This window comes from Synechococcus sp. CBW1002, assembly GCF_015840915.1.
GTDB lineage: Bacteria > Cyanobacteriota > Cyanobacteriia > PCC-6307 > Cyanobiaceae > CBW1002.
The window spans coordinates 3,360,707-3,416,920 of record NZ_CP060398.1 but is presented as its reverse complement, the minus strand read 5'-3'; the positions used below and the strand labels follow the sequence as shown (position 1 = coordinate 3,416,920).

Below are 56,214 nucleotides of genomic sequence, written 5' to 3'. Positions count from 1 at the left end.
CAGCTGGTAGACGAGCCATGATCAGATCCAGGGAATACTTGCGCTTTCCAGAGCCAAAGACGCCTTCCACTTCATTGCGTCGAGCTTGATCAGATCGGAGCTGGTGCTTGTGTGCAGTGGTGACATCAGGATCCTTGGGCGGGCGACCCAATCGCTTGCCGGAGAGGCGAATACCGTTCCTCGTGCAGAAATGCCTATTCTTGGCCGTGATATAAATCCGGTCGGCGCAGATTCGCTCTGGGTAAGATCCTGTATCCAGCTTGTATTTTTCCGCCTGAGCGATAAGGTCTTCTCCTTCGTTGTAGGGGTTCCAGCTTGTGCGGTGCAAGAACGGAAAGCCGTTTTGAACCGAAACACTGATTTTGGCTCCAAACTCCACCGCAGCACGTGCTTTGCCTCGCACCATTGGGCGGATATGGGTCTGCACAAGATTCACCAGGCGGTCTGGAATGCTGTTGGTCTGAGAGGCGAGCAGAAGGCCCTGTTGCCGCTCCAACTCGCTGCAGGCCAACAACTTCTGCCACCAATGCCTCTTAAGCTCGGAAAGCCTTGCCCCGCAGCCGATCAGAGCATCAATGGCCTTGAGATTCTGCCGCACATAGCCAAGCTGATGTTTAATGGCAGCCTTCACTTTGCGGCGACGTGGTCGTTTTTGCTTCGCCACTCTCAGGAAATGAGCACGAGCAAGGCCACGGTCGTAGCGAGGTCGATGTCTCCTGAATCCCGATGACTGACTGCACAGATCATCAATGACTCGCTCGGTCGTTGTGCGAGCCTCGTTGAGGAGCTTGAGGTCTCTGGGATAGGTGATGTCGGCTGGAGTGCAACTGGCATCAATCGTGAGAGTGCCCCAATTCTTTCCTTCTGGCCAGTCAGCAGGCTTGATCAACGCATCAAGTTCTAGCTGAGCGCCTCCTCCACTGGAATCACGATCATCATGGTCGTCATCGTCTGCTGCCTGAGCAAGTGCTTCCAGAAGGATCTCTTTGCCGCGCTGCACCACCAGCTCGTTGATACGGCGCAGATCCTCGTCAGAAAAACGCTTGCGAAAGTGCACCATCATCGAGGCATCAAACGGTGCCTTAGCTGTGTAGCCCGCAAAGCCGAGAAAGAACTGAATATAGGCGTTCTCTCTGATCTGATGGACTGTCTCTTCGTCGGTGAGCCCTAACTTCTGTTTGATGTAGAGAGCACCAAAGGCCATTCTCACTGATTTGGCTGGAGCGCCAATTGTGGCGCTGAATTGAGGGGCATAGGTTTCTTCCAGCTCATCCCATGGGATCAGCCCCTCCAGTTGAACCCAGCGATTCTCGGGATCAAGTGTGCCGCCAAATGGCAGGTGGAACTCCTTGATTGAGATCTGACCGTTATTGTGCCTCCGGTACATATGGAACGATCAGGAGTAAAGGCAATCACGGATTGCCTGATTCACGGCCACTTTAGCGGTTTCTCATGCTTGAGACCAGCTGCGGCGCAATGGATCTGGATTTTTCAGGAGTCCCTACATGACTGCCAGGCCCCGGAAATCGAGCCCCATGCCCTGGGCCACGGCCACGTCGCCGAACGCCGCCAGTCCCAGGGCCAGCAGCGTTCCGATCGCCTCGCGGCGACTTTCCTTCAGGCCCAGCCAGACCAGCACCCCCTTGGCCAGCACAAAGCGGAGCAGTCGTGCCGCCGCGGTCACGACCAGCAGCAGGCCTCCCACCTGCAGCAACCGGAGTAATGACAGCGATTGCCGCCCCAGCGGAATCAGCGGTGCGCTGAACAAGCGGTGCGCTGAACAGCCGTGGCAGCCAGTTCAGTGGGATCAATCCATCTCGGCTCCATCCTCCCCCCGATCGGCCACGCCGTGCCCCTCCAGTGGTTCGGCGCTGATCCCCTCGATCTCACGCAGATAGCGGGCTAGGCTATCTGCCTTACCATGGGTCACGTACACCTGCCGGGCGCTGGTGTCCTTGACCGTGCGCACCAGGCCGTCCCAGTCGGCATGGTCACTCAGCACGAATCCGCGTTCGAAGCCCCGGCGTCGCCGGGCGCCGCGCACCGCCATCCAGCCGCTCACGAAGGCCGTCTGGGGCCATCGGAAGCGCTTTATCCAGGCTGAACGATGGGCGGCCGGTGGCGCGATCACCAGGCGGCCCGCCAGGGAGTCGCTTCGCGGGATTGCGCTCACTGCCTGGGTGGGCGGCAGTGCTAGGCCCGCCTCGCGGTAGGCCGGCATCAGGGCCTGAACGGCGCCATGGAGCAACACTTCGTCGCTCACGCCGACGGCGTGGAGCTCCGCCAGGATTCGCTGCGCCTTACCGAAGGCATAGGCAAACAGAATCGATGGACGATCCGGTGCCGTCTGCCACCACCGCTGGATCTCAGTGGCCACCTCGGCGCCGGGACGCCAGCGGTAGATCGGCAGGGCGAAGGTGGCTTCTGTGATGAACACATCGGCCTGCACAGGTTGGAACGGCTGGCAGCTGGGATCGGCGCAGCGCTTGTAATCGCCGCTCACCAGCCAGCTTTCGCCGCCGGCCTCCAGCCGCACCTGGGCCGAACCGAGCACATGGCCGGCGGAATGGAATGACACCCGCGCCGCGCCGATTCTGAGCTCCTGGTCGTAGACGACGCGGTTCAGCTCAATGGCGCTGCCGAGCCGTTGCCGCAGGATCGCCTCACTGGCGCCGATCGCCCAGTATTCACCGCAGCCGGGGCGGGCATGGTCGGCATGGGCGTGACTGATCAACGCCCGCGGCACCGGTCGCCAGGGATCAATCCAGGCCTGGGCCGCCGGGCAGTACAGGCCCTCGGGGGTGAGCTGCAGCAGACCATCCGGCGGCAGGGGCATGGCGCGGAACGAACAGGGTGCTGGCGCGATCACCGCATCCTGGCGATGCCGCGCCGTTGACGGCGCGCTGCAGTCCCTCTAGCCATGGACTAACTGATGCAGCAGGCCCATGGCGCTCGACGCCTTTCGCGAAGAGCTGGCGAGCACGGCGGCCGCTCTGGCGGCTCCAGGCACCGGTCTGCTGGCGGCCGATGAATCCACCGGCACGATCGGCAAGCGCTTTGCGGCGATTGGAGTGGAGAACACCGAGGAGCATCGCCGGGCCTATCGCACCCTGCTGGCCACCGCCCCAGGCCTGGGCGACGCGATCAGCGGCGTGATCCTCTACGAGGAAACCCTGTTTCAGGATGCCCCGGACGGTGGCTCGATTCTTGATCTGTTCAAGGCCCAGGGCCTGGTGCCGGGGATCAAGGTCGATCAGGGGGTGGAGCCTCTGGCCGGTGGGCTGTCCGGTGAGAGCTGGTGCACCGGCCTCAAGGGTCTCCAGCAGCGGGCCGCCCGGTACTACGAACGTGGTGCCCGCTTCGCCAAATGGCGCGCGGTGCTGCGCATCACCGCCGATGGCTGCCCGTCGGAGCTCTGCGTGCGTGAGAACGCCTGGGGGCTGGCCCGTTACGCCCGCACCGTGCAGGAGGAAGGACTGGTGCCGATCGTGGAGCCCGAAATCCTGATGGATGGCGACCACGACATCGAGACCACTGCCGCGGTGCAGGAATGGGTGCTGCGCCTTGTCTACGAGGCCCTGGCGATCAACGGAGTGTTCCTCGAGGGCAGCCTGCTGAAGCCGTCGATGACCTTGCCGGGCATGGGTTGCGCCCAGGCTCCAAGCCCCGAGCAGGCCGCCGCTTATACCCTGCGCACCCTCGAGCGGACGGTGCCGGCCAGTGTGCCGGCGATCCTGTTCCTCTCCGGTGGTCTCAGCGAAGAGGAAGCCAGCGTCTATCTCAATGCCATCAATGCCGCCGCCGATGGGGCTCCCTGGCATCTGGGTTTTTCCTATGGCCGGGCCATGCAGCAGTCGTGCCTGAAGCACTGGGCCGGCGTTGACATCGAGGCCGGTCATGGGGCCCTGCTGGCCCGGGCCCGGGCCAATGGGGATGCGGCGCGGGGGATCTACGTGCCTGGCTCCCAGCCCTCCGATGGCAAGTCTCTGTACGTGGCCAACTACAGCTACTGAGCAGCCCAGGCAAGCTCCAGGGAGGCTGCTCAGCGGCTCATCTCCAGCATCCGCTGGATCGGCATCAGGGCTCTCTGGCTGGTGGATTCATCGAGTTCGATCGCCGGGCTGAGATCCCGCAGGCAGCGCCACAGCTTCTCCAGGGTGTTGAGCCGCATGTAGGGGCAGCTGTTGCAGCTGCAGCCATCGGCTCCGGGCACCTCGAAGAACGTCTTGGAGGGCGCCGCCTTGCGCATCTGGTGGAGGATCCCTGGTTCAGTGAGCACGATCAACTCCTGGGCCGGGCTGGCTGCGGCGCGGTGCAGCAGCTTGCTGGTGGAGCCGATGAAGTCCGCCAGGTCCAGCAGATGCTCCTGGCACTCGGGGTGGGCCAGTACCTCGGCGTCCGGGTGCTCCAGTTGAAGCTGCAGCAGCGCCTGCTCACTGAAGGTCTCGTGAACCATGCAGCTGCCGGGCCAGAGGGTGAGCTCCCGGCCGCTCTGGCGCTGCACCCAGCGGCCCAGGTTCTGATCGGGAGCGAACAGGATCGGCTGGTCGGCCGGTAGTTGCTGCACCAGATCCACGGCGTTGCTGCTGGTGCAGATCAGATCGCTCTGGGCCTTCACTGCTGCGGAGCAATTGATGTAGCTCACCACGAAGTGCTCGGGATGCTCGGCTCGAAAGGCGGCGAAACCATCGGCCGGACAGGCATCCGCCAGGGAGCAGCCGGCCTCCAGGTCGGGCAGCAGAACGGTCTTGCCGGGATTGAGGATCTTTGCGGTCTCGGCCATGAAATGGACGCCGCAGAACACGATCACGTCGGCGTCGGTGCTGGCCGCCTTGCGGGAGAGTTCGAGCGAATCACCGATGAAGTCGGCGATGTCCTGAATGGCGTCGTCCTGGTAGTAATGGGCCAGGATCACGGCCCGCCGCTCGCGGCTGAGCTCGCGGATCGCCGCCGCCAGATCCCTGGGCACCTCCAGGGTGTCGGTTGCGTTGGTGAGCTGGGCGGCTGAAACCAACCGGAACCTCGGGGCAGGCAGGATGATCCCAGCCTAGGGATCCGTATTGGCTGAACGATCGGTCTCCGCAGCAGGCCTTTCCCGCTCAGGTGGCTCCCCGTCGGGCGGTCCCTCATCCGGAGCGTCCTGCGGCACGCTGCTGAGGATCGCGATCGCCGGTGATCCCCATGATCAGTGGGACCAGAGCGATCACGCTCTGCTGGAGCTGATCCGGCCCGATGCCCTGCTGCTGGTGGGGGATTTCAGCGACGGCAAGCCCCGCATCCCCTCCCTGCTGCGCCGCCTGGAGCTGCCGCTCGCCTGCATTCTCGGGAACCACGACAGCGGCCACGATTCCAGCGGTCGCACCCTGCAACGCCAGCTGGACCTGCTCGGTGATCTCCACTGCGGCTGGGATCTGCGGCAGCTCTCTCCCCCCGGCCTGGCGGTGGTGGGGGCACGACCCGGCAGTGCCGGCGGCGGTTTTCACCTGTCCCGCGCCGTGCGAGCTGTGTTCGGACCGGTGGAGATGCGGGAATCGGCCCGGCGCATCTGTGAGGCGGCGTTGTCCGCCGATCCCTCCCTGCCGCTGCTGGTGCTCTCCCACTGCGGTCCGAGTGGCCTGGGCAGTGAACCGGGCGATCCCTGTGGCCGCGACTGGAAGGCCTCCGCCGGCGACTGGGGCGATCAGGATCTGGCCCTGGCCCTGGAAGGGATCCGCCGTCAGCGGTCCGTTCCTCTGGTGGTGTTTGGCCACATGCACCATGCCCTCAGGCGTGGACAGGGGGAGCGGCGGAGCTTCTGCCGCGATCGCAGTGGCACCGCCTACCTCAACACCGCCTGTGTGCCCCGCCATGGAGAGGATCAGGCCGGCCGCACCCTGCGCCACTTCAGCTGGGTGGAATTCCGGGGAGTGGAGCTGGCGGCCGTGAGCCACCGCTGGTATGGCCTGGATGGCTCCCTGCATTACGAGCAGAAGCTCTGGCGGTCTGAGCCAGCCCCAGGCCCGGCTCCGCTGGCTCCCCCTGCCGCGGCATGCTCCGCAGCCGTTACCGACAGCACGGCCTGTTCCTCATGTTGATCCTGGCCTGCGTCAGTGCCCACGGTTTCGGGCATGGATCCCGAACGGCCTCCGTGCTGGCCGAACTCGTCAAGCTGCGGCCCGGCTGGCGGCTGGTGCTCAGCACGGCTCTGCCTGCCTCGTTCCTGGAGCTGGCTCTTGGGCCTGTTCCCCATGAGCAGCGGCCTTGCCGCTGGGATGTGGGGGTGATTCAGGCCGATGCCCTTGGCGCCGATCCGGCCGCCACCCTCGAGGCGCTTGAGGAGTTGGAGCGGTCCTTGCCGGATCAGCTGGAGCGGGAGGCGTCCTGGTTGGTGGAGCAGGGGGAGCCTGCCCTGGTGCTGGGCGATGTGCCGCCGGCGGCTGCCCAGTTAGCCGGCCGTACGGGACTGCCCCTGGTCTGGTTGGCCAGCTTTGGGTGGGATGCGATCTACGGGCCGATGGCCGCCGATCCCCAGCTGGAACCGGATCAGGCCAAGCGTTTCGCAGACTGGGCCGAGCACTGCCGCACCCTGTACCGCTGCGGGGATCTGCTGCTGCGCTGTCCGCTGGCCCTGCCGATGCCCTGGGATCTGCCCGAACAGGCGATCGGCCTCACCAGCAGCAGCCCCCGGCTCGATCTGGCTGATCTGGCGCAGCGGCTGCAGCTACCGCCTGATCGGCAGAGCTGTGTGCTGATCAGTTTCGGCGGCATGGGCTTCCCGCTCGATCCGGCCTTGCTGGCGCACTGGCCCGACCATGTGTTCCTTGGGCCCGATCTCGCCATGACGGCCGCACCCAATGGCCGGCTCCTGCCGCCTGGGGTGCGACCCCTCGATGCAATGCCCCTGATCGGTCGGTTGATCACCAAACCGGGGTACAGCAGTTTCTGCGAGGCCCTCAGCCAGGACGTGGGCATCCACCTGGTGCATCGCGAGGGTTTTGCCGAGGCGGCGGTGCTGGAGGCGGATCTGCAGCGGATCGGCTGGCATCGGCTGCTCAGCCAGGAGCAGCTGCGACGCGGCGACTGGCAACTGGATCAGCCCTTGCTGCCCCCAACCGGAACTCCACTCCCGACCCAAGGGGCTGCTGAGGCCGCTGCAGCAATCGTTACCCTTGCTGAGGAAAGATCAGCAGTGCCGATGTATCTGCGGCGCACAATTGGATGATCTGTACCCAAAATCCCTCGAAATCCTGTCGGGACGGTGGTTTGAATGCCGCAGTTCCATTTTTGATGCGAGTGGACACTCGTGCGACCGTCACGGTCAAGATCGCGTCGGGTGCCCTCGTTAGCCAAATTGGCCCCGCATTGAGACTCATGCTTCCAGGTTGATGTCGAAGAATTCCGCCGGCGATGGATCGGTGCTTTCTCTCCGATTCGGTCAATCATCGAGCAAGTAAGGTTCAGTTTTTTACAACTCCTTCTACATTCCTTTTGATTTCCGCGTGATGCGTCATGCGGACTGCGCCATTCCACGGCTAATGGGATTTGTTTCCTAGCCCTGCCTTGACCTGTCCTTCGCTGCATCCGTTTTGCTTCGTCGCTCCTTTTCACTGATTTCGGCCCTCTCATTGCTGGGCTCCGCCAGTGCCTCTGTCCTGGCAGCTCCGGCCGGAGCCGCCGAAGCCACTGATCCCTGGAGTTCCCTGCCGCAGGCTCCGGCCCCCCGAGTTTCCACCCGGATGGTCCAGCCTTCCACGCCACCGCCTGCTCCGGCCACCTTCGCCATCACCCCCGAGCGTCGTGCCCTGCTCAACACGATTCGCTACGCGGAGGGCACCTGGGCCAACGGTGGTGACCTCGGGTACTGGATCATGTTCGGTGGTGGCCTGATGGACAGCCTCGAACGCCACCCCAACCGAGTGGTGCGCTCGGCCCGCTATGCCAGTGCCGCAGCCGGTGCTTACCAGTTCATGCCCTTCACCTGGACGATGGCCAGTCAGGCCCTGGGCCTCGTGGGCTTCAATGCCCACGCTCAGGACCAGGCAGCCATTTTCCTTGTCCAGCGTCGCGGTGCTCTGGCCTTGGCTGATCAAGGGGAACTCACGCCCCAACTCGTGGCAAAGCTCGCTCCGGAATGGGCCTCCTTCCCTACCCTGGCGGGCTCCAGCTTCTATGGCCAACCCGTGAAGCGCTACAACGACCTGAGGCGCTTCTACGAGGAAAATCTGGCCCGGCTCCGTGGCGAGTTGCAGCGTGAATTGCAACTGGCTTCGGTTCCAGCCCGCCCAGCCTGCGATGACGACTCCCTGAAGTGCCGTCTTGAGGCCGTGGGATCGGCGCGTTGAGGTTCAGGCCTCTTCGCCCCAGTGTCGGGCGCTGAATCGACTGGTCTAGTTCCTGTCAGGACCGGCAGCACCAGACCACTGGCGTTTCCGGTCCCTTTCTTGGATCTGAGGCTGAATTCGGGTTCAGGAGTTTGAGCCTGGATCCGACCCTTCCGCTGGCAACTTGTGGCGACCGATCGTGGCGCCTGCAATCTGATAGGCAGCCAGGGCGGCGCCGAGAAAGGCCAGGGAGTTGCGGACCACCGGCAGCAGATCACTGGTACGGGTCACCACCGGTCCCAGCCCCAGGGCGCCGAACAGGATCAGCCACAGAGGGGAGAGCAGCATCACCCAGGCCCACTCCACCCGGCGCCCCTCCTTGCGGGGATAGGCCGCGATCCCCGCGATCACGCCGCCAAGGATGGAGGTGGAGAGGGTGAGCAGCCATTGCTCGCGGGGCAGGCCTGGCACCACCTGACAACCGCCCCGTTCCAGGCAGCCCTCCACTGCGGTGAGTGCAGCCACGATGGCACCGTCTTCGCCATGATCACGCACGTAGTACTGGTTGCCGTAACGCGTCTGCAGCTCCACCCAGAAGGTGCGCGGCATCAGGGCGAACAGGGCTTCTCCCACATTGAAGTTGAGCAGGTTGCCACCGCGGGGATCGGCCACCAGCAGCAGGCTGCGCTCATCCAGATCCCAGAAATCCCGCACCGCCAGCCCCGGGGTGCGTTCGTACTGGGTCAGCACCCGCAGCTTCCAGCCGCTGCTCTGCTCGAAGCCCTCGAGCTGCTGCTCGAGGCTGTTGCGCTGCTGGTCAGTGAGGGCCTTGGCCAGATCGATCACCGGGGTGGGGTGATCCGGCAGTAGCTCCGGGTTGTCGTAGGCAAAGGCCGGCGCTGCGGCCAGGCCGGCGAATCCCAGGCCCCCCAGCAGCAGCATCAGGCCCAGGGCCAACCCCGCCAGCCGCTGCCGAAAGGTTGCACGGTTCTGTTGCAGTCCAGAGCTCCTGTTCGGGCCGAGGCTGTCAGGCCTGATCTGCTTGGCCCCGATCCCCTCAGCCCCGATCGTCTCGATGCTGCCCATGCCGACTGCTTCAGTAGCTCTGCATTCTCTCCGTCCAGGCCGGCTGACGTGACCCGCCCCCCTGCTCCCCGGCCGGCCCCCGCCAGTTTCGCTCCAGAGGCCTCCACGCCGCCGGCCTGGCTGCTGGAGCGGCTGCGCAGCGCCGGTGGTTCGGTGCCCTTCCGAACCTTCATGGCCTGGGCGCTGCACGATCCCGAGCACGGGGCCTATGGCAGCGGCTATCTCCGCATCGGCCCCCGCGGTGATTTCGCCACCGCCCCCTCCCTGGGGGGCGAATTCGCGGCTCTGCTGGCTCCCCAGCTGGCCGCCTGGCTGGAGGAGCTGGCGGCCCAGGGCAGCGGGCCCCTGGCCCTGGTGGAAACGGGCCCCGGCGAAGGTCAGCTGGCCCGCCAGCTGGCCGAAGCCCTGCAGCAGCACTGGCCCCAGCTGGCGGCTCGCACCGAACTGGTGCTGGTGGAGCCCAATGCCGGCATGGCCGAACGCCAGCGGCGCCAGCTCGAGGGCCTCAGCCTGCCGCTGCGCTGGGCCAGCTTCGAGCAGCTGGCGGCGCAGCCGCTGCGGGGGGTGGTGCTGGCCCACGAGGTGCTCGATGCCCTGGCGGTGGAGCGGATCGTCTGGGACGGGGCCCTCTGGCGCCAGCAGGTGGTGGCCCTGCACGAGGGGGGCAGCGCCGGGCTCGCGCTGCGGCTGGAGCCCGGCAAACCCCTGGAACCTGAGGCCCTGGCGCAACTCGCAGCCCTGGGGCTCCCGCCCAGGGCCAGCGAGGCCGCTGCCGGCCCCGCCGTTCCGCCGCTGCCTGCGGGTTGGTGCACGGAGCTGCATCCCGAGCTGGCCCCCTGGCTGCGCAGCTGTGCCGCCGGGCTGAGTCGGGGCCGGCTGCTGGTGATCGATTACGCCCTCGAAGCCCGCCGCTACTACGCCCCCCAGCGCCAGGACGGCACCCTGATGGCCTACCGCGACCAGACGGCCAGCGCCGATCCCCTGCGGGACCCTGGCCACTGGGATCTCACCGCCCACATCTGCCTGGAGAGCCTCGAGGCGGCGGCCCTGGCGGAGGGATGGCAGCCCCTGGGACAGTGCCGCCAGGGTGAGGCGCTGCTGGCTCTGGGGCTGGCCCAACGGCTGCATGGCCTGCAGCAGGGCAGCGGCGCCGATCTGGCCGCCTTACTGGCCCGCCGCGAGGCCTTGCTGCGGCTGGTCGATCCCCATGCCCTCGGCGATTTCCGCTGGTTGGCCTTCAGCAAAGGCGAGCCAGGTTCCTTGTCCACCCCAGCCTTTCTGCGCCAGCCCTGAGCCGAAGCAGCCCTGAGCTGCCCACACCGCCCGCGGGCTGAGCCTGCGGGATCGGTGGTGAGCTCAGGCCCCCAGCCAGGTGCCCAGGCTCTGGGGCGGCAGAGCATCGCTGCTGGTGATCTCCACGATGTGGCCGATGCTGGCCGGGGTCTCGAGGGCCTCCAGGCACACCTGGGCCACCAGCCGCCGGGGAATGCTGTCGCTCTCCTGCTCGTCGGGGCCGCTGAACCGCACACCCTCGCTCTCCAGACCCTCCTCCCGCTCGCTCAGTCCCCCGGGCCGGATCACGGTCCAGTCGAGGCCGCTGCTCTCCAGCCAGGTCTCACCCAGCCGTTTCCACACCAGGATCAGACCGAACAGGTTGAGGGGGTGCAGCCAGCGACCGGCGCAGAGTGAACTCACCAGCACCACCCGTTGCACGCCGGCGTCACGGCAGGCGGCGATCTGGTGCCGGATCGCCAGGGCATCCACCTTCAAGGGGCCGAGCAGATCCACCGAGGGCCGGGCGCCGGTGGCGATCACCAGAGCATCGCAGCCGCTCAGGGCCGCCGCAAGGGCGACCTGATCGTGGAGCTGCAGTCGCACCACCTTCGCTCCCTCAAGACCAGCCGGCAACTGGGACTCGGGGCGCACGATCGCCCGCACCGCCTGGCCGCGCTTCAGGGCCTCCTGCACCACCCGCCAGCCGGTCTTGCCGGAGGCGCCGCTCACCGCCAGAGTCATGGTTCTGATCGTTTTGCCTGACCCTAAAAAGGCCAGCCCATATCCAGCTGCTTCGATCAACCGTACCGATCAGCCGATCCCGATCCAGGGGGCCTGATCAGGCAGCACTGCGCAAGCTGAGTTGATCAAACGGCACTGATCAGCTCCGGGGAATCCACCCGATCCGGCGCTGTGATCCGATCCAGGGCCGCCAGGATCGTGGCGGTGTCCACGTCGTCGCGGATCTCCACCGTGCCGATCGCCGTGGGCAGCACGAAGCGCACCCTGCCCTGCTTCACCTTCTTGTCGCCCTGCAGGCAGGCGAGCACCGCCTGCGGCTCCAGCGGCGGCCAGGCCAGGGGAAGCTGGGCGGCGGCGATCAGGCGGCGCTGCCGCTCCTGGTCGTCTTGGCTCCACAGACCCCGTTCCACGGCAATGGCGCCGGCGGCCAGCATCCCCAGCCCCACCGCCTCGCCGTGCAGGTAGGTGCCGTAGCCGCTGAGGGTCTCCACCACATGGCCGAGGGTGTGGCCGTAGTTGAGGATCGCCCGCAGGCCCCCTTCCCGTTCGTCGGCGGCCACCACGCGCGCTTTGGCGGCGGCGGAGCGCAGCAGCAGCGTGTCGAGCAGGGCCGGACCCACCGCCTCGCGGCTGGCCAGACCGGCGTGTGCAATACCGACTGGGGAGGTGGCGGCGGCTTCCAGGGCCCCGAACAACTCGGGATCGCCGATCACGCCGTACTTGATCACCTCGGCCATGCCCGCCCGGAACTCCCGCTCGGGCAGGGTGGCCAGGGTGAGCGGATCGATCAGCACCAGCTTCGGCTGGTGGAAGGCGCCGATCAGGTTCTTACCGCCGGCGTGGTTCACGCCGGTCTTGCCGCCGATCGCCGCATCCACCATCGCCAGCAGGGTGGTGGGCACCTGCACCACGGCGATGCCCCGCAGCCAGGTGGCGGCGGCGAAGCCGGCCATGTCGCCCACCACGCCGCCACCGAGGGCCACGATCAGCGAGCCGCGCTCCAGCTTGCGGGCGAAGGCGGCGTCGTGGATCAGGGCCACGGTGGCTGGAGTCTTCTGGTCTTCGCCGGCTTCGATCACCAGGGTGCTGGCCTCGAAGCCGGCGGCCGACAGGCTCGCCAGGGTGGTGGCGCCGTAGTGCTCCTGCACCACCGGATTGGTCACCACCAGCACCTTGGTGCCGGCCCTGACCCCACGGTCACGGATCTGCTCCCCCAGACGCTCCAGGGCGCCTGCGCCGATCACCACCGGATAGCCGTTCTGCTCCAGGGCCACCTCGATCGTGCGCAGGGGCTGGAGGGCGGTGCTCATCGCTGTGGCGCGGCTGATAGGCCCTGAGGCTACGGCGACGGACTGGCGCTGGAGGCGAGCAGCTCCAGCAGGTCGGTGCCGTAACGCTCCAGCTTGGCGGCGCCGATGCCGCCGACGCTGCCCAGTTCCGCCAGGGTGCTGGGCCGGCGGGCGGCGAGCTCCAGCAGGGTGCGGTCGTGGAACACCACGTAGGGGGGCACTCCCTGCTGGCGGGCCTGGTCGGTGCGCCAGCTCTTCAGGGCCGCCGTCAGTTGCGGATCGGCCTCGCCCCAGTCCGTGGAAGCGGCCGCCGCCGCCGAGCTGCTGCGACCGCTGCTGCGCCGCCGCTCCCTGCGCGGCGGCGGCAGGGGCAACTCCAGCGGCGTCTCACCGCGCAGGACCGGCCGCACGGCGGCCTCGGCTCCCCAGCGCAGGCCGCCATGGCCCTCCGGCACCGGCTCCAGCAGGCCCAGGGCGCAGAGCTGGCGGATGAGGGCCCGCCACTGCTCCTTGTCGAGCTCCGTGCCGATGCCGTACACGCTCAGGGCGTCGTGGCCGAGGCTGCGGATCCGTTCGGTGCTGGCTCCAAGCAGCACATCGACCAGATGGGCAGCGCCGAAACGGTGGCCGGTGCGGTGCACCGCCGAGAGCAGTTTCTGGGCCGCCACCGTCACGTCATGGCGGCTCTGGGGTTCGAGGCAGGCGTCGCAATTGCCGCAGGGCTGATCCAGCGCTTCGCCGAAGTGGCGCAGCAGCACCTGGCGGCGGCAGCTGGCGGCCTCGGTGAAGCCGATCAGGGCGTCGAGCTTGCCGTGCTCGATCCGCTTCTGGGCCAAGGGGGCCTCGGAGTCGTCGATGAAGCGGCGCAGCTGGGGTACATCGCCCGGGCCGTGGATCATCCAGGCCACCGCCGGCAGGCCGTCGCGGCCGGCCCGGCCCGTCTCCTGGTAGTACGCCTCCAGGCTCTTGGGCAGGTCCACGTGGGCCACGAAGCGCACATCCGGTTTGTCGATGCCCATGCCGAAGGCAATCGTGGCCACCACCACCACACCGCTGCCGCGGCGGAAACGATCCAGGGCCCTGCTGCGCTCTGCGGCCTCCATGCCGGCGTGATAGCCCACGGCGTTGTAGCCGGCCCCCTGCAGCGCCGCCGCCAGCTGGTCCACCCGGCTGCGCGAGCGGGCGTAGACGATGCCGGAATCGCCGCGGTGCTCCTCCAGAAACCGCAGCAGCTGGGCCTTCGGCTCCTCCTTGCCCCGCAGCAGATAGCGGATGTTGGGCCGGTCGAAGCTGGCCAGGAACACCCGACCCTGCTGCAGGCCCAGCCGGTCGACGATCTCGTCACGGGTGCGGGGATCGGCTGTGGCTGTGAGGGCCAGCCTGGGCACCTGCGGGAAGCGGTCCGCCAGGATTCCCAGCTGGATGTACTCGGGCCGGAAGTCGTGTCCCCACTGGGAGACGCAGTGGGCTTCATCGATGGCGAACAGGGCCAGTTGCCGTTCCGCCAGCCGCTCCAGCAGGTCGCCGGCCAGCAGTCGCTCCGGCGAGACGTACAGCAGATCCAACGCCCCCTCGTTCAGCTGGCGCCAGAGGGAGGCACTCTCCTGCGGATCGAGGGCGGAGTGGAGCGCCGCCGCCGCCACACCGGCCTGACGCAGCGCCTCCACCTGGTCCTGCATCAGGGCGATCAGGGGTGAGACCACCACCGCCAGCCCGGGCCGGCACAGGGCCGGAATCTGGAAGCAGAGCGACTTGCCACCGCCGGTCGGCATCAGCACCAGGGCCGAGCCGCCGTCGATCACGTGGCGCACGATCGACTCCTGGGGCCCGCGGAAGCTGGCATAGCCGAACACCTGCCGCAGCACCTGCAGCGGATCGTTGATAGCACCCTCCACCCTGTCGTTGCCCTGCGACACGCTTGTGGTCAGTCCGTTGCTCTCTTCCACAATGGCGCCATGACACGGTCTTCCTCCCAGGATTCCCCAAGGCCGCCGGCCGCCGCCGCTCCGGGGACCGGTGCCCGCAGCGCCTGGACCTTCCTGGCGCCGGCGCTGCTGCTGCTGGCGTTGTCGGTGCTGATCCCAGCGGCGATGGCACTGCTGATGAGCTTCACCCAGTCGGGGCTGGACGTGAACGAGCCGCTGCGGTTCATCGGCCTGGCCAACCTGCGCCGCCTGCTCGCCGATCCGATGTTCTTCCGGGTGAGCGGCACCACCTTCCTCTATCTGGTGGGGGTAGTGCCTCCGATCGTGCTCGGTGCCCTCGCCCTGGCCGTGCTGGTCAACCAGTCCTTGCCCGGCATCCACTGGTTTCGCGCCGCCTTCTACACACCGGTGCTGGTGTCGATCGTGGTGGCGGCGATCGCCTTCCGCTGGCTCTATGCCGAGAACGGCCTGATCAATGGCTGGCTGGTGGCCCTGCTGGGGGAGCGCTTCTCGCCGATCGCCTTTCTGTCGTCGCCCGCGCTGGCCCTGCCCTCGGTGATGCTCGTGACCCTCTGGAAGGGCCTCGGTTACTACATGGTGATCTTTCTGGCCGGTCTGCAGGGCATCCCCACCGACCTCTACGAGGCCGCCGAACTCGATGGCAGCAGCGGCTGGCGCAAGCATCTCGACATCACCCTGCCGCTGCTGCGCCCCTACCTCACCCTCGTGGCGGTGATTTCGGCGATCGCCGCCACCAAGGTGTTCGAGGAGGTGTATCTGATGACCCAGGGAGGTCCGGCCGATTCCACCCGAACCCTGGTGTATTACGTCTACGACCAGGCCTTCGCCGAGCTGGAGATCAGCTACGCCTGCACGGTGGGTCTGGCCCTCTTCCTGGCGGTGCTGCTGCTCAGCCTGCTGCGCTACCTGTTCGCCGGCGATCGGGGGTTCACCTGAGCGGAGTGGCAGGATCGTCGATTGGCCCGATCCCGCCGCCCTGATCCGGCAGCCCCGATCCCACCGAGGTGCGATGACCCCACTGGACGACTCCAAAGCTGCCGCGATCGGCGTGGTGGGCGGTGGCCAGTTGGCCCGGATGCTGGCCCAGGCTGCGGCGGAGCTGGGGGTGCCCCTGCATGTGCAGACCCCCTCGGCCAGCGATCCGGCTGCACCCCTGGCCGCAGAACTGGTGCTGGCCGATCTCAGCGATGCGGCCGCCACCCGGCGCCTGGCAGAGGATTGCGCCGCGATCAGCTTTGAGAACGAGTGGCTCGACCTCGAGGCCCTCGCACCCCTGGCGGCCGAAGGAATCCGCTTCATTCCCAGCCTGGAGGCCCTGCAGCCCCTGATCAGCAAGCGCAGCCAGCGGGAGCTTCAGCAGCGGCTTCAGTTGCCGTCCCCCCGCTGGTTTTCGATGGATCTGGCCTTGCCGCCGCTCTTGCCAGTGCCGGCTGCCGCGGTTGCAGGCCCCGCCGGCGTGCCGGCCGGCTCTGCTGATGCCGCTCTGCCCTCAGCCGACACCGATGGCATCGGGTCCGCGACGAGCGATCGCCGTGCTCCCAGGCTGCCGCAGGGGTTCAGCTACCCCCTGATGGCCAAGGCGGCTCGCGGCGGCTACGACGGCAAGGGCACCGCCCTGCTCCAGGGTCCTGAAGATCTTGAGGAGCTGCTGGAGCGTGTCGATCCGGCCACCTGGATCGTGGAGGAGTTCGTCGCCTTTGAACAGGAGCTCTCGGTGGTGGCCTGCCGCGACCGGCATGGCCGGGTGCTTTGCTACCCGGTGGTGCAGACCCACCAGCATCAGCAGGTGTGCGACTGGGTGCTCGCCCCAGCGGCCGTACCCCATGCGGTGCAGGCCTACGCCCGCAATGTGGCCTCCTCCCTGCTCACGGCCCTGGACTACGTGGGGGTGCTCTCGATCGAGTTCTTCTACGGACCCGCCGGGTTGTTGATCAATGAGATCGCGCCCCGGACCCACAATTCCGGCCACTACACGATCGAGGCGGCACGCACCAGCCAGTTCGCCCAGCAGGTGCGCATCGTGGCCGACCTGCCGATCGCCTCCCCCGACCTGACGGTGCCCGGTGCCCTGATGGTGAACCTGCTCGGATTCGAGCAGGGCAACGCCGACTACGGTCCCCAGCGCGCTGCCCTGGCCCAGCTGCCTGCAGCCCATGTGCATTGGTATGACAAGACCGGCAGCAGCCTGGGGCGCAAGCTGGGTCACGTCACCCTGTTGCTGAAGGGAGCCAGCCATGAGGCCCGGGCCACCGAGGCCGAGCGGCGCCTGGCCGAGGTGCGCACGATCTGGCCCCTGCCTGCGGCGCAGCCGGATGGGCTGGAGGACGCTCGAAGGGCACCGATTTCCGCTTAAGGTGGGTTTGGGCTGCTGTGTTGGTGACTGCCTTTCACAGTTTTCTGATCTGACTCCCTTTCGATATGGGGGGTCTGCAGCGACGGCAACGTAAACCGGTCTCGAGCCGGAAACGAAGCCCCGCCTTTGACCCCCCTCCTGGTTCTTCCAGGTCGAACACTGGGGCAAGACGGCATGGCGGTCCACCCCTTTCTACGACATGAGTCTCGGGCTGTCAGACCTGAGATGTCAGAACCACTTGTCAGAGCCAAGAGGGCGTGTGATTGCGCCTCCGGTTGAGTTGCGGACTTGCTGGCCTGAAGGGCTCAGTTCATAGGCTGCGGTCCTGGCATGGGAGTTCCCCACGTGTTTGCGGATGGTGCAGCGGCACATCCAGGTAGGGCATGGGGGGGGGCTTGGGCCACTTGATGCATCGCTAAAGCCGCCAGAAAAATCTGCGACGAAATGTAAAGCCAGTTGTGACGGTTATTGAACTGTCTGAAGCTCCACGCCAGTCTGAGTTCCGAAAGATTGAGCCTCAGGCGGTGAGGGGGAAGCTCTTACAGAGTCGCTTCGAAAATGCCCATCACTGTTCAAGGGAGGAGCCTCTGGCGAAGCAGGAGAACTTTCATCAAGACCTTTCGGCGTCAAACGTTCTTCTGGCAAGTACGAAGTCATTAAGGGCACCTCGAAAAATCCCAATTCCTCGTGGATGAGCCGAGTGAGACTCATTCCCCAGCCTGAGTCATCCCGGCCTGGAAGTCCCGGAAAGGACGACTTTTCGAGGTGCCCTTATGTTGATCGCTAAGCGATCAAGGGAAGCACAGCGACCCTCCTGTTGAGGTGGGTGCCTTTTATTGGACAGTTCCGGCCCCTGACATCGTTAACCCAGGACGGGTGGAACATGGTTCGGCCTCAGTGTAGACCGCGTGGGGAGTTTTGCCTCCAAGGGAACTGTGAGGTCTTACATGGCAATACCGCCACAGGAAGCGGGCCAGGCTGATTTCAGCGTCCCAGCCATCGCTGTATGCCCGTAGGTAGACCTCCTCGTACTTGACAGTCCTCCACAGCCGTTCAACAAGGATGTTGTCGTAGCACCGCTTTCTGCCGGACCAGCTGATCTGGATCCGCTCCCCTTTGAGTCTGGCCACAAAGTCAGCGGACGTGAACTGACAGCCTTGATCGGAGTGGAAGATCTCTGGCCTACGGCCGCCTCCCAAGGCCATCTCCAGGGCCTCCAGACAGAACTTCGTGTCAAGGCTGTTGGAGAGCCTCCAGCTGAGCACATGCCTGGAATGGAGATCCATGATCGCCACCAGATAGAGGAACCCTTTCTGCAGAGGGATGTAGGTGATGTCGGTCGCCCAGACCTGATCCACCGACGTGACCTGCGTGAGGTCCACCAGGCAGGGGAACCGCACGGACGGATCACCTGGAACCGTCGTCCGGGGCTTCTGGTAGATCGCCCGTAATCCCATGCGCCGCATGAGGTTTCGCACTCGATCTCGGCTGATCGGGATACCATCTTGGGCCAGATAGTCCACCATCCGGCGGCTGCCGCTGCAGGGATCCTCCAGGTAGAGAGCATCGATCCTGGCCATGATCCGCAGCGTCGATACACGGACCGGTGTCGGCCGGTAGTACAGCGTGGATCGAGGCAGCCCCAGCAGCGCACACTGCCTGCTGATGCTGAGCTCGGGGTGGTCGTGATCGACCAGCTTGCGCAGTTCACGGGCATCAGAGCAGTTGAGACTTTTTTTTGAGCCACTCCAGCTCCATCTGCAGCCGTCCGATCTGCTGGAACAGCTCCGCCTCCTTGGCCTGCCCCTCCTCCTTGTCCTTGGTCTTCTTGCCTCGGGTGAAGAGCTCGCTGGCACCGTCCAGGAGCTGCCGCTTCCACTGGCTCACCTGGATCGGGTGGATGGCGTGGTCGGCGGCGATCTCCTGGATCGTCTTGCGGCCACTGATCGCCTCCATGGCGACCCTGGCCTTGAACTCGGGGCTGTGGGTGCGGCGCTTGCTCATCGGTGGGAGCCCCTTTCAGGGGCGGTACCCCGCCTCAGAGGTTAACGATGGGGCCTGTCCAGAAAAGCCAGACCACCTCAATCACCCGCTTGGTGGGGGCTGTGCTGCTGGAGCAGGACGAGCACTGGCAGCTGGAGGGCCGGCGCATGTTCTCCGCCGAGAGCATGGCCGCCATCCCCTCACTGGCGGAGCTGCCCACGCAGCCTTCCTTGCAAGAAGCAGCGGCCTGAGCCTCAGGCCCCAGGAGATCGCGCCGTAGCGCCCCCACAGGGCGCAGCGGCGGCGATCACCGCCCGGGGGCCGGCACCGCAGACGTCACGACCAAGATTGCAGGTGTAGCCCACAACCGATCGGCAATCCAGACGAAAGACTTGACAAGTCAATCGTCTGGATTCATCGTGAAATAACGAGGTGCACATGCGCCTCGAGAATGACAGCCCGTCATTCACCCCTGTTCTCCCTCAGTCCAGGGCAATCGGGCCTCGGGATTTACACCACACCACGCCAAGGGACGCGGCCCGCCAGGCTGTTGCCCCCGCCGAATCAGAAGGGCCGCTCGATCAGGCGGCCCTCAAGCCCCATCCACGGCGCCGCTATGGCCCCGAGGCGGCAGCGGCGCTCGTGCCGTTGTGGGAGGCCAGTGATCGGTTGTGCGGTAAGCGCCTGGCGGCCCTGCTACCGCTGCTGGTGGAGTCGCTGGAGCAACACGGCCACCTGAACCTGGAGCCTGCGGTGCGTGAGCAGGTGCTGGCGATGAGTAGCGCCACGATCGATCGGCTACTGGCACCGATCCGCAAGACCAGCGCTGCCAACAACTGGCGGCGGCCGCCGCGGGCCTACAGCGCCGTGCGGCGGCGGGTGCCGGTGCGCACGTTCAAGGGCTGGAGCAATCACAGGGAGCCTGGCTGGCTGGAAATCGATCTGGTGGCCCATTGCGGCGGCCGCATGCAGGGCCCCTTTCTTTGGACTCTGATGGCCACGGATATCGCCACGGGCTGGAGCGAAAGCCTGCCGATCCTGGTGCGCGATGGCGCGGTGGTGCTCACGGCCCTGCAGCTGATCCGCCGGCAACTGCCGTTTCCACTACGTGGGATCGATGCCGACAACGACCCGGTGTTCATGAACAGCCTGATGGAGGCCTGGTGTGACCGGCCGGGCCACCAGATCGTGCTCACCCGATCGCGGGCGTACCAGAGCAATGACCAGGCCTGGGTGGAGCAGAAGAACGGGATGCTGGTGCGCCGGGTGGTGGGCTACCAGCGGCTGGAGGGTTTGGAGGCGGCCCAGGTGCTGGGCGAGCTGTACGGCGCGCTGCGGCTGTTCACCAACCTGTTCCAGCCATCGTTCAAGCTCAAAAGCAGTGAGCGCGACGGCGGCCGGATCAAGCGGCAGCACCACCCACCGCGAACGCCCCTGCAGCGGTTGCTGGCCAGTGGCGTGCTGAGCGAGGAGACGGCCGAACCCTGGCGGGAGCTACGGCGCCGCAGTGACCCGGTGGCCTTGCTCGCCACGATTCGCCGCTGCCAGGGCCAGTTGGCGGTGCTGGGCAGCGCTGAGGAGGGCTCTGCCTTGCAAGCCAGCCGAACGGAGAGGGATCTGGCTGCGGAGAACCGATCGCTGGAGGTGTTCCTGGGCGGCCTGCAGGACCTCTGGCAGAACAACCAGCCGGGACCTATCAGGGAAGTTGTCCGCTCGGGGTGCTGAGCTGAGCACCGAACTTGAGTGTACTGCGGGTTGAGGTTCAGGGTCGCCGTGGCCGGGGTGTCGTTGTCATCGATGGCTGTCTTTGGTCGGGGTTGGGGCGTCCGGCCCCTGTTCGCGGCTGTGTCCGATGGCGCCCACCGAGGGGCGCCATCGGACAGCCACGGGGGCCTGGATTGTTGAGGGTCAAGTAGCGATAGGTTGCTGCGGACGGGGATGGTTGATGCTCACAACCTGTGGCTGGCTCCAGTCACGGATGTGACGACTCCAGCGCTGCGGATTCTTCTGCCGAGCTTCTTCGTAGGTCTTCTGCCGGATGGCACAGATCCCATCGGCCTGGCCGTAGTGCCGCTGATTGGGCGTCACGTACTTGATGCCGCTGTGCCGGTGCTCAGCGTTGTACCACTCGACAAAGCCATCCACCCAGGCTTTTACCGAGAGCAGTTCCCGGAAGCGCCGTAGCGGATAACTCTGGTGGTACTTCATGGTACGGAACCATGATTCAGCGTAGGCGTTGTCGTTGCTGACGCGCGGCCTGGAGAACGAGAGCGAAACACCCAGCTCCGCCATCTTGGCCGCCAAGGCGAATGAGCGCATGGGGGCGCCATTGTCCGAGTGCAGGACCGCAGCAGTCTCCTTGTTGATTCCTTCATCGCGGCAGACGCGATCAAAGAATGCGCTGGCGAGCACGCTGCATTCGCGCTCATGCACTTCCACTCCAAGGATGCGGCGGCTCCACACATCCATCACCATGTAGAGGTAGTAGAATTGACCCTTGACATGGCCGGGCAACAGGGTGATATCCCAGGCCAGCACTTGGTAAACTCCTGTTGCCTCCAGCACCGGGACTGGTCTTGGCTCGCGGGGAGAGCGGGCCCTGCCACGATGATTCAGCAGGCCTTCCTGCCGCATGATGCGATAGATCGTCGACTCTGAACCCACATACATTCTCTCCTCAGCAAGAATGGCCACGATCTGAGCAGGCGCAAGATCGGCAAAGCGCGGATCATTGACGGAGTCAATCACCCGCTGCCGCCCTTTTGCCGTGAATCTGTGAGCCACTTCACGTGGGGCACCCTTGCGGCGGTCCACACTGAATCCCTGGCCGCTGATATCAAGCCCCCAGCGCCGCAGAGTGCGTGAACAGATGCCGATCAGATCAGCAACAGCCTTGATGGAAGCTCCTGCATTGAGGCCTTCATGGAGAAAGTCCATGGCTTTATTTCTCTGCTCTGACGGAATCAGGACTCCTCTTCTTGCAGCCAAAGCTGATCGAGCTTTTTTGACAGCATCAGCAATGTTGCCGCCTCCGAAAGAGCTTTTTCCTTCTTCTGCAACTCACGTTCAAGGCGCCGGATCTGGCGTGCCTGCTCCTGGTTTTTGCGCTGTAGATCCCTGTGGTCGGTCATGGTCGGCGCGCTGGGGCCATTGGCATCCTCAGCGGCCTGGCGCCAGCGGGCAAGCTGTTTGGGGTAGAGGCCCCGCTCACGGCAGTAAGCGCCGAGATCGGGGCCGCTGAGGCCTGCGGCCTGGATCACGGCGGCCAGTTTGTCGGATGCGCCCCACTGCTCCGGCGGCTTGCTGGTGGCCGGCACCAGCTGGCCCTCTTTCTGCCACTGACTGCGCCAGTTGTAGAGGGTCTGGGTAGTGATGCCGGTGGAGCGAGCGATCTCGGCCACGCTCTCTCGGTTGGGCGGGCTCATGCGATTGCGGATCTCAGCCCGCACGGCCTGGTCATAAATCGGTTTCATGGTCCTCGGTTTGGCCCCCTAGTGGATGGGTCAGACCGAGCGGACTTCTTTCCTGACGCAGGGGGAGCCCAGGCGTCGCAAACCCAAGCCACGCATCGGCAAACGCAGCAGGCCCGATCCGTTTGAACCGGATGTGGAGCGGATCGAGCTATGGCTGCAGGCCGAGCCCCAGCTCAGGGCCAAGACGCTGCTGGAGCGGCTGATCGATCACAACCCGGAGCGCTACAGCCCACGCCACCTGCGCACCCTGCAGCGGCGCCTGCGCGGTTACCGGCTGCAATGGATCGAGAACGAGATGGCCGCTCTGGCGGTGGCCGGGCCTCCAAGCCTGCAGGAAGGTGAAAGCGTGCAGAAGCCAGTGTTACCAGGCGTCAATTGAAATGGGTAACAAGTTGTTGATGCAAAGCGCCGGCCAACTTCATTGTCGGCGGACAGGTGGGAGCCCCGATCAGGGGCAGTGCCCCGCCCAGAGGTTAACGATGGGGGCTGTCCAGAAACGCCAGACCACCTCAATATGGAGAAAAAGCGCAAAAGGTTGCCGAACCTCGATTTTTCCATTATAGTTTAAATGATATTATGGACAAAGTGAATGCACAAAAAAGTGCTTGTGCTCATTGAAGAGCACTACGACGAAACCGAATACAACGTCTTCAACGAGTTCTTCCCTCGCGTTGACATTGAGGTTGAGTATGCTTCCTACCTTTGGGGTAATGATACGCTGAACTTTGAGGGCAACGATAAAACCAGCAACGTAGAGGTGAGTCTTTGTGTCAGCAAGATTGATCTGGCCGATTACCAGGGACTGATTCTGATAGGTGGCTATGCGATGGATAGGCTGCGTTACGAGGAAACACTCGGTGCGACCAATCAAGCTCCTGCCGTCCAGCTTCTCCGCAAAGCTGTAGCCTTAATGGATCAAGGCACTTTGGCTGTCGGTACAATCTGCCATTCGCTTTGGCTCTTCTGCGCAGATCCAAGTTTGATCAAGGGCCGAGAAGTCACCTGCGCCCATAATATTGTCTGTGATGTGGCCAATGCAGGCGGAAACATCATGGTCAATGCAGGTAGCACCGTCGAACTGCATCAGCAAGGTCTCCTGATCACAGGTAAGCATCCAGGCTGCGTTGATATTTTTGTAGAGCGATTCAAAACGGCGGTGCAAAGCCTCTAATCAGGGGCATTTACTACACACTATTAGACACGTATCACAGTCATCATGAATGATCTCACCTTCACATTCTCGGATCTGATCTCAGGCTATGTCACCAGCTACGACGAAGGCAATAAGCTAATTGGCATCAAAACTTCTGATGACAGAAACTATGAAGCAAAGCTAACCGGCAACACCTATGCCAAGCAGACCCAGAATCTGGGCGAGGGATGGCCAGACCGGTCCGGTGATCTCCAAAAGCTGCTGGTGCCTGGTCAGATGGTCTTTGTCTATGGCACCTTCTTCCCAGAAGACAGAGTTAAGTTTGAAGCGAACTACATCATCTTCGCTGGTGACGCGAAGGATGAGTATCGCTATGCAGATGAAAAAGGCTGGTGGGTCAAGCAAATTGATCAGATTGCAGCCTCGTACTGCAAATGGCAGTTCAATGCACCGGAATCAGCCATTGATTACCATCACTACCGGACACTGATCAGCCTTACGGGCGGGAAAAAGCAAGAGGATTACCTGCAAGAGACGGATACCATCTCCAGAATGGTATACGGCATGGCCTGCGCCTACATGCTTACGGGCAAAGAAATGTACCTTGATGCAGCTGAAAAGGGTACCGAGTATTTGCGCGATAAGATGAGATTTACGGATACAGATACCGGTCTCATCTACTGGTATCACGGCCAAAAAGTCGGCAGTGGTGGGGAAGAACAAAAACTGTTGGTGTCGGAGTTCGGAGATGACTACGATTGCATCCCCGCCTACGAGCAGATCTATGCACTCGCAGGGCCCGTACAAACCTACAGACTCACGGGTGATCCCCGCATCCTCGATGATGCGGAAAAGACTGTCGATCTATTTGACGAGTGCTTTAAAGACCATGAAAAAGGCGGCTATTATTCACACATCCATGCTGTAACCCTGAGTGCCCATGAGGAAAGCCTGGGCCGCAACAAAGCCAAGAAGAATTGGAACTCGGTGGGCGATCACGCTCCCGCGTATCTAATCAATCTCTGGCTTGCAACGGGCGAAGAGCGTTATAAGAAGATGCTTGAGGATACTTTCGATACAATTAGCAAACATTTCCCTGACTACGACAACAGCCCTTTCGTGCAAGAGAAGTTCTTTGACAATTGGAGCAAGGACCAATCATGGGGATGGCAGCAAAACCGCGCGGTCGTTGGCCATAATCTCAAAATCGCGTGGAATCTCATGAGATTCTATGCAGAGATGGGTAAAGATAAATACCTCGATATTGCCAAGAAGATTGCTTTCTTAATGCCCAAGGTGGGTTATGATAATCAGCGCTTCGGCTGGTATGACGTTGTCGAGCGTGTCCTCGATCCCAATGAGAAGTTCCACCGCTATGCATGGCATGACCGCAAAGCTTGGTGGCAACAAGAACAGGGAATTCTAGCCTATCTAATTCTACAAGGGCACATGCCTGACAGCACTGAATACAAGAAGTATGCCGAAGAATCGGCGGCTTTCTACAATGCTTTCTTCCTAGACAACAATGACGGGGGTGTCTACTTCAATGTCCTAGCGAACGGCATTCCTTACTTGGTAGGCACAGAACGATTCAAGGGCAGCCACTCCATGAGTGCGTATCATTCCACCGAGCTTTGCTTCTTGTCTACTGTTTATATCGATCTGTTGATCAAGAAGCGGCCTTTGGATTTGTTCTTCAAGCCCATACCTGGCGGCTTCAAGGATGGAATTCTCAGGGTAGAGCCAGACATCCTCCCCAAGGGATCTGTCTATATCAGTAGCTGTGAAATTGATGGTCAGGCCTATACGGATTTTGATGCAAATGCACTGACAGTTAAGCTGCCAGAATCGGAGCATCGGCTCCAGGTCAAAGTAACCGTTTCACCGAAGTGAAGGAGAGCTGAATCATGCAAGTACAACTTGAAGCTTACGGCCACTGGCAGGTGATCCGAGTCAGTGGTCAGATCGATTCAAAGACTGTCGGTGAACTGCGTGACTTCATCGACACCGAACTCAAGCCATCTCAGCCTGTCGCCCTTGAGTTAACAGACGTGCCATTCATGTCGAGTGCTGGCTTAAGAACGTTGCTGACCCTACAACGGAAAACTCAAGATATGGGTGTCGATCTTGTCCTTATTGGCGTCGCAGATGACATTGCTGACACGATGAAAGTCACTGGCTTCTATCAATTCTTTACGGTCTATGATTCACTGCAAGCCATTCCAGGAGCATGACTGTGATGGACCTTGAAAGAATTGACAATCTACCCACGGATACGCTTGCAGGTTATCGCATACGAACTGGAAAACCTTTGCCATTCGGTGTGTCCTCAGTGCCGGGCGGACTTAATTTTTCTGTCTATACATCGGCGGGAACATCCTGCGCGCTTGTATTATTCAGCCGATCAGAAGGGTCCTTATTAGCCGAAATCAAGATTCCGGATCACTACCGTATTGGTGACGTCTACTCCATCGTAGTATACGACCTCGACTATGAAGATGTTGAGTACGGCTTTAAGATAGACGGCCCCTACTTGCCTGAAGAAGGGCATCGCTTCAATCCAGATAACATTCTCATGGATCCCTATGCCCGGGTTATTTCGGGACGAGATGAATGGGGAGTTGAGCCCGATTGGAACAAACAGTACCAGTATCGATCCCGAGTGGCGTTCGATGACTTTGACTGGGAAGGAGACTCTCCCCTCGAGATCAATGACGCCGATCTTATAATATATGAATTACATGTGCGCTCTTTCACCAAGAGCGAGTCTTCGGGCGTCAAGTTTAAGGGAACGTACGCAGGCATTGCCGAAAAAATCCCATACTTGCAATCGCTTGGCGTCAATGCTGTAGAGTTAATGCCAGTTTTCGAATTCGATGAATTCGAAAACTCAAAAACACATCCGGATACCAGCGAAAAGCTGTATAACTATTGGGGCTATAGCACTGTAGCCTTTTTCGCACCCAAGGCTGGTTTTGCGGCATCCGGTCGGTTTGGGATGCAGGTTGACGAGTTCAAGCAACTTGTCAAGCAGCTCCACAAGGCCGGTATAGAGGTCATCCTTGATGTCGTATTCAACCACACGGCTGAAGGCAATGAGCGCGGCCCCTCGATCTCGTTTAAGGGACTGGACAACAAGATTTACTATATGCTGACGCCTGAAGGATACTATTTTAACTTCAGCGGGACAGGCAATACTCTTAACTGCAACAATCCGGTTGTCAGGAACCTTGTTCTAGACTGCTTGCGATATTGGGCATCTGAATACCACATTGATGGCTTCAGATTTGACTTGGCCAGCATCCTAGGACGTGATCCCTGGGGAGCACCACTCAACAATCCTCCCTTGCTGGAATCGCTTGCTTTTGATCCCATCCTCTCATCATGCAAGCTAATCGCCGAAGCGTGGGATGCCGGAGGTCTCTACCAAGTAGGTACATTTCCTGCCTTTGGTCGATGGTCTGAGTGGAATGGTAAATATAGAGACACTGCCAGGCGTTATCTGAAAGGGGATCAAGGGCAAGTCGGCGAAATGGCACAAAGGGTTCAGGGTTCACCCGACCTCTATCAATGGAATGGTCGCTCACCAGCGACATCCATCAACTTCATCACCTGCCATGACGGCTTCACATTGGCGGATCTTGTCTCCTTTAATGAGAAGCACAATGAAGCAAATGGCGAAAACAACCGTGATGGCGGTGATGACAATTACAGCTGGAACTGTGGCGCCGAAGGCTGGACTGATAACAGCAACATTCTGGCCTTGCGAATAAGGCAATGCATGAATGCATTGAGCATGCTGATGACAAGCCGAGGTACACCCATGCTGCTGATGGGTGATGAGTTTGGACGCTCACAGCATGGCAATAACAATGCTTATTGCATTGACTCACCTGTGTCATGGGTCGATTGGGCTCTGCTTGAAAGCAACCGTGCACTGTTTGAGTATACGCAAGCACTGATTCATTTCAGGCAACAGCATCCCTGCTTGCGTATTAACAGCTTTACGCATGGCGGCAGCAGGCATCTGCCTAGCTGCAGCTTTCATGGCACAACCCCATGGCAAGTGAACTGGTCAGATGAATCCAGGCAACTCGCATGGCTGATGAGCTGTGATCAGGCTGATTCAGACGTCATGGATGCGGTTTATGTCGCCACTAACACGGCTCACTATGCCAGCTGGTTCGATTTACCTCCACTGCCTTCGGGCTATGGTTGGCAATTGCATTTCAACACTGGTGACACGCAATCACCCAATCTGACTCAAGCCATTGCTTATGCTAATCATGGCATTTTGGTAGGAGAAAGATCTGTCGTCATCTTTTCCGCGTCTCCGCTTGAGACGTAGTCTCCAACAATTGCTCACTTTCACCACTTCACTCCACAACTATGTCTCTGACAATTGACATCGTCCAAGGCGACATCCATGCAACCCTGGTGCTCTCAGGAGATATCGACACAAAAACAGCCCCAGACCTACTCAGCCAGCTGACTTCACTGGAACTTCATGCGTTAGAGCAGCTTCGCCTGAATCTTCTGGATGTTGGTTTTGTCAGCAGTGCCGGACTCAGAGCTATTGTTTTTGCCAAGCAGAAAATGCCCCATACATCCCGCCTTTACCTGGTGGGTGCATCCGAGCAGATTATCGACACAGTCACGAAGACAGGCCTGGCTCAGGCTGTCGTGATTGTCGACAGTGAGGAGGAGATTTAGAATGTAATGAGAGATTCTATCGGCGGTAAAGAACTTGGCAGTATTGAGGCTCCTGCATCAATGGATCAATGGGATCATTTCATTGATTTTGCTACCGAGCATATCCACCGTGTCATCGCAGATGAGTCACGCGCTTACAAGCTCAAGCTCGCCTACGAAGAGCTCATCTCAAACATCATTCGAGCTGCTAACGCCAACAAATCTGTCGCAGATAAGGACGCCAAGCTGGCAGTTTCTCTGATGCTACGAAATGAGGATGGAGAACCCTGGCTTGTGCTTCGCACGAGCGATACGGGAATTCAGTTTAATCCTAATTTCAATCAAGGGCCTCCATTCGATACGAATCAACCCGTCCATGAGAGGAAGATCGGTGGGCTAGGCATCTTTCTCATTGAACAGTCCGTCGACAAGGTCTCATACGACTGGATTAATGGGAATAATGTGTATGAGCTCTGTATGGCCTGCAACCCCGAGGTAGTTAAGCAACCGTGAGACCCTCGCGTCCCTCCTGCAAAATCCACTCCATGAAGCCATGACCGCAGACACCAACCCCACCATGAATAATGCTGTCACCGATGACCATGACCTTCAGCAAGCCCTTCTCGGAATCAATCCGGATTTTGGTGAGCTCTGCATCAGGGTCTGTGGAGAAGTCTGGGGGAAGCCAATTATCTCTCAAAAGATAAAGTGCTTGATTACAATTGCTTTGGATGTGGCCAACCAGTCTCTGGATGGGCCAGGAACTCCGTTCGAAGCACATGTGAACATGGCCCTAAAGCAAGGTGCAACCATTGAAGAGATTGAAGAGCTCCTCCTGTTCACATGTGCCTACTGTGGCTTCAATAAAGCGGCCGGTGCCTTTGGAAAACTAAAAGAGATCAGATCCCGGACTTAAGAGGTGATCTGACAAACGCCCCCCATCCTCCCACCAATACTGATCAGCAATGGCACGCAAGTACTACGAACATCTTTCGGCCGACTTTTCCAGGCCAGGTCTTGTTTCTACACAATTAGGCGATCAGCTTATTGAGCAGGCTGAAGCCATTCTCGCTAAAAGAGAACAGGAACTTCCCGCCATCAGCACGGAGTATGACGCGGATCAGATTGAGGCTGAGAATAAGGAATGGTGGCCGACTCACTGTGAGGCGCTGCGGCGTGCACGCGGCGATCTGCTCCGTGGTGAGTACCGTGAAGATTTGGTTTACTTTTGCCAGGATGGTCCTTTTTATGGTCTGACTGAACAAACCGAACGTGAACGCCATTGGTGGGCCTTGATCGCACAGCCAAACGTCACCATGTGCTGGCCCATCGTCATGTTTTGGGGTGAGTTCGTACATTTTGAATGGCACTGTCTTGACGATGAGAGCGGTGAAACTCTTGCCAAGGGAACCGTCTGTTGGGTCCGTCGCGGTCATCGGGGAGGCTGCTACTTCAAGAGTGAACAGCTGACTTTCTACCGTGATGTCTTTGCCTCTCAAAACCTACTGTCTCTCCTGAAGACCGACTGAACTATGAATGAGTAATGCCCTTTTGCATCTGCACAATTGCCTGTAATGCCTGCTGCATTGCAGGCTGCTCTTTGGCTCTACCACATCAACATTTCTTGCCTATGCCATTACCGCTGAGGCTCTGAGCCCCCCCCCCCCCCGCATGGGTGGGGGCATGAGCCCTGATGTCTTGGCGGCACTCCCTCTGCCGCTCAGGGCACTGGGCGTTGAGATCGAGTCAGATGCCTGCACTTAGGGTCTCCTGAAAAATCCAGATCCATTGCGCCGCAGCTGGTCTCAAGCATGAGAAACCGCTAAAGTAGCCGTGAATCAGGCAATCCGTGATTGCCTTTACTCCTGATCGCTCAATATGTACCGGAGGCACAATAACGGTCAGATCTCAATCAAGGAGTTCCACCTGCCATTTGGCGGCACACTTGATCCCGAGAATCGCTGGGTTCAACTGGAGGGGCTGATCCCATGGGATGAGCTGGAAGAAACCTATGCCCCTCAATTCAGCGCCACAATTGGCGCTCCAGCCAAATCAGTGAGAATGGCCTTTGGTGCTCTCTACATCAAACAGAAGTTAGGGCTTACCGACGAAGAGACAGTCCATGAGATCAGAGAGAACGCCTATATTCAGTTCTTTCTCGGCTTTGCGGGCTACACAGCTAAGGCACCGTTTGATGCCTCGATGATGGTGCACTTTCGCAAGCGTTTTTCTGACGAGGATCTGCGCCGTATCAACGAGCTGGTGGTGCAGCGCGGCAAAGAGATCCTTCTGGAAGCACTTGCTCAGGCAGCAGACGATGACGACCATGATGATCGTGATTCCAGTGGAGGAGGCGCTCAGCTAGAACTTGATGCGTTGATCAAGCCTGCTGACTGGCCAGAAGGAAAGAATTGGGGCACTCTCACGATTGATGCCAGTTGCACTCCAGCCGACATCACCTATCCCAGAGACCTCAAGCTCCTCAACGAGGCTCGCACAACGACCGAGCGAGTCATTGATGATCTGTGCAGTCAGTCATCGGGATTCAGGAGACATCGACCTCGCTACGACCGTGGCCTTGCTCGTGCTCATTTCCTGAGAGTGGCGAAGCAAAAACGACCACGTCGCCGCAAAGTGAAGGCTGCCATTAAACATCAGCTTGGCTATGTGCGGCAGAATCTCAAGGCCATTGATGCTCTGATCGGCTGCGGGGCAAGGCTTTCCGAGCTTAAGAGGCATTGGTGGCAGAAGTTGTTGGCCTGCAGCGAGTTGGAGCGGCAACAGGGCCTTCTGCTCGCCTCTCAGACCAACAGCATTCCAGACCGCCTGGTGAATCTTGTGCAGACCCATATCCGCCCAATGGTGCGAGGCAAAGCACGTGCTGCGGTGGAGTTTGGAGCCAAAATCAGTGTTTCGGTTCAAAACGGCTTTCCGTTCTTGCACCGCATAAGCTGGAACCCCTACAACGAAGGAGAAGACCTTATCGCTCAGGCGGAAAAATACAAGCTGGATACAGGATCTTACCCAGAGCGAATCTGCGCCGACCGGATTTATATCACGGCCAAGAATAGGCATTTCTGCACGAGGAACGGTATTCGCCTCTCCGGCAAGCGATTGGGTCGCCCGCCCAAGGATCCTGATGTCACCACTGCACACAAGCACCAGCTCCGATCTGATCAAGCTCGACGCAATGAAGTGGAAGGCGTCTTTGGCTCTGGAAAGCGCAAGTATTCCCTGGATCTGATCATGGCTCGTCTACCAGCTGGTGCCGAATCCTCCATCTCGATGGCCTTTGTCGTGATGTGCGCGGAAAAGGTCTTGAGGCTGCTGCGCCTCTTTTTTGTCCTTCTTTTTGGGTGGATCTACAGCTTTTTTATGGCCTGGTCAGCGATCAGAGCGCCTGAGGGCATCTGCAAGCCATGCTTTTGAGATCTGGCCGACTTGATGTCACCGCGCTTGCCAGCCTGATTAACGCGAAGCAAACGGACGAATCCGGCGCCGATGGGCCGAGAATCTTTTTCAGGAGTCCCTACGTTGGCGGGTTGCTGGAATCCTTGGAAACCCTTGCGGCAGCTGCCTTCTGCCGGTAGCTCTCGCCCTTGATCCCGATGATGTGGCAGTGGTGCACCAACCGGTCCACCGCGGCCACGGTCATCGATCCGCTCGGGAAGATGTCGTCCCACTCCCGGAACGGCTGGTTGCTGGTCACCAGCAGGGATTTCCGCTCGTAGCGGTGGCAGATCAGCTCAAACAGCACCGAGGTCTCCAGTTCGCTGCGGCGCACGTAGGGACTCCTGAAAAATCCAGATCCATTGCGCCGCAGCTGGTCTCAAGCATGAGAAACCGCTAAAGTGGCCGTGAATCAGGCAATCCGTGATTGCCTTTACTCCTGATCGTTCCATATGTACCGGAGGCACAATAACGGTCAGATCTCAATCAAGGAGTTCCACCTGCCATTTGGCGGCACACTTGATCCCGAGAATCGCTGGGTTCAACTGGAGGGGCTGATCCCATGGGATGAGCTGGAAGAAACCTATGCCCCTCAATTCAGCGCCACAATTGGCGCTCCAGCCAAATCAGTGAGAATGGCCTTTGGTGCTCTCTACATCAAACAGAAGTTAGGGCTCACCGACGAAGAGACAGTCCATCAGATCAGAGAGAACGCCTATATTCAGTTCTTTCTCGGCTTTGCGGGCTACACAGCTAAGGCACCGTTTGATGCCTCGATGATGGTGCACTTTCGCAAGCGTTTTTCTGACGAGGATCTGCGCCGTATCAACGAGCTGGTGGTGCAGCGCGGCAAAGAGATCCTTCTGGAAGCACTTGCTCAGGCAGCAGACGATGACGACCATGATGATCGTGATTCCAGTGGAGGAGGCGCTCAGCTAGAACTTGATGCGTTGATCAAGCCTGCTGACTGGCCAGAAGGAAAGAATTGGGGCACTCTCACGATTGATGCCAGTTGCACTCCAGCCGACATCACCTATCCCAGAGACCTCAAGCTCCTCAACGAGGCTCGCACAACGACCGAGCGAGTCATTGATGATCTGTGCAGTCAGTCATCGGGATTCAGGAGACATCGACCTCGCTACGACCGTGGCCTTGCTCGTGCTCATTTCCTGAGAGTGGCGAAGCAAAAACGACCACGTCGCCGCAAAGTGAAGGCTGCCATTAAACATCAGCTTGGCTATGTGCGGCAGAATCTCAAGGCCATTGATGCTCTGATCGGCTGCGGGGCAAGGCTTTCCGAGCTTAAGAGGCATTGGTGGCAGAAGTTGTTGGCCTGCAGCGAGTTGGAGCGGCAACAGGGCCTTCTGCTCGCCTCTCAGACCAACAGCATTCCAGACCGCCTGGTGAATCTTGTGCAGACCCATATCCGCCCAATGGTGCGAGGCAAAGCACGTGCTGCGGTGGAGTTTGGAGCCAAAATCAGTGTTTCGGTTCAAAACGGCTTTCCGTTCTTGCACCGCATAAGCTGGAACCCCTACAACGAAGGAGAAGACCTTATCGCTCAGGCGGAAAAATACAAGCTGGATACAGGATCTTACCCAGAGCGAATCTGCGCCGACCGGATTTATATCACGGCCAAGAATAGGCATTTCTGCACGAGGAACGGTATTCGCCTCTCCGGCAAGCGATTGGGTCGCCCGCCCAAGGATCCTGATGTCACCACTGCACACAAGCACCAGCTCCGATCTGATCAAGCTCGACGCAATGAAGTGGAAGGCGTCTTTGGCTCTGGAAAGCGCAAGTATTCCCTGGATCTGATCATGGCTCGTCTACCAGCTGGTGCCGAATCCTCCATCTCGATGGCCTTTGTCGTGATGTGCGCGGAAAAGGTCTTGAGGCTGCTGCGCCTCTTTTTTGTCCTTCTTTTTGGGTGGATCTACAGCTTTTTTATGGCCTGGTCAGCGATCAGAGCGCCTGAGGGCATCTGCAAGCCATGCTTTTGAGATCTGGCCGACTTGATGTCACCGCGCTTGCCAGCCTGATTAACGCGAAGCAAACGGACGAATCCGGCGCCGATGGGCCGAGAATCTTTTTCAGGAGTCCCCACGTAGGAGATGTCGTCGATCACCAGCAGGGCATAGCGATCGAGCTTCTGGAGCATCGCCGGCAGGTCGTAGGCCGCCTTGGCCTTCTGCAGCAGCTGCACCAGCGTGGTGGCCGGGAAGAAGCGGCAGGCCTGGTCCTGCGCCGCCATCGCCATCGTGATGGCAATGGCCAGGTGGGTCTTGCCCACACCGCTGGGACCAAACAGCAGCAGGTTCTCCGCCTGCAGGAGCCAGGTGGTCTGCCGCGTCAGGCCTTGGAGCTCCTGCCAGTGGTGGGGCTCGAGGTGCTGGTGGTCAAAGCCATCGAGACCTTTCTGCCACGGGAGATGGGCACCGCGCAGCAGGCGTTGCTGGCGGGCAATCTGCCGTTGTTCCAGTTCCTGCTCACAGAGGGCGTAGAGGAACTGGCCCGGGCTCCAGCCCTGGGCATCAGCCTGATCGGCCAGCGGCTGCCAGTGACTGCGGAAGCGCGCCAGTTTCAGCTGTTTGAGCAGGAGCGGCAGCGCCGCTTCCACCGCCGCAGAGCGCGGGCATGGGGACGAGGTGGTCATAGGTAGCCAGCAGGTGTTGGGGGATGGCGGGATCGGGGAGGCTCTGGCAACGGGGAGGAACGCGGAATCGCTGCTGCAGAGCCGACAGCGAAAGGGTCTGGCGGCGTTGGGCCTGCTCCAGGAAGGCGAGCACCAGCGCATAGGAGGCCACCCGCACCGCCACATACAGGGCCTCGACCATCAGCCGGGCAGCGGCGTCACGGTCACCGCCGACCAGGAGTTGCTGCCAGAAGTCCCACCAGCGGGAATCAGGGAAGAGGTAGCGCTGGTAGCGGCAATGGAGCAGGGCCCGGGGCTTGGCCCGCAGGGCATCGATCAGGTGCTCCAGATCGATGCACCAGGCCCGCTTGCCACCAGAGGCGCCATAGAGGCGGGGGAGCTGGCAGACCCAGTCGCTGCCCAGGAACACCACCAGCCGGTCGTGGTGCAGCCGCACCATGACCTGGCGGCCGATCAGGGTGGGCGGCACTGAGTAGATCACCTGCCGCACCTCGATCGTGCTGGTGCTGCGCACCCGCACTGTGAGCAGCTCGTAGTCGGCAAAGCGGAAGGCCGGCAGGGGCCCCAGGTGCTCCAGCTCCTGCTCGTAACGCTGCTGCCGGGGGGCGTTGAGGGCACAGAACACCTCAGCGAGCAGCTGGGCGTATTCGGCGGGCTCCTCGAAATCGCAGCTGCCCCGCAGGATCAGCTTCTGCTCCAGCCGACGTTTCACATGGCCATGGGGAGCCTCGATGATGCCGTTCTCGTGAGCCACGCCGCGGTTATTGCGGCTGGCACTGAGGCCGTAGTGGGCGCAGAGCGCCTGGTGGCGGGGGGTGATGTCGAGGGCGTAGCTGCCATCCCGATTGCGGCTGGCGGCCGACAGTCGATCGGTGCGCAGCTCCTTGGGCACCCCACCGCAGGCGGCCAGGGCGTTCTGCAGCCCTTCTGAAAGGGCGACAAAGCTCTCGCCACCATGGATGAGTTGCCCATAAGCCCAGCCGCTCCAGGCCAGGCGGTAGTGGAACAGCAGGTGGGGAAATGGTTCGCCGCGCAGGGTGATCGCCACCCGTTTCAGCCGGGTGAAATCGCAGAAGCCGATCTCTCCAGGCTGGTAGGCCAGCGGGAACATCACCTCCGGCGCTGGACCGTGCAAGGCCTTCCACTGCTGCACCCGCCGCTGCAGGGTGCGTTTGAGCGAACTCCAGTCTTGATCTGGCTTCTGCTCCTGCAGGTGCTCCAGCAGGGTGGTGGGCGTCAGGGCTGGATGGCGCTCCAGAAGCGGCAGCAACAGGGGCTCCCAGACCTCAGCCAATGGATCGGGCCGCCGCCGGCCACGGGGCTTGGCGGCTTTGGGTTGGAGGCGGCCAGCATCAATGCGGTGGGCACTGCTCACCGAAATGCCCGCCGCTGCGGCAGCCACCTCCTGGCGGCTGCCGGCTCGTCGTTTGGACATGTACAGCGCAATCTGTTGAGCGGTGAGGGGAGCAGGCATGAGCCGGTGCCCTGCGCATGGCAACCGGATTCAGCAGAGCCCCTCAGGAGCGGTCAACCTGTTTGGCGCGCCCCTCAACCAGATTGTCGCCGGATACGGGTGGAACATGGTTCGGCCTCAGTGTAGACCGCGTGGGGAGTTTTGCCTCCAAGGGAACTGTGAGGTCTTACATGGCAATACCGCCACAGGAAGCGGGCCAGGCTGATTTCAGCGTCCCAGCCATCGCTGTATGCCCGTAGGTAGACCTCCTCGTACTTGACAGTCCTCCACAGCCGTTCAACAAGGATGTTGTCGTAGCACCGCTTTCTGCCGGACCAGCTGATCTGGATCCGCTCCCCTTTGAGTCTGGCCACAAAGTCAGCGGACGTGAACTGACAGCCTTGATCGGAGTGGAAGATCTCTGGCCTACGGCCGCCTCCCAAGGCCATCTCCAGGGCCTCCAGACAGAACTTCGTGTCAAGGCTGTTGGAGAGCCTCCAGCTGAGCACATGCCTGGAATGGAGATCCATGATCGCCACCAGATAGAGGAACCCTTTCTGCAGAGGGATGTAGGTGATGTCGGTCGCCCAGACCTGATCCACCGACGTGACCTGCGTGAGGTCCACCAGGCAGGGGAACCGCACGGACGGATCACCTGGAACCGTCGTCCGGGGCTTCTGGTAGATCGCCCGTAATCCCATGCGCCGCATGAGGTTTCGCACTCGATCTCGGCTGATCGGGATACCATCTTGGGCCAGATAGTCCACCATCCGGCGGCTGCCGCTGCAGGGATCCTCCAGGTAGAGAGCATCGATCCTGGCCATGATCCGCAGCGTCGATACACGGACCGGTGTCGGCCGGTAGTACAGCGTGGATCGAGGCAGCCCCAGCAGCGCACACTGCCTGCTGATGCTGAGCTCGGGGTGGTCGTGATCGACCAGCTTGCGCAGTTCACGGGCATCAGAGCAGTTGAGACTTTTTTTTGAGCCACTCCAGCTCCATCTGCAGCCGTCCGATCTGCTGGAACAGCTCCGCCTCCTTGGCCTGCCCCTCCTCCTTGTCCTTGGTCTTCTTGCCTCGGGTGAAGAGCTCGCTGGCACCGTCCAGGAGCTGCCGCTTCCACTGGCTCACCTGGATCGGGTGGATGGCGTGGTCGGCGGCGATCTCCTGGATCGTCTTGCGGCCACTGATCGCCTCCATGGCGACCCTGGCCTTGAACTCGGGGCTGTGGGTGCGGCGCTTGCTCATCGGTGGGAGCCCCTTGGGGCCTGTCCAGAAAAGCCAGACCACCTCACACATCAGGCCCATAGTTCGTGGCAAAGCCAGATGTAATGTCGAATTCGGAGCCAAGATCTCAATTTCAGTTACGGGTGATGGATTCACCTACCTAGATCGCCTGAGCTACGATCCCTACAATGAAGGAGAAGATCTAAAGGCTCAAGCAAGAGCCTATCGCCGTCGTCATGGTCATTATCCAGAAGTGATCTGTGCCGATCAGATCTATCGGACTCGAGCGAACCGCGCTTTCTGTCAGCGTCATGGGATTCGCCTGAGTGGACCTCGCCTTGGTCGGCCCAAGAGCGATCCTAAGCTTGTGGCAGAAGAGAAGAGACAGTGTCTTGATGATCAACGGCAACGTAACGCGGTAGAAGGCAAAATCGGACAGGGGAAGCGGCGATTTGGATTGGGTTTGATTCGTGAGAAGCTCGCTGCCACCCAAGGATCAGCCATTGCATTTGAGGTGGGTGCCTTTTATGAGTTTGCTGAAAAACCCGGCCATCTCTGCGAGAATGGGCCAGCTGTCCAGCCCAGATGCGAGGTCAACGGGAGCGCAGCGGCTCCCTGTTCTCCTACGTGTCGATTGAGGATCGGATCCCGGCCGGCCATCCGCTGCGGCGGATCCGCAAGCTGGCCGATCAGGCCCTCGATCGCCTCAATCCCACCTTCTGTGATCTGTACGCCGCAGAAGGCCGGCCATCAGTGCCGCCGGAGCAACTGCTGCTGGCCTCGTTGCTGCAGGCGTTCTACGGCATCCGCTCGGAGCGGTTGCTGCTCGAGCAGCTCCACTACAACCTGCTGTTCCGCTGGTTTGTGGGGCTGAGCCCAGATGATCCGATCTGGCATCCCACCACATTCACAAAAAACCGGGAGCGGCTGCTGAACGAGCAGGTGATGGGGAAGTTCCTGGAGAAGCTGATGGGTGCTCCGGAGGTCAAGCCGCTGCTCAGTGACGAGCACTTCTCCGTCGATGGCACCTTGCTGCAGGCCTGGGCCTCCCATGCCTCACTGGAGCGGATCGATGGGCAGGACGATCCGCCGCCACCGCCGTCAGGCCCTGGCGAGGGTTTTGGCGCTCCAAAGCCCGGCAAGAAGCGAGCGAAAGGGGATTTCCGAGGCATCAAGCTCAGCAACAAGACCCACCGCTCCGGCAGTGATCCCGACGCCTTGCTGGCCCGGAAATCCAACGCCCACCCGGCTCAACCGAGCTACCGGGGTCATGTGCTCATGGACAACCGCCATGCCCTGATCGTCGATTGCAAGGTCACGCAAGCCACGGGCACCGGGGAGCGGGATGCCGCCAAAGCCATGGCCGCGGATCGTCCCGGTGCCCACCAGAAAACCATCGGTGCCGACAAGCACTACGACACCAGGGGCTTTGTCGCCGAGATGCGCCGCATCGGCGTGACGCCGCACGTGGTGCAGAACACCGCCCGATCTGGTGGTTCCGCCATCGATGGCCGCACCACCCGCCACGTGGGCTACGCCAAGTCGATCCATGCCCGCCGCGGCATCGAGAAGGTGTTTGGCTGGATCAAACAGTGGGGAGGTCTGCGCCAGTTCAAGCTGCGCGGCACCGAGAAGGTGAGTGCGGTGTTCGGCCTGAATGTGATCGCCTACAACCTGATCCGCCTGGGCAACCTGCTCAAACCGGCGATGGCGGCGGCGTGAACAGGTGGTTGCCCAGAAGTGTGCCCAGACGGCAGTGATCAGGGAGCCCCAAAGGGGCAAAACACACCAAAAGGGGAGCTCTGAGCCGCTGAAACTCTGAAAACCAGACCGAAATGAGCTGCACCAGCTCTCAGGAGGGAAAAACGCTGCTTCTCAGGCGGTTTTTCCGCAAACTCCTAGAGGCCACTGATCGCCTCCATGGCGACCCTGGCCTTGAACTCGGGGCTGTGGGTACGGCGCTTGCTCATCGGTGGGAGCCCCTTTCAGGGGCGGTGCCCCGCCTCAGAGGTTAACGATGGGACCTGTCCAGAAAAGCCAGACCACCTCAGTGACCGTGAGCAACCTGCTGCGGCAGATTGCACCCTGGCGGGATTGGACGCCATGGCTGATCTTGCGCTGAATCACCGAATGGCGCAGGGCACGCTCGGCTGCGTTGTTGGTGGGCTCGATCCCTTCAATCTCCAGGAAGGTCCAGAGGCCATCGCTCACTTGCAGCAACTGATGGCAGGTACGCACCGTCTTGGCCCACGGCGTTCGCTCGCCGCGCTGGCAGCCCAGCTCCACAACCCGCTGCAGCGTGCCCACAAACGCCTGGCGGATCGGCCGACAGCCCTGCTGCAACGTGGACCAGTCGATCGTTCCGTCTTTGTAGCGGTGCCACTGGGCAAACAGCTGCTGCTGCAGGCCCAGCAGCTCCGCTCCAATCTCACCGCTGGCGCCCTGACGGTCAGCGATGGCAGTGAGATCGCGGATCACGTGCGCCCAGCACAGCTGGCGCTGCTCCAGCGGGAGATGGTTGTAGGCGGAGAAGCGATCGCTCACCACAATTCCGCCAAAGGCATTCCCGAGCAGGTCGATCGCGGCGGCAGCCGAGCGGCTCAGGCTCTGCAAGAACACTGTCACCCCCATGGCGGTCACCATGACCCACTCCCAGCCGCGCCGGCCATCGGGGTTGCCCCCATCGGCATTACCGGTGGGGGCACCGGTTTCATCGACATAGACCACCGACTGCTGACGGGCAAACGCAAGGGCCTCCTGCATGGGCTGCTCCAGTGCTGCACTCAAGCGCTGGCGGATAGTGGCCATCGCTCCCCGGCTGATCTGTACCCCCAGCAGCTGATCCAGCAGCGCCTGGGTCTTGCTGAAACTCAACGGGAAGGCACTACCCAGCAGACCCACCAGAGCACTGAGCCGGGGACCGTAATGGCTTACTTCCACCTCCGCCGGTAACGAGGCACAGGTGCTGGTGGAACAGCAGGGGCAGACCAGGCGGTGCAGCCGGTGCTCGATCACCAGAGGCGTGATCGGTGGAATCTCGATCACCTGGTGCCTCAAGGGCTCGGGATCCTGACCCTGTAGCAACGTGCCGCAGCGGCGGCAGGCCTGGGGGTGGTGCTCGACCACCTCATCCACCCGCTCGATCGGCAGCAGCTCCGGCCCAGATCCGGGATGGCCCGGCTGGCCGCCGCGCTTGCGGCCACTGCCCTTGCGTCGTTCGGGCGGCTTAAACCCCTGGCCATCACTGGAGGGAGGCTTGGAAGAATTTCGGGAGCTGCGGCCGATCCGCTCGCGCAGATGGGCCAGTTCGGTCGCCAGGGCGGTGAGCTGGATGCGGAGCTGCTCGATCTCCTGTTGCTGCCTCTGGCACTGACTGACCAGCTCAAGAAATCCAGCCTTCACTCCCACCGGGGTGGCGGCCCAATCGGCTTCTGAAATCCCGGCCGGTGGGGTGGTCATCGCAAGGAGTCTCTTACTGAGATGCAACCAGGAATCAAGCCACCGTCAAGGGTTCAGCAAGCCCGATGTTCGTTGCGAGCTGTCCCGACTCCTGAACGGGTACAATCTTTTTCAGGAGTCCCCACTTAGGGACTCCTGAAAAAGGCAAATCAACTGCGCCGCAGCTGGTCTCAGCGGTTGGAAGCCGATAAACTGGCAGGGAAAGCGGCAATCGCGGATTGTCGCCACTGACGATGGCCGCACATGTACCGGAAGCACCATAACGGTCAGCTTTCAATCAAGGAATTTCACGTGCCTTTTTGCGGCACACTTGATCCTGACAACCGCTGGGTGCTGCTTGCAGAGCTTATCCCCTGGCAAGAGCTTGAGGAGGCTTATGCCCCTCAGTTCAGTGCAACTGTGGGTGCTCCTGCCAAGCCCGTGCGTCTGGCGTTCGGGTCGCTCTACATCAAGCAGCGCTTAGGGCTCACAGATGAAGAGACTGTTCTCCAGATTCAGGAGAATGCCTACATGGGGACTCCTGAACAATCCAGATCCATTGCGCCGCAGCTGGTCTCAAGCATGAGAAACCGCTAAAGTGGCCGTGAATCAGGCAATCCGTGATTGCCTTTACTCCTGATCGTTCCATATGTACCGGAGGCACAATAACGGTCAGATCTCAATCAAGGAGTTCCACCTGCCATTTGGCGGCACACTTGATCCCGAGAATCGCTGGGTTCAACTGGAGGGGCTGATCCCATGGGATGAGCTGGAAGAAACCTATGCCCCTCAATTCAGCGCCACAATTGGCGCTCCAGCCAAATCAGTGAGAATGGCCTTTGGTGCTCTCTACATCAAACAGAAGTTAGGGCTCACCGACGAAGAGACAGTCCATCAGATCAGAGAGAACGCCTATATTCAGTTCTTTCTCGGCTTTGCGGGCTACACAGCTAAGGCACCGTTTGATGCCTCGATGATGGTGCACTTTCGCAAGCGTTTTTCTGACGAGGATCTGCGCCGTATCAACGAGCTGGTGGTGCAGCGCGGCAAAGAGATCCTTCTGGAAGCACTTGCTCAGGCAGCAGACGATGACGACCATGATGATCGTGATTCCAGTGGAGGAGGCGCTCAGCTAGAACTTGATGCGTTGATCAAGCCTGCTGACTGGCCAGAAGGAAAGAATTGGGGCACTCTCACGATTGATGCCAGTTGCACTCCAGCCGACATCACCTATCCCAGAGACCTCAAGCTCCTCAACGAGGCTCGCACAACGACCGAGCGAGTCATTGATGATCTGTGCAGTCAGTCATCGGGATTCAGGAGACATCGACCTCGCTACGACCGTGGCCTTGCTCGTGCTCATTTCCTGAGAGTGGCGAAGCAAAAACGACCACGTCGCCGCAAAGTGAAGGCTGCCATTAAACATCAGCTTGGCTATGTGCGGCAGAATCTCAAGGCCATTGATGCTCTGATCGGCTGCGGGGCAAGGCTTTCCGAGCTTAAGAGGCATTGGTGGCAGAAGTTGTTGGCCTGCAGCGAGTTGGAGCGGCAACAGGGCCTTCTGCTCGCCTCTCAGACCAACAGCATTCCAGACCGCCTGGTGAATCTTGTGCAGACCCATATCCGCCCAATGGTGCGAGGCAAAGCACGTGCTGCGGTGGAGTTTGGAGCCAAAATCAGTGTTTCGGTTCAAAACGGCTTTCCGTTCTTGCACCGCATAAGCTGGAACCCCTACAACGAAGGAGAAGACCTTATCGCTCAGGCGGAAAAATACAAGCTGGATACAGGATCTTACCCAGAGCGAATCTGCGCCGACCGGATTTATATCACGGCCAAGAATAGGCATTTCTGCACGAGGAACGGTATTCGCCTCTCCGGCAAGCGATTGGGTCGCCCGCCCAAGGATCCTGATGTCACCACTGCACACAAGCACCAGCTCCGATCTGATCAAGCTCGACGCAATGAAGTGGAAGGCGTCTTTGGCTCTGGAAAGCGCAAGTATTCCCTGGATCTGATCATGGCTCGTCTACCAGCTGGTGCCGAATCCTCCATCTCGATGGCCTTTGTCGTGATGTGCGCGGAAAAGGTCTTGAGGCTGCTGCGCCTCTTTTTTGTCCTTCTTTTTGGGTGGATCTACAGCTTTTTTATGGCCTGGTCAGCGATCAGAGCGCCTGAGGGCATCTGCAAGCCATGCTTTTGAGATCTGGCCGACTTGATGTCACCGCGCTTGCCAGCCTGATTAACGCGAAGCAAACGGACGAATCCGGCGCCGATGGGCCGAGAATCTTTTTCAGGAGTCCCTACATGCAGTTCTTCCTTGGATTTTCCGGTTACTCCAGCAAGGTGCCATTTGATCCATCAATGATGGTTCATTTCCGCAAGCGGTTCTCAGATGAAGGCCTGAGGCACATCAATGAGCTTGTGGTTCAGCGAGGCAAGGAGATGTTGATTGAGGCTGCTGCTTCTCAGTCCCATGACGATGACGATTCAAGTGGGGATGGTAAGGACGACGGCGATCAGCTCTCGCTCGATAGCCTGATCAAACCGGCAGACTGGCCAGAAGGTAAGAATTGGGGCACGCTCAGGGTAGCGCCCCTGCGAGTGGTGTAACTCAGGAGGTCCTGTGACCCTTTCAGGAGGGTGATCAGGAGCAGTCAGGGGATGACTGCTTGGGAGCTGATTGCGCAGCTCCATCGTTCCACTATGAACCCTGATCGCTGAATGTGCAACTCAGCGATCGAGGGGATTCGTGTAGATCGAGGAAGGAGTTGGTGCGTTTCAGCTCATGGCTACTGCCGCCCGCTTGGCCGGATCACCATCGGTGGGCTTCAACATTTCCTCGAGCTCGGGGATTTTGGCCATGGTGGCCTCGGAGAAGAAGCGGCGGCGCTCCAGCTGCCATTCCTCCTGCTGCTCCAGCAGCTGACTGCCCACCAACCGCACGATCGCGGCGTCATTGGGGAAGATGCCGACCACGTTGGTGCGGCGTTTGATCTCCTTGTTGAGGCGCTCGAGCGGGTTGGTACTCCAGATCTTGCGCCAGTGCTCCTGGGGGAAGTGCAGGAAGGCCAGCACGTCGTCCCGGGCGGCTTCCATCACGGGCACGGCGCCGGGGAACTGCTTGCGCAGCATCTCGGTGACCTGCTGCCAGTGGGCTCTGACCTCCCCCTGCGTCAGGAAAGAAGTCCGCTCGGTCTGACCCATCCACTAGGGGGCCAAACCGAGGACCATGAAACCGATTTATGACCAGGCCGTGCGGGCTGAGATCCGCAATCGCATGAGCCCGCCCAACCGAGAGAGCGTGGCCGAGATCGCTCGCTCCACCGGCATCACTACCCAGACCCTCTACAACTGGCGCAGTCAGTGGCAGAAAGAGGGCCAGCTGGTGCCGGCCACCAGCAAGCCGCCGGAGCAGTGGGGCGCATCCGACAAACTGGCCGCCGTGATCCAGGCCGCAGGCCTCAGCGGCCCCGATCTCGGCGCTTACTGCCGTGAGCGGGGCCTCTACCCCAAACAGCTTGCCCGATGGCGCCAGGCCGCTGAGGATGCCAATGGCCCCAGCGCGCCGACCATGACCGACCACAGGGATCTACAGCGCAAAAACCAGGAGCAGGCACGCCAGATCCGGCGCCTTGAACGTGAGTTGCAGAAGAAGGAAAAAGCTCTTTCGGAGGCGGCAACATTGCTGATGCTGTCAAAAAAGCTCGATCAGCTTTGGCTGCAAGAAGAGGAGTCCTGATTCCGTCAGAGCAGAGAAATAAAGCCATGGACTTTCTCCATGAAGGCCTCAATGCAGGAGCTTCCATCAAGGCTGTTGCTGATCTGATCGGCATCTGTTCACGCACTCTGCGGCGCTGGGGGCTTGATATCAGCGGCCAGGGATTCAGTGTGGACCACCGCAAGGGTGCCCCACGTGAAGTGGCTCACAGATTCACGGCAAAAGAGCGGCAGCGGGTGATTGACTCCGTCAATGATCCGCGCTTTGCCGATCTTGCGCCTGCTCAGATCGTGGCCATTCTTGCTGAGGAGAGAATGTATGTGGGTTCAGAGTCGACGATCTATCGCATCATGCGGCAGGAAGGCCTGCTGAATCATCGTGGCAGGGCCCGCTCTCCCCGCGAGCCAAGACCAGTCCCGGTGCTGGAGGCAACAGGAGTTTACCAAGTGCTGGCCTGGGATATCACCCTGTTGCCCGGCCATGTCAAGGGTCAATTCTACTACCTCTACATGGTGATGGATGTGTGGAGCCGCCGCATCCTTGGAGTGGAAGTGCATGAGCGCGAATGCAGCGTGCTCGCCAGCGCATTCTTTGATCGCGTTTGCCGCGATGAAGGAATCAACAAGGAGACTGCTGCGGTCCTGCACTCGGACAATGGCGCCCCCATGCGCTCATTCGCCTTGGCGGCCAAGATGGCGGAGCTGGGTGTTTCGCTCTCGTTCTCCAGGCCGCGCGTCAGCAACGACAACGCCTACGCTGAATCATGGTTCCGTACCATGAAGTACCACCAGAGTTATCCGCTACGGCGCTTCCGGGAACTGCTCTCGGTAAAAGCCTGGGTGGATGGCTTTGTCGAGTGGTACAACGCTGAGCACCGGCACAGCGGCATCAAGTACGTGACGCCCAATCAGCGGCACTACGGCCAGGCCGATGGGATCTGTGCCATCCGGCAGAAGACCTACGAAGAAGCTCGGCAGAAGAATCCGCAGCGCTGGAGTCGTCACATCCGTGACTGGAGCCAGCCACAGGTTGTGAGCATCAACCATCCCCGTCCGCAGCAACCTATCGCTACTTGACCCTCAACAATCCAGGCCCCCGTGGCTGTCCGATGGCGCCCCTCGGTGGGCGCCATCGGACACAGCCGCGAACAGGGGCCGGACGCCCCAACCCCGACCAAAGACAGCCATCGATGACAACGACACCCCGGCCACGGCGACCCTGAACCTCAACCCGCAGTACACTCAAGTTCGGTGCTCAGCTCAGCACCCCGAGCGGACAACTTCCCTGATAGGTCCCGCCTGCTCAGGCTTCTGGATCACGAACACCGCTTTCATCGCCGCCGCCACCATGTCCTGGCCAACCTTTGGGACATGACTCAGGAGGTTGCGCAGGAAGTGCACTCGGCACCGCTGCCAGCTGCTGCCCTGGAACATGCGCTTGATCGCGGCTGTCAGCCCCAGGTGGGCATCCGAAATCACCAGCCGCGTGCCAGTCAGGCCACGCTCTTTGAGTGAGCCCAGGAACTGGCGCCAGAAGCCCTCGGCTTCGCTGTCGCCCACGGCGATTCCCAGTACCTCGCGGTAGCCGAGGGCATTGATCCCGATCGCCACCACCACCGCCCGGGAGACCACCTGCATGTTGCGGCCCAGACGGCCGTGAAGGTAGGTCGCGTCGAGGTAGACGTAGGGGAAGCTGGCATGCGGCCGCGTCCCTTGGCGTGGTGTAAATCCCGAGGCCCGATTGCCCTGGACTGAGGGAGAACAGGGGTGAATGACGGGCTGTCATTCTCGAGGCGCATGTGCACCTCGTTATTTCACGATGAATCCAGACGATTGACTTGTCAAGTCTTTCGTCTGGATTGCCGATCGGTTGTGGGCTACACCTGCAATCTTGGTCGTGACGTCTGCGGTGCCGGCCCCCGGGCGGTGATCGCCGCCGCTGCGCCCTGTGGGGGCGCTACGGCGCGATCTCCTGGGGCCTGAGGCTCAGGCCGCTGCTTCTTGCAAGGAAGGCTGCGTGGGCAGCTCCGCCAGTGAGGGGATGGCGGCCATGCTCTCGGCGGAGAACATGCGCCGGCCCTCCAGCTGCCAGTGCTCGTCCTGCTCCAGCAGCACAGCCCCCACCAAGCGGGTGATCGAGGCGTCATTCGGGAAGATGCCAACCACCCGAGTGCGGCGTTTGATCTCCTCATTGAGGCGCTCGAGCAGGTTGGTGCTCCAAGTCTTTTTCCAGTGTTGAGGCGGGAAGTGACGGAAGGCGAGCACGTCTTCCCGGGCGTGCAGCATGAGCTCAGCAGCCTTGGGGAAGCGATCCACCAGTGAGCTGGCCAGATCGTCCCAGCGGGCCTCGATTTCGTCCGTTTTCTCCTGGGCGAACACCGAGCGCAAGGCAGCGGTGACCATGCCTTGGTGGGCCTTGGGCACCCGTTGGAGCAGGTTTCTGGCGAAATGGACCCTGCAGCGCTGCCAGCAGCTGCCCTGCAGCATCCGCCGGATCGCCTTGGTGAGGCCCACGTGCGCGTCGCTGATCACGAGCTTGACCCCAGTGAGGCCGCGCTCCTTGAGCGAGCCAATGAACTCGCTCCAGAAGCTCTCGGTTTCGCTGTCGCCCACCTTGATGCCGAGCAGCTCGCGGCGACCATCGGCATTGACGCCCATGGCCACCACCACAGCCCTGGAGCAGACCTGCATCGCCTTGCCGAGACGCCCGTGGAGATAGGTGGCATCGAGGTACAGGTAGGCGTAGCCGGTGGCCTCAAGGGGGCGGTTCAGGAAGGCCTGCACCTGGATGTCGATGTCAGCGCAGATGCGGCTCACCTGAGATTTGGAGATGCCGCTCTGGACTCCCAGGGCGGCCACCAGGGCGTCGACCTTGCGCGTTGAGATGCCGCCGACATAGGCCTCCATCACCACGCCGTAGAGGGCCTGGTCCACACGGCGGCGCGGCTCCAGGATCGAGGGCAGGTGGCTGCCGGAGCGCAGTTTGGGGATGCGGAGATCGATGTCCCCCACCTGGGTGGCCAGGGTGCGCGGCCGGTAGCCGTTGCGGTAGCCGAGCCGCTCCTCGCTGCGCTCATGGCGCTCTGCGCCGAGCACGGCAGCGACCTCCAGCTCGATCAGCTGCTGCAGGCCGTGGCGCACCAGCTCGGGGATCAGCTCACCGGCGCTGCTGCCATCCAGTAGCGGCGCCAGCTCAATTGCGGCACGATTGGACGTGGGCGTGTGTCACGAGTCAGCAGGTGAAAGCCAAGGCTGATGAAACTGCATCGGGGATGGGAGTGTGGCCTCCCGGGATCGGCCTGCAGGGGCTGGTACCAAACCACCCCGTGCTGCTGCGTTCAAAAGACGTGGTGGTGAGCGACGGGGAAACGGCGGACTGGATCCGTCAGGTGTGCGACGAGAAGGTGAGCGCAAGCGAACCGTTGATGACGCGCCGATATCTATTTCAGACGCTGCCAAAACGGGAGGCGGCCCAAATCTCCTGGATCAGTGTGGACAGAGCCTGTCTATGGACCACACGGCAGCCGGCGTATAGACGGCACGAGCTCATCGCAGGCCCTGATGCGGAACGTGAGAACCTGCCATGGAATGCCAAGGGAACATCCCAAGTGGTCACCACCATGAGGGTCAATACCGATGTCTGTGGCAGGGGCGGAGCAACCCGTAGTAGCGATGATGGGTCTGTAACGGACTCGGAGCCAAGGGGTTGCATCATCCCGTTTGGAGTCTCCCATCAACTGCCTACGGCAGGAGGAATGGGATGACAACAGACAAGCCGCTACCGATTACCAAGGTGATGGTCTGGAAGGCCTATCAACAGGTGAAACGGAACGGACAGGCGGCCGGTGTGGATGGCCAAAGCCTGGACGACTTCAACAAGGATCTGGAGAATAATCTCTACAAACTCTGGAATCGGATGGCATCAGGAAGTTATCTTCCGCCACCAGTTCGGCGTGTGGAGATTCCCAAATCCGGTGGAGGCGTCAGGCCGCTGGGTATCCCGACGGTTGCTGATCGCATCGCACAGATGGTGGTCAAGCAGGTGCTGGAGCCAGAGCTGGAGCTGATCTTTGATCAGGATTCCTACGGCTACAGACCGGGCAAGTCAGCGCATCAGGCAGTAGAGGTCTGCCGTCAGCGCTGCTGGAGGTCCAACTGGGTTCTCGATCTCGACATCAAGGGGTTTTTCGATGCTATCGATCACGACCTGTTGATGCGCGCGATCAAGGCCCATACCTCCGAGCGCTGGGTGGTGCTCTACCTGCAACGATGGCTGCAGGCACCGGTTCTGTTGCCGGATGGCACGCTCCATCCCAGGGACCGGGGCACACCGCAAGGTGGTGTCATCAGTCCACTGCTGGCCAATCTGTTCCTGCACTATGCGTTTGATGTGTGGATGCGCCGGAGCCACCCGGCCATTGCCTTTGAGCGCTATGCAGATGATGTGATCTGTCATTGCCACAGCGAGAAGGAAGCTCGGCGGTTGCTGGAGGCATTGCAGGATCGCTTTGCGTCCTGTGGCCTCCAGCTTCATCCCCAGAAGACCCAGGTGGTCTACTGCAGGGATAGCAACCGCCGGGCACCGTTTGCTGATGTCACGTTCACGTTTCTTGGTTTCGCGTTTCGGCCACGTGTGTCTCGCAATTCTCGCGGAGTCATCTACACAGGCTTTTTGCCGGCAGTGAGTCCGCAGGCTCTCCAGCGTATGCGGGAGAGGATTAGGTCGATAGGGCTTCCATCGCTCGTGTATCTGTCGCTTGAGGAGATCGCTAAAGTGCTGAATCCAGTGATTCGTGGCTGGATTCAGTACTACGGTCGTTTCTATAGGACAGAACTGATCAGGAAGTTGTATCGCTACCTGGATGACAGAATTGCAGCCTGGTTACGGCAGAAGTACAAAAGGCTGCGGGGTCGTCGGCTCCAAAGCTGGCGAGTACTTGCCAGGATCAGGTCTGGACATCGTGATCTGTTCGCGCACTGGCGTCGAGTCAGTGAAGTGGCATGTGGATGATGGGAGCCGTATGACGCGAGAGTGTCACGTACGGTTCTGTGAGCACCTCGGGGGGAAGTTCCCCGGGGTGACTCGACATGGTTCGTCTGGTTGAGGTAGTGCTCAAACCAGGGTCACGGGCCTGCCCACCCCTTGCAACGCTGGCCGCTGAGCGGAACGTCTGAGGTGCGCGCTCAACCCCGGCTACGCCGGGGTTGAGGTCCCCAGGGATTTACACCAACACAGGGGACGCAAGCTGAAAGGGGCTCCCACCGATGAGCAAGCGCCGCACCCACAGCCCCGAGTTCAAGGCCAGGGTCGCCATGGAGGCGATCAGTGGCCGCAAGACGATCCAGGAGATCGCCGCCGACCACGCCATCCACCCGATCCAGGTGAGCCAGTGGAAGCGGCAGCTCCTGGACGGTGCCAGCGAGCTCTTCACCCGAGGCAAGAAGACCAAGGACAAGGAGGAGGGGCAGGCCAAGGAGGCGGAGCTGTTCCAGCAGATCGGACGGCTGCAGATGGAGCTGGAGTGGCTCAAAAAAAAGTCTCAACTGCTCTGATGCCCGTGAACTGCGCAAGCTGGTCGATCACGACCACCCCGAGCTCAGCATCAGCAGGCAGTGTGCGCTGCTGGGGCTGCCTCGATCCACGCTGTACTACCGGCCGACACCGGTCCGTGTATCGACGCTGCGGATCATGGCCAGGATCGATGCTCTCTACCTGGAGGATCCCTGCAGCGGCAGCCGCCGGATGGTGGACTATCTGGCCCAAGATGGTATCCCGATCAGCCGAGATCGAGTGCGAAACCTCATGCGGCGCATGGGATTACGGGCGATCTACCAGAAGCCCCGGACGACGGTTCCAGGTGATCCGTCCGTGCGGTTCCCCTGCCTGGTGGACCTCACGCAGGTCACGTCGGTGGATCAGGTCTGGGCGACCGACATCACCTACATCCCTCTGCAGAAAGGGTTTCTCTATCTGGTGGCGATCATGGATCTCCATTCCAGGCATGTGCTCAGCTGGAGGCTCTCCAACAGCCTTGACACGAAGTTCTGTCTGGAGGCCCTGGAGATGGCCTTGGGAGGCGGCCGTAGGCCAGAGATCTTCCACTCCGATCAAGGCTGTCAGTTCACGTCCGCTGACTTTGTGGCCAGACTCAAAGGGGAGCGGATCCAGATCAGCTGGTCCGGCAGAAAGCGGTGCTACGACAACATCCTTGTTGAACGGCTGTGGAGGACTGTCAAGTACGAGGAGGTCTACCTACGGGCATACAGCGATGGCTGGGACGCTGAAATCAGCCTGGCCCGCTTCCTGTGGCGGTATTGCCATGTAAGACCTCACAGTTCCCTTGGAGGCAAAACTCCCCACGCGGTCTACACTGAGGCCGAACCATGTTCCACCCGTCCTGGGTTAACGATGTCAGGGGCCGGAACTGTCCAATAAAAGGCACCCACCTCAATCTTGGTCTTGGGGAGGCCGTGGGCTTTTGCTGTCCCGTGTGTGTAGTGTGTGTTTGCCTTCTTGCACCTCTCCACCAATCCCCGATCAGTAGTCTCGGCCTTGGTCTTTCTGCTCCGAGGCAACCCTCACAAATTGAGCGCCTTTCGTTTCTTGGCCTCCATAGAACTCCTTGTATAGGAATGTGCCTGTGCTCTTCGAGCCCTCCACAAACTGACTGTCCGACAAATCCCAGGAGCTGCTCATGCGACGTCCAGCTGCGACGTCTGCAATGGTTTTGGCCGTGGCGGAAGTTTGATCTGCGTGAACGAGGGCTGCTTCTCGTGGTCTGATGTATTGCTGATTGCTCTTTGTTGAGTATGTATTCAGTTGTCCACACTATGTAAGTGATCTACTTGGTGGTGTGGCATTTATGTCTAGTGGGACTTTCCCCGCCAAGCCTGCTCGGCAAGGAAGTTAGGGTATGGGGCAAGCTATGCATTCGGATTGGGTCAGAGCTTATGTCTGAGGTGGGTGCCTTTTATTGGACAGTTCCGGCCCCTGACATCGTTAACCCAGGACGGGTGGAACATGGTTCGGCCTCAGTGTAGACCGCGTGGGGAGTTTTGCCTCCAAGGGAACTGTGAGGTCTTACATGGCAATACCGCCACAGGAAGCGGGCCAGGCTGATTTCAGCGTCCCAGCCATCGCTGTATGCCCGTAGGTAGACCTCCTCGTACTTGACAGTCCTCCACAGCCGTTCAACAAGGATGTTGTCGTAGCACCGCTTTCTGCCGGACCAGCTGATCTGGATCCGCTCCCCTTTGAGTCTGGCCACAAAGTCAGCGGACGTGAACTGACAGCCTTGATCGGAGTGGAAGATCTCTGGCCTACGGCCGCCTCCCAAGGCCATCTCCAGGGCCTCCAGACAGAACTTCGTGTCAAGGCTGTTGGAGAGCCTCCAGCTGAGCACATGCCTGGAATGGAGATCCATGATCGCCACCAGATAGAGGAACCCTTTCTGCAGAGGGATGTAGGTGATGTCGGTCGCCCAGACCTGATCCACCGACGTGACCTGCGTGAGGTCCACCAGGCAGGGGAACCGCACGGACGGATCACCTGGAACCGTCGTCCGGGGCTTCTGGTAGATCGCCCGTAATCCCATGCGCCGCATGAGGTTTCGCACTCGATCTCGGCTGATCGGGATACCATCTTGGGCCAGATAGTCCACCATCCGGCGGCTGCCGCTGCAGGGATCCTCCAGGTAGAGAGCATCGATCCTGGCCATGATCCGCAGCGTCGATACACGGACCGGTGTCGGCCGGTAGTACAGCGTGGATCGAGGCAGCCCCAGCAGCGCACACTGCCTGCTGATGCTGAGCTCGGGGTGGTCGTGATCGACCAGCTTGCGCAGTTCACGGGCATCAGAGCAGTTGAGACTTTTTTTTGAGCCACTCCAGCTCCATCTGCAGCCGTCCGATCTGCTGGAACAGCTCCGCCTCCTTGGCCTGCCCCTCCTCCTTGTCCTTGGTCTTCTTGCCTCGGGTGAAGAGCTCGCTGGCACCGTCCAGGAGCTGCCGCTTCCACTGGCTCACCTGGATCGGGTGGATGGCGTGGTCGGCGGCGATCTCCTGGATCGTCTTGCGGCCACTGATCGCCTCCATGGCGACCCTGGCCTTGAACTCGGGGCTGTGGGTGCGGCGCTTGCTCATCGGTGGGAGCCCCTTTCAGGGGCGGTACCCCGCCTCAGAGGTTAACGATGGGGCCTGTCCAGAAAAGCCAGACCACCTCAGTCAGTAGATCAACTAGTCTTGCTCTAAAGGCTCACTCCAATTGCACTGATCCACGGGTAATTTCTTTTGCCACTGTCATCAGCATGATTCTCGACCGCATTGCGGCTCTCAGAGGCTATGCAATTCCACTTGCCTGCCACGGCAGCTAGCTTTGGACCTCCTGTCCACCCTCGCACGTCTTTAGTTGCCAACGTGCATTTTATTGCACCGATCCGTAAACCGCTAATGCTTTCGCCAACCGTGAGCAGATCAGGGCTAATTGACTTGCCATCAGGGCAAACGATTCCAGTTGGGTCGCATTTACCAATAAAAACCGCTTTGTATTCGGGGGAGGGGGTAATGCTTTCGACCCAGCGCTCTTCGGAAAAGGCCGAGGATTGAGGTGGTCTGGCTTTTCTGGACAGGCCCCATCGTTAACCTCTGAGGCGGGGTACCGCCCCTGAAAGGGGCTCCCACCGATGAGCAAGCGCCGCACCCACAGCCCCGAGTTCAAGGCCAGGGTCGCCATGGAGGCGATCAGTGGCCGCAAGACGATCCAGGAGATCGCCGCCGACCACGCCATCCACCCGATCCAGGTGAGCCAGTGGAAGCGGCAGCTCCTGGACGGTGCCAGCGAGCTCTTCACCCGAGGCAAGAAGACCAAGGACAAGGAGGAGGGGCAGGCCAAGGAGGCGGAGCTGTTCCAGCAGATCGGACGGCTGCAGATGGAGCTGGAGTGGCTCAAAAAAAAGTCTCAACTGCTCTGATGCCCGTGAACTGCGCAAGCTGGTCGATCACGACCACCCCGAGCTCAGCATCAGCAGGCAGTGTGCGCTGCTGGGGCTGCCTCGATCCACGCTGTACTACCGGCCGACACCGGTCCGTGTATCGACGCTGCGGATCATGGCCAGGATCGATGCTCTCTACCTGGAGGATCCCTGCAGCGGCAGCCGCCGGATGGTGGACTATCTGGCCCAAGATGGTATCCCGATCAGCCGAGATCGAGTGCGAAACCTCATGCGGCGCATGGGATTACGGGCGATCTACCAGAAGCCCCGGACGACGGTTCCAGGTGATCCGTCCGTGCGGTTCCCCTGCCTGGTGGACCTCACGCAGGTCACGTCGGTGGATCAGGTCTGGGCGACCGACATCACCTACATCCCTCTGCAGAAAGGGTTCCTCTATCTGGTGGCGATCATGGATCTCCATTCCAGGCATGTGCTCAGCTGGAGGCTCTCCAACAGCCTTGACACGAAGTTCTGTCTGGAGGCCCTGGAGATGGCCTTGGGAGGCGGCCGTAGGCCAGAGATCTTCCACTCCGATCAAGGCTGTCAGTTCACGTCCGCTGACTTTGTGGCCAGACTCAAAGGGGAGCGGATCCAGATCAGCTGGTCCGGCAGAAAGCGGTGCTACGACAACATCCTTGTTGAACGGCTGTGGAGGACTGTCAAGTACGAGGAGGTCTACCTACGGGCATACAGCGATGGCTGGGACGCTGAAATCAGCCTGGCCCGCTTCCTGTGGCGGTATTGCCATGTAAGACCTCACAGTTCCCTTGGAGGCAAAACTCCCCACGCGGTCTACACTGAGGCCGAACCATGTTCCACCCGTCCTGGGTTAACGATGTCAGGGGCCGGAACTGTCCAATAAAAGGCACTCACCTCAGATTGAGAATTGCTAGGGCCATCAGAACAGGCTGATAGCAATATAGCCAGCGACGCTGCTTGCAAAATGGCGATTTTGCTCAATGTCTTTGTGAAACTAGTTTTAATCTAAGTCAGGTCGCAATATATGTCAAGGAAATTATGAGCTCTTGTTTCCACCCTCTTCCCCTGCGAGTCTCCCATTGCAATGGCATCATCCCTCGGCATCATCAGATCCCGACTTCATTGTCTAAATCTTTCACTGCCGCGGTTCGCTTTGCCGTCAAGGAATGTGTGGATTAGACTCGTTTTGGGGAGACAATAATCTAATGCTTTGTAGTGTTATTCTTTCTAAATCAGATAAAACTTCCGTGGCTGGTTGCACGCGGATATCTGCAGTAGGCCGATTAGCTCAGTGGGGAGCCGGGCGTGGGAGCCCTTGCAAATTGGGTTGGTATCGGAGCCCCAAGCTTTCATAAGTACTTGCCAAGAAATGACCTAAGCTCATCTTCCTTTGCAGTGACTTTGAGACTTTCCGCGCGTCATGCGGAGTCTATGACCGAGCTCATGTCGAGGCATTGGAACTTGCCAGGCAACCTCTCATTCGCGGATGGTTGCTAGATTCTTCAACCATTTTAGCCACTTGCAAGCCTGTCCCTAAAAAAACAGCAATGCCGTGATGTTCTTGCGACTAGCATGCTTACTGTAGTTTCTCAACGAATGGGCGTAGGTCGTTGAGGCTAGGTAGTACGTAACGCTCAACAACTTTGCTCATGCCCAGGGTCGCCTAAAAGTCTGTCCTGGTAGCTCTTGGCAGGTCTGCCAGCATTGGGTTTGGTCGGCGGGTCTCAGTGCCCCCAATGCCCGAAACCCGCTCCACCGGAGTCGATCAGCCCGCACCGGATGACCTGATCAGCTTCCTCAAGGCCATCCCGGATGGGCGTTACCGCCGCGGGGTGCGTTACCCGCAGTGGTTCCTGCTGCTGGTGGCTGTGCTCGGGATCCTGAGCGGCTGCCGCAGCTCCCGTGATCTGGAGGCCTTTGCCCGGCGGCACCGTGAGGCACTCAACCAGGCGCTGGGCCTGAATTTCAAGCGCTGGCCCTCCGATGCCACCTTCCTCTACCTGTTCAACAAGGCCCACCTGCAGGAGTTTGGCCAGGTGCTGCAGGCCTGGATGATCAGCCAGGTCCCAAGCGGGGCAACGGGTCTGGATCAGCTGGTGTGTGATGGCAAGACCCTGCGCGGCTCTGCCGTGGAGACAGAAGACGGCAGTCACCGGTTTGTCGCCCAGGTCACGGTGTACGCCCGGGCCCTTGGCGTCGCCCTGGCCCAGACGACCTATGACACCCACGAATCCAGTGAGCGTGCGGCGCTGAAAGAGCTGCTCAGCAGCCTGGATCTCGATGGCGTGTTGATCCAGGCGGATGCCCTGCACACGACGCAGGCGTTTTTCGCTGGTGCCTCTCCCAGGGGGCCGACGTGCTCCTGACCGTCAAATCGAACCAGAAGACCCTCTACCGCCAGATCGGCTGCCAGTTCCAGGGAAAGCGTCACATCCCTTTCACTGCAACAGATCACGAGAAGCGCCACGGGCGCGACACCGTCTGGGAACTGCGAGCCAGAGAGGCACCGGAGCACATCAAAGCCAACTGGCCCGGCAGCGCCTGGATCGTTGAGGTGATCACAGGCACCCTCACCCGCAAGGGCAAGCGCAAGATCAGGCACCACCTGTTCCTCACCAGCGTGCGCACCACGCCACAAGCCCTGCTGCGCCTGATCCGTCAGCGCTGGAGCATTGAGAACGAATGGCACTGGGCCCGTGACGTCCAGCTGGGTGAGGACGCTCATCGCTACGCCAACCGGATCGGGGCCCCGGTGTTCGCCTTCCTGCGAACCATCGTGATGAACTTGCTGCGGCGGGGCGGCTACCGCTCGATCCGCCAAGGCCTGCGGGAGTTGGCCTACGACATCAAGGGAATGCTGGCACTTGGCGGCGTGGCCAGCCGAGGGAGCTTGGGCTGATCACACTTTTAGGCAGCCCTGTGCTCATGCCAGGGATCTGATGGCGCGTAAGAGCATAGAGTATAAAGGGTGATGAGGACAAGGAAAGCTGAGTAACGACTCGTCTGCGTAGAT

General features: G+C 60.8%; 54 protein-coding genes, 1 other RNA gene and 4 pseudogenes (2 of these 59 only partly in view). 35 read left to right on the top strand and 24 right to left on the bottom strand.

Annotated features, from left to right (window positions below; genetic code table 11):
- From H8F24_RS16875 to H8F24_RS16865, 3 genes are all read right to left on the bottom strand, one after another.
- Positions 1-1,387, bottom strand: partial view of an IS5 family transposase gene (locus tag H8F24_RS16875; RefSeq protein ID WP_197170305.1) — the 5' portion only. 164 nt of this gene lie to the left of the window's left edge; the window shows 1,387 of its 1,551 coding nt (coding positions 1-1,387); the start codon lies at positions 1,385-1,387; its stop codon lies off the left edge, out of view.
- A gap of 114 nt (positions 1,388-1,501) precedes the next feature.
- A complete protein-coding gene (locus tag H8F24_RS16870) occupies positions 1,502-1,705 on the bottom strand; it encodes a hypothetical protein (protein ID WP_197170304.1) in 204 nt (67 codons plus the stop codon).
- A gap of 102 nt (positions 1,706-1,807) precedes the next feature.
- Positions 1,808-2,836, bottom strand: a complete 1,029-nt coding sequence (locus tag H8F24_RS16865; protein ID WP_197170303.1) for a ligase-associated DNA damage response exonuclease — start codon at positions 2,834-2,836, stop codon at positions 1,808-1,810.
- Positions 2,837-2,945: 109 nt separating this feature from the next.
- On the opposite strand from H8F24_RS16865, the gene H8F24_RS16860 reads away from it, so the two are divergent.
- A complete protein-coding gene (locus H8F24_RS16860) occupies positions 2,946-4,013 on the top strand; it encodes a class I fructose-bisphosphate aldolase (protein ID WP_197155931.1) in 1,068 nt (355 codons plus the stop codon).
- 29 nt (positions 4,014-4,042) lie between these two features.
- On the opposite strand, the gene nadA is transcribed toward H8F24_RS16860, so the two are convergent.
- Positions 4,043-5,014, bottom strand: coding sequence for a quinolinate synthase NadA (gene nadA / locus H8F24_RS16855; protein WP_370594642.1), 972 nt, complete (start codon positions 5,012-5,014; stop codon positions 4,043-4,045).
- Positions 5,015-5,153: 139 nt separating this feature from the next.
- Here nadA and H8F24_RS16850 point away from each other — a divergent pair, with 139 nt between their 5' ends.
- The 3 genes from H8F24_RS16850 to H8F24_RS16840 all read left to right on the top strand — a co-directional run bounded on the left by H8F24_RS16850 (position 5,154) and on the right by H8F24_RS16840 (position 8,321).
- The gene (locus H8F24_RS16850) at positions 5,154-6,074 is read left to right on the top strand and encodes a TIGR04168 family protein (protein WP_197159304.1); all 921 of its coding nucleotides are present in this window, start codon (positions 5,154-5,156) and stop codon (positions 6,072-6,074) included.
- A complete protein-coding gene (locus H8F24_RS16845) occupies positions 6,029-7,201 on the top strand; it encodes a hypothetical protein (RefSeq protein ID WP_370594769.1) in 1,173 nt (390 codons plus the stop codon). Before H8F24_RS16850 ends, H8F24_RS16845 begins: the two co-directional genes overlap by 46 nt.
- 514 nt (positions 7,202-7,715) lie before the next feature.
- A complete protein-coding gene (locus tag H8F24_RS16840; protein ID WP_370594768.1) occupies positions 7,716-8,321 on the top strand; it encodes an endolysin in 606 nt (201 codons plus the stop codon).
- A 123-nt stretch (positions 8,322-8,444) separates the two neighbouring features.
- Here H8F24_RS16840 and H8F24_RS16835 read toward each other — a convergent pair whose 3' ends face one another.
- Positions 8,445-9,242 (bottom strand): TPM domain-containing protein, encoded by a 798-nt coding sequence (locus H8F24_RS16835; RefSeq protein ID WP_197172511.1) that lies wholly within the window; start codon positions 9,240-9,242, stop codon positions 8,445-8,447.
- 192 nt (positions 9,243-9,434) lie between these two features.
- On the opposite strand from H8F24_RS16835, the gene H8F24_RS16830 reads away from it, so the two are divergent.
- Positions 9,435-10,679: a class I SAM-dependent methyltransferase gene (locus tag H8F24_RS16830; RefSeq protein WP_370594767.1), complete on the top strand. Its 1,245-nt coding sequence runs from the start codon at positions 9,435-9,437 to the stop codon at positions 10,677-10,679.
- 63 nt (positions 10,680-10,742) lie between these two features.
- Here the strand turns inward: H8F24_RS16830 and H8F24_RS16825 are convergent, their stop codons facing one another.
- The 3 genes from H8F24_RS16825 to recQ all read right to left on the bottom strand — a co-directional run bounded on the left by H8F24_RS16825 (position 10,743) and on the right by recQ (position 14,586).
- Complete coding sequence (locus H8F24_RS16825; protein ID WP_197170301.1) at positions 10,743-11,402, bottom strand: SDR family oxidoreductase; 660 nt, start codon at positions 11,400-11,402, stop codon at positions 10,743-10,745.
- Positions 11,403-11,527: 125 nt separating this feature from the next.
- A complete protein-coding gene (gene aroB / locus H8F24_RS16820; protein ID WP_197170300.1) occupies positions 11,528-12,712 on the bottom strand; it encodes a 3-dehydroquinate synthase in 1,185 nt (394 codons plus the stop codon).
- Positions 12,713-12,741: 29 nt separating this feature from the next.
- Complete coding sequence (recQ, locus tag H8F24_RS16815; protein ID WP_197170299.1) at positions 12,742-14,586, bottom strand: DNA helicase RecQ; 1,845 nt, start codon at positions 14,584-14,586, stop codon at positions 12,742-12,744.
- Between the two features lie 60 nt (positions 14,587-14,646).
- Between recQ and H8F24_RS16810 the strand changes: the two genes are divergently transcribed.
- From H8F24_RS16810 to ssrS, 3 genes are all read left to right on the top strand, one after another.
- Entirely contained in the window at positions 14,647-15,573 is a 927-nt protein-coding gene (locus tag H8F24_RS16810) for a carbohydrate ABC transporter permease (protein ID WP_197170298.1), read from the top strand.
- 73 nt (positions 15,574-15,646) lie between these two features.
- Positions 15,647-16,990 carry a 5-(carboxyamino)imidazole ribonucleotide synthase gene (locus H8F24_RS16805; protein ID WP_197170297.1) on the top strand — a complete coding sequence of 448 codons (1,344 nt, stop codon included), beginning with the start codon at positions 15,647-15,649 and terminating at the stop codon, positions 16,988-16,990.
- 6 nt (positions 16,991-16,996) lie between these two features.
- Positions 16,997-17,178, top strand: a non-coding RNA gene (gene ssrS, locus H8F24_RS16800) — 6S RNA.
- A 645-nt stretch (positions 17,179-17,823) separates the two neighbouring features.
- On the opposite strand, the gene H8F24_RS16795 is transcribed toward ssrS, so the two are convergent.
- Together H8F24_RS16795 and H8F24_RS19745 are read right to left on the bottom strand one after the other, a co-directional pair.
- On the bottom strand, positions 17,824-18,657 hold the full coding sequence (locus H8F24_RS16795; RefSeq protein ID WP_231598221.1) for an IS3 family transposase: 834 nt from the start codon (positions 18,655-18,657) through the stop codon (positions 17,824-17,826).
- Between the two features lie 49 nt (positions 18,658-18,706).
- A complete protein-coding gene (locus H8F24_RS19745; RefSeq protein WP_231597691.1) occupies positions 18,707-18,994 on the bottom strand; it encodes a transposase in 288 nt (95 codons plus the stop codon).
- 77 nt (positions 18,995-19,071) lie between these two features.
- Here H8F24_RS19745 and H8F24_RS16790 point away from each other — a divergent pair.
- Both H8F24_RS16790 and H8F24_RS16785 read left to right on the top strand, forming a co-directional pair.
- Positions 19,072-19,224, top strand: a pseudogene (locus H8F24_RS16790) (IS256 family transposase); the annotation flags it as partial.
- Between the two features lie 187 nt (positions 19,225-19,411).
- On the top strand, positions 19,412-20,698 hold the full coding sequence (locus H8F24_RS16785; RefSeq protein WP_197170295.1) for a transposase: 1,287 nt from the start codon (positions 19,412-19,414) through the stop codon (positions 20,696-20,698).
- Positions 20,699-20,881: 183 nt separating this feature from the next.
- On the opposite strand, the gene H8F24_RS16780 is transcribed toward H8F24_RS16785, so the two are convergent.
- Both H8F24_RS16780 and H8F24_RS16775 read right to left on the bottom strand, forming a co-directional pair.
- Positions 20,882-21,961 carry an IS3 family transposase gene (locus tag H8F24_RS16780; RefSeq protein WP_197170294.1) on the bottom strand — a complete coding sequence of 360 codons (1,080 nt, stop codon included), beginning with the start codon at positions 21,959-21,961 and terminating at the stop codon, positions 20,882-20,884.
- Positions 21,937-22,446, bottom strand: a complete 510-nt coding sequence (locus tag H8F24_RS16775; RefSeq protein WP_197170293.1) for a transposase — start codon at positions 22,444-22,446, stop codon at positions 21,937-21,939. Before H8F24_RS16775 ends, H8F24_RS16780 begins: the two co-directional genes overlap by 25 nt.
- Positions 22,447-22,471: 25 nt before the next feature.
- On the opposite strand from H8F24_RS16775, the gene H8F24_RS16770 reads away from it, so the two are divergent.
- From H8F24_RS16770 to H8F24_RS16725, 10 genes are all read left to right on the top strand, one after another.
- Positions 22,472-22,825 carry a hypothetical protein gene (locus H8F24_RS16770; protein WP_197170292.1) on the top strand — a complete coding sequence of 118 codons (354 nt, stop codon included), beginning with the start codon at positions 22,472-22,474 and terminating at the stop codon, positions 22,823-22,825.
- A gap of 210 nt (positions 22,826-23,035) precedes the next feature.
- On the top strand, positions 23,036-23,617 hold the full coding sequence (locus H8F24_RS16765) for a DJ-1/PfpI family protein (RefSeq protein WP_197170291.1): 582 nt from the start codon (positions 23,036-23,038) through the stop codon (positions 23,615-23,617).
- Between the two features lie 45 nt (positions 23,618-23,662).
- Entirely contained in the window at positions 23,663-25,492 is a 1,830-nt protein-coding gene (locus H8F24_RS16760; protein ID WP_197170290.1) for an AGE family epimerase/isomerase, read from the top strand.
- A 14-nt stretch (positions 25,493-25,506) separates the two neighbouring features.
- A complete protein-coding gene (locus H8F24_RS16755) occupies positions 25,507-25,833 on the top strand; it encodes an STAS domain-containing protein (RefSeq protein ID WP_197170289.1) in 327 nt (108 codons plus the stop codon).
- Positions 25,830-27,947, top strand: a complete 2,118-nt coding sequence (glgX, locus tag H8F24_RS16750) for a glycogen debranching protein GlgX (RefSeq protein WP_231597925.1) — start codon at positions 25,830-25,832, stop codon at positions 27,945-27,947. The genes H8F24_RS16755 and glgX overlap by 4 nt, the downstream gene beginning before the upstream one ends.
- Positions 27,948-27,988: 41 nt before the next feature.
- Entirely contained in the window at positions 27,989-28,312 is a 324-nt protein-coding gene (locus tag H8F24_RS16745) for an anti-sigma factor antagonist (RefSeq protein ID WP_197170288.1), read from the top strand.
- 6 nt (positions 28,313-28,318) lie between these two features.
- Positions 28,319-28,804, top strand: a complete 486-nt coding sequence (locus tag H8F24_RS16740) for an ATP-binding protein (protein ID WP_197170287.1) — start codon at positions 28,319-28,321, stop codon at positions 28,802-28,804.
- 40 nt (positions 28,805-28,844) lie between these two features.
- A complete protein-coding gene (locus H8F24_RS16735; RefSeq protein WP_231597924.1) occupies positions 28,845-29,207 on the top strand; it encodes a carboxymuconolactone decarboxylase family protein in 363 nt (120 codons plus the stop codon).
- Between the two features lie 49 nt (positions 29,208-29,256).
- Positions 29,257-29,820: a hypothetical protein gene (locus tag H8F24_RS16730; RefSeq protein WP_197170286.1), complete on the top strand. Its 564-nt coding sequence runs from the start codon at positions 29,257-29,259 to the stop codon at positions 29,818-29,820.
- Between the two features lie 349 nt (positions 29,821-30,169).
- Positions 30,170-31,720 carry an IS5 family transposase gene (locus H8F24_RS16725; protein WP_197170285.1) on the top strand — a complete coding sequence of 517 codons (1,551 nt, stop codon included), beginning with the start codon at positions 30,170-30,172 and terminating at the stop codon, positions 31,718-31,720.
- Positions 31,721-31,820: 100 nt separating this feature from the next.
- On the opposite strand, the pseudogene H8F24_RS16720 reads toward H8F24_RS16725, so the two are convergent.
- Positions 31,821-32,078 (bottom strand): annotated as a pseudogene (locus H8F24_RS16720) (ATP-binding protein); the annotation flags it as partial.
- A gap of 115 nt (positions 32,079-32,193) precedes the next feature.
- Between H8F24_RS16720 and H8F24_RS16715 the strand changes: the two are divergent.
- A complete protein-coding gene (locus H8F24_RS16715) occupies positions 32,194-33,744 on the top strand; it encodes an IS5 family transposase (RefSeq protein WP_197155761.1) in 1,551 nt (516 codons plus the stop codon).
- On the opposite strand, the gene H8F24_RS16710 is transcribed toward H8F24_RS16715, so the two are convergent.
- The 4 genes from H8F24_RS16710 to H8F24_RS19740 all read right to left on the bottom strand — a co-directional run bounded on the left by H8F24_RS16710 (position 33,678) and on the right by H8F24_RS19740 (position 37,098).
- Positions 33,678-34,361: an ATP-binding protein gene (locus tag H8F24_RS16710; RefSeq protein WP_231598323.1), complete on the bottom strand. Its 684-nt coding sequence runs from the start codon at positions 34,359-34,361 to the stop codon at positions 33,678-33,680. The genes H8F24_RS16715 and H8F24_RS16710 overlap by 67 nt on opposite strands.
- Positions 34,276-35,871: an IS21 family transposase gene (gene istA / locus H8F24_RS16705; RefSeq protein WP_197169867.1), complete on the bottom strand. Its 1,596-nt coding sequence runs from the start codon at positions 35,869-35,871 to the stop codon at positions 34,276-34,278. The genes H8F24_RS16710 and istA overlap by 86 nt, the downstream gene beginning before the upstream one ends.
- Positions 35,872-35,945: 74 nt before the next feature.
- Complete coding sequence (locus H8F24_RS16700) at positions 35,946-36,761, bottom strand: IS3 family transposase (protein WP_231598287.1); 816 nt, start codon at positions 36,759-36,761, stop codon at positions 35,946-35,948.
- Positions 36,762-36,810: 49 nt separating this feature from the next.
- Positions 36,811-37,098 (bottom strand): transposase, encoded by a 288-nt coding sequence (locus H8F24_RS19740; RefSeq protein WP_231597691.1) that lies wholly within the window; start codon positions 37,096-37,098, stop codon positions 36,811-36,813.
- Between the two features lie 31 nt (positions 37,099-37,129).
- Here H8F24_RS19740 and H8F24_RS16695 point away from each other — a divergent pair.
- Both H8F24_RS16695 and H8F24_RS16690 read left to right on the top strand, forming a co-directional pair.
- A pseudogene (locus H8F24_RS16695) lies at positions 37,130-37,594 on the top strand (transposase); the annotation flags it as partial.
- A gap of 68 nt (positions 37,595-37,662) precedes the next feature.
- On the top strand, positions 37,663-38,799 hold the full coding sequence (locus H8F24_RS16690) for an IS5 family transposase (RefSeq protein WP_197169629.1): 1,137 nt from the start codon (positions 37,663-37,665) through the stop codon (positions 38,797-38,799).
- A 282-nt stretch (positions 38,800-39,081) separates the two neighbouring features.
- Here the strand turns inward: H8F24_RS16690 and H8F24_RS16685 are convergent, their stop codons facing one another.
- Positions 39,082-40,536 carry an IS66 family transposase gene (locus H8F24_RS16685; protein ID WP_197170284.1) on the bottom strand — a complete coding sequence of 485 codons (1,455 nt, stop codon included), beginning with the start codon at positions 40,534-40,536 and terminating at the stop codon, positions 39,082-39,084.
- 243 nt (positions 40,537-40,779) lie between these two features.
- Here H8F24_RS16685 and H8F24_RS16680 point away from each other — a divergent pair, with 243 nt between their 5' ends.
- From H8F24_RS16680 to H8F24_RS16670, 3 genes are read left to right on the top strand one after another with little or no spacing between them, the layout of a single operon-like run.
- The gene (locus tag H8F24_RS16680) at positions 40,780-41,112 is read left to right on the top strand and encodes a hypothetical protein (protein ID WP_197170283.1); all 333 of its coding nucleotides are present in this window, start codon (positions 40,780-40,782) and stop codon (positions 41,110-41,112) included.
- A 52-nt stretch (positions 41,113-41,164) separates the two neighbouring features.
- Positions 41,165-42,715, top strand: a complete 1,551-nt coding sequence (locus tag H8F24_RS16675; protein WP_197155761.1) for an IS5 family transposase — start codon at positions 41,165-41,167, stop codon at positions 42,713-42,715.
- A complete protein-coding gene (locus H8F24_RS16670) occupies positions 42,706-43,125 on the top strand; it encodes a transposase (protein ID WP_197170282.1) in 420 nt (139 codons plus the stop codon). The genes H8F24_RS16675 and H8F24_RS16670 overlap by 10 nt, the downstream gene beginning before the upstream one ends.
- Positions 43,126-43,293: 168 nt before the next feature.
- Here the strand turns inward: H8F24_RS16670 and H8F24_RS16665 are convergent, their stop codons facing one another.
- On the bottom strand, positions 43,294-43,647 hold the full coding sequence (locus tag H8F24_RS16665; protein ID WP_370594766.1) for a transposase: 354 nt from the start codon (positions 43,645-43,647) through the stop codon (positions 43,294-43,296).
- 97 nt (positions 43,648-43,744) lie between these two features.
- Between H8F24_RS16665 and H8F24_RS19735 the strand changes: the two genes are divergently transcribed.
- Together H8F24_RS19735 and H8F24_RS16660 are read left to right on the top strand one after the other, a co-directional pair.
- The gene (locus H8F24_RS19735) at positions 43,745-44,254 is read left to right on the top strand and encodes a transposase (protein ID WP_197170293.1); all 510 of its coding nucleotides are present in this window, start codon (positions 43,745-43,747) and stop codon (positions 44,252-44,254) included.
- Positions 44,230-45,309 carry an IS3 family transposase gene (locus tag H8F24_RS16660; protein ID WP_231597923.1) on the top strand — a complete coding sequence of 360 codons (1,080 nt, stop codon included), beginning with the start codon at positions 44,230-44,232 and terminating at the stop codon, positions 45,307-45,309. Before H8F24_RS19735 ends, H8F24_RS16660 begins: the two co-directional genes overlap by 25 nt.
- Before the next feature lie 243 nt (positions 45,310-45,552).
- On the opposite strand, the pseudogene H8F24_RS16655 reads toward H8F24_RS16660, so the two are convergent.
- A pseudogene (locus H8F24_RS16655) lies at positions 45,553-45,924 on the bottom strand (transposase); the annotation flags it as partial.
- Positions 45,925-46,218: 294 nt separating this feature from the next.
- Positions 46,219-47,430, bottom strand: a complete 1,212-nt coding sequence (locus tag H8F24_RS16650) for an IS256 family transposase (protein ID WP_197158927.1) — start codon at positions 47,428-47,430, stop codon at positions 46,219-46,221.
- Between the two features lie 562 nt (positions 47,431-47,992).
- On the opposite strand from H8F24_RS16650, the gene ltrA reads away from it, so the two are divergent.
- The 3 genes from ltrA (at position 47,993) to H8F24_RS16640 (ending at position 50,668) form a co-directional block, all read left to right on the top strand.
- Entirely contained in the window at positions 47,993-49,243 is a 1,251-nt protein-coding gene (gene ltrA / locus H8F24_RS16645) for a group II intron reverse transcriptase/maturase (RefSeq protein WP_231597922.1), read from the top strand.
- A gap of 254 nt (positions 49,244-49,497) precedes the next feature.
- On the top strand, positions 49,498-49,785 hold the full coding sequence (locus tag H8F24_RS19730; RefSeq protein WP_231597691.1) for a transposase: 288 nt from the start codon (positions 49,498-49,500) through the stop codon (positions 49,783-49,785).
- A gap of 10 nt (positions 49,786-49,795) precedes the next feature.
- Positions 49,796-50,668, top strand: coding sequence for an IS3 family transposase (locus H8F24_RS16640; protein ID WP_231598222.1), 873 nt, complete (start codon positions 49,796-49,798; stop codon positions 50,666-50,668).
- Between the two features lie 535 nt (positions 50,669-51,203).
- On the opposite strand, the gene H8F24_RS16635 is transcribed toward H8F24_RS16640, so the two are convergent.
- Together H8F24_RS16635 and H8F24_RS19725 are read right to left on the bottom strand one after the other, a co-directional pair.
- Complete coding sequence (locus tag H8F24_RS16635) at positions 51,204-52,037, bottom strand: IS3 family transposase (protein WP_231598221.1); 834 nt, start codon at positions 52,035-52,037, stop codon at positions 51,204-51,206.
- A 49-nt stretch (positions 52,038-52,086) separates the two neighbouring features.
- Positions 52,087-52,374 (bottom strand): transposase, encoded by a 288-nt coding sequence (locus H8F24_RS19725; protein ID WP_231597691.1) that lies wholly within the window; start codon positions 52,372-52,374, stop codon positions 52,087-52,089.
- A 539-nt stretch (positions 52,375-52,913) separates the two neighbouring features.
- Here H8F24_RS19725 and H8F24_RS19720 point away from each other — a divergent pair.
- From H8F24_RS19720 to H8F24_RS19980, 4 genes are all read left to right on the top strand, one after another.
- Positions 52,914-53,201, top strand: a complete 288-nt coding sequence (locus tag H8F24_RS19720) for a transposase (protein ID WP_231597691.1) — start codon at positions 52,914-52,916, stop codon at positions 53,199-53,201.
- Positions 53,202-53,211: 10 nt separating this feature from the next.
- Entirely contained in the window at positions 53,212-54,084 is an 873-nt protein-coding gene (locus tag H8F24_RS16630) for an IS3 family transposase (protein ID WP_231598222.1), read from the top strand.
- A gap of 853 nt (positions 54,085-54,937) precedes the next feature.
- The gene (locus tag H8F24_RS19985; RefSeq protein WP_197158706.1) at positions 54,938-55,567 is read left to right on the top strand and encodes an ISAs1 family transposase; all 630 of its coding nucleotides are present in this window, start codon (positions 54,938-54,940) and stop codon (positions 55,565-55,567) included.
- Positions 55,558-56,100, top strand: coding sequence for an ISAs1 family transposase (locus H8F24_RS19980; protein WP_197158713.1), 543 nt, complete (start codon positions 55,558-55,560; stop codon positions 56,098-56,100). The genes H8F24_RS19985 and H8F24_RS19980 overlap by 10 nt, the downstream gene beginning before the upstream one ends.
- Here the strand turns inward: H8F24_RS19980 and H8F24_RS16615 are convergent.
- Positions 56,048-56,214, bottom strand: the end of a protein-coding gene (locus tag H8F24_RS16615; RefSeq protein WP_197170281.1) for a tyrosine-type recombinase/integrase. Its footprint extends 1,099 nt past the window's final position; 167 of the gene's 1,266 nt are visible here — the last part of the coding sequence; its start codon lies off the right edge, out of view — the gene reads right to left on this strand; it ends in the stop codon at positions 56,048-56,050. The genes H8F24_RS19980 and H8F24_RS16615 overlap by 53 nt on opposite strands.

Excerpts from the sequence above, each read along its gene's own strand:
- H8F24_RS19745 (WP_231597691.1), bottom strand. The coding sequence starts at position 18,994 with ATGAGCAAGCGCCGCACCCACAGCCCCGAGTTCAAGGCCAGGGTCGCC.
- H8F24_RS19985 (WP_197158706.1), top strand. The coding sequence starts at position 54,938 with ATGCCCGAAACCCGCTCCACCGGAGTCGATCAGCCCGCACCGGATGAC.
- H8F24_RS16785 (WP_197170295.1), top strand. The coding sequence starts at position 19,412 with ATGCGCCTCGAGAATGACAGCCCGTCATTCACCCCTGTTCTCCCTCAG.
- ltrA (WP_231597922.1), top strand. The coding sequence starts at position 47,993 with ATGACAACAGACAAGCCGCTACCGATTACCAAGGTGATGGTCTGGAAG.
- H8F24_RS19725 (WP_231597691.1), bottom strand. The coding sequence starts at position 52,374 with ATGAGCAAGCGCCGCACCCACAGCCCCGAGTTCAAGGCCAGGGTCGCC.
- H8F24_RS19740 (WP_231597691.1), bottom strand. The coding sequence starts at position 37,098 with ATGAGCAAGCGCCGCACCCACAGCCCCGAGTTCAAGGCCAGGGTCGCC.
- H8F24_RS16835 (WP_197172511.1), bottom strand. The coding sequence starts at position 9,242 with ATGCTGCTGCTGGGGGGCCTGGGATTCGCCGGCCTGGCCGCAGCGCCG.
- H8F24_RS16745 (WP_197170288.1), top strand. The coding sequence starts at position 27,989 with ATGTCTCTGACAATTGACATCGTCCAAGGCGACATCCATGCAACCCTG.
- H8F24_RS16730 (WP_197170286.1), top strand. The coding sequence starts at position 29,257 with ATGGCACGCAAGTACTACGAACATCTTTCGGCCGACTTTTCCAGGCCA.
- H8F24_RS16690 (WP_197169629.1), top strand. The coding sequence starts at position 37,663 with ATGCGAGGTCAACGGGAGCGCAGCGGCTCCCTGTTCTCCTACGTGTCG.
- H8F24_RS16725 (WP_197170285.1), top strand. The coding sequence starts at position 30,170 with ATGTACCGGAGGCACAATAACGGTCAGATCTCAATCAAGGAGTTCCAC.
- H8F24_RS16860 (WP_197155931.1), top strand. The coding sequence starts at position 2,946 with ATGGCGCTCGACGCCTTTCGCGAAGAGCTGGCGAGCACGGCGGCCGCT.
- glgX (WP_231597925.1), top strand. The coding sequence starts at position 25,830 with ATGACTGTGATGGACCTTGAAAGAATTGACAATCTACCCACGGATACG.
- H8F24_RS19730 (WP_231597691.1), top strand. The coding sequence starts at position 49,498 with ATGAGCAAGCGCCGCACCCACAGCCCCGAGTTCAAGGCCAGGGTCGCC.
- H8F24_RS19735 (WP_197170293.1), top strand. The coding sequence starts at position 43,745 with ATGAAACCGATTTATGACCAGGCCGTGCGGGCTGAGATCCGCAATCGC.
- H8F24_RS16715 (WP_197155761.1), top strand. The coding sequence starts at position 32,194 with ATGTACCGGAGGCACAATAACGGTCAGATCTCAATCAAGGAGTTCCAC.
- H8F24_RS16765 (WP_197170291.1), top strand. The coding sequence starts at position 23,036 with ATGCACAAAAAAGTGCTTGTGCTCATTGAAGAGCACTACGACGAAACC.
- aroB (WP_197170300.1), bottom strand. The coding sequence starts at position 12,712 with ATGAGCACCGCCCTCCAGCCCCTGCGCACGATCGAGGTGGCCCTGGAG.
- H8F24_RS16665 (WP_370594766.1), bottom strand. The coding sequence starts at position 43,647 with ATGCTGCGCAAGCAGTTCCCCGGCGCCGTGCCCGTGATGGAAGCCGCC.
- H8F24_RS16760 (WP_197170290.1), top strand. The coding sequence starts at position 23,663 with ATGAATGATCTCACCTTCACATTCTCGGATCTGATCTCAGGCTATGTC.
- H8F24_RS16825 (WP_197170301.1), bottom strand. The coding sequence starts at position 11,402 with ATGACTCTGGCGGTGAGCGGCGCCTCCGGCAAGACCGGCTGGCGGGTG.
- H8F24_RS16845 (WP_370594769.1), top strand. The coding sequence starts at position 6,029 with ATGCTCCGCAGCCGTTACCGACAGCACGGCCTGTTCCTCATGTTGATC.
- H8F24_RS16810 (WP_197170298.1), top strand. The coding sequence starts at position 14,647 with ATGACACGGTCTTCCTCCCAGGATTCCCCAAGGCCGCCGGCCGCCGCC.
- H8F24_RS16840 (WP_370594768.1), top strand. The coding sequence starts at position 7,716 with ATGGTCCAGCCTTCCACGCCACCGCCTGCTCCGGCCACCTTCGCCATC.
- istA (WP_197169867.1), bottom strand. The coding sequence starts at position 35,871 with ATGCCTGCTCCCCTCACCGCTCAACAGATTGCGCTGTACATGTCCAAA.
- H8F24_RS16740 (WP_197170287.1), top strand. The coding sequence starts at position 28,319 with ATGAGAGATTCTATCGGCGGTAAAGAACTTGGCAGTATTGAGGCTCCT.
- H8F24_RS16775 (WP_197170293.1), bottom strand. The coding sequence starts at position 22,446 with ATGAAACCGATTTATGACCAGGCCGTGCGGGCTGAGATCCGCAATCGC.
- H8F24_RS16865 (WP_197170303.1), bottom strand. The coding sequence starts at position 2,836 with ATGCCCCTGCCGCCGGATGGTCTGCTGCAGCTCACCCCCGAGGGCCTG.
- H8F24_RS16755 (WP_197170289.1), top strand. The coding sequence starts at position 25,507 with ATGCAAGTACAACTTGAAGCTTACGGCCACTGGCAGGTGATCCGAGTC.
- H8F24_RS16685 (WP_197170284.1), bottom strand. The coding sequence starts at position 40,536 with ATGACCACCCCACCGGCCGGGATTTCAGAAGCCGATTGGGCCGCCACC.
- H8F24_RS16680 (WP_197170283.1), top strand. The coding sequence starts at position 40,780 with ATGTACCGGAAGCACCATAACGGTCAGCTTTCAATCAAGGAATTTCAC.
- H8F24_RS16675 (WP_197155761.1), top strand. The coding sequence starts at position 41,165 with ATGTACCGGAGGCACAATAACGGTCAGATCTCAATCAAGGAGTTCCAC.
- H8F24_RS16770 (WP_197170292.1), top strand. The coding sequence starts at position 22,472 with ATGGGTCAGACCGAGCGGACTTCTTTCCTGACGCAGGGGGAGCCCAGG.
- H8F24_RS19720 (WP_231597691.1), top strand. The coding sequence starts at position 52,914 with ATGAGCAAGCGCCGCACCCACAGCCCCGAGTTCAAGGCCAGGGTCGCC.
- H8F24_RS16670 (WP_197170282.1), top strand. The coding sequence starts at position 42,706 with ATGCTTTTGAGATCTGGCCGACTTGATGTCACCGCGCTTGCCAGCCTG.
- H8F24_RS16805 (WP_197170297.1), top strand. The coding sequence starts at position 15,647 with ATGACCCCACTGGACGACTCCAAAGCTGCCGCGATCGGCGTGGTGGGC.
- H8F24_RS16735 (WP_231597924.1), top strand. The coding sequence starts at position 28,845 with ATGACCGCAGACACCAACCCCACCATGAATAATGCTGTCACCGATGAC.